Below are 57,671 nucleotides of genomic sequence, written 5' to 3'. Positions count from 1 at the left end.
GCTGGACACGCTGGAGCGCTACCGGGGTGCGCACTCCTGGTCGCCCAACTTCGGCTTCCGGCTGGTCGCCGAGGCGGTCCGGGCCGCCGGTCCCGGCCGGCACTGGGACCTCTCCGCGCTCAAGTCGCTGATCAACGCCGGGGAGCAGTGCACCGAAGCAGTGCTGGACGAATTCCTGGCCGCCACCGGGCCGTTCGGCGTTCGCGCGGACCACGTCCTGCTCGGCTGGGGCATGGCCGAGACCTGCACAGTGATCACCTACAAGCGCTACCACGAGGACGGCGCCCGCCGCCTGGTGCGCACCGACTCGCTGAGCGGCCGGCTGGAGCCCGCCGACCCGGCCTCGCGCGAGCGCGGCACCGGCTTCCTCAGCATGGGGCGTCCCGCGCCCGGCACCCGGATGCGGGTGGCGGGCGAGGACGGCCGGGCCCTGCCCGAGCACTGGGTCGGCCGGCTCCAGGTCAACTCCGGCCGGGTGACTCCGGGTTACCTGAACAACCCGGCCGCCGACCGGGAGGCTTTCGTCGGCGACGGCTGGTTCGACACCGGAGACCTGGCCTTCCTGGCCGACGGGGAGGTGGTGCTCACCGGCCGTCGCAAGGAGATCATCATCGTCAACGGGGTGCACTACTTCTGCCACGAGCTGGAGGACGTGGTGGCCACGGTGGCGGGGGTGCGCTCCGGGCACGTCGCCGCCTTCGGGGTCCCGGACGACCGCACCGGCACCGAGCAACTGGTGGTCGTCTACGTGCCGAACGACCAGGACGCCCCCGCACCGCCCGTGGCCGCCGAGGTCCGGCGACTGCTGGCTGCCCGCAGGCAGCCCGCCCCCGCCCTGGTGCTGCCGGTGCCGCCGTCGGAGTTCCCGCGCACCACCAGCGGCAAGATCCAGCGCACCGCGCTGCGCCGACGGCTGCTCGACGGCGAACTCGACGAGCACCTCGTCGCCCTGGACCTGGCGGAGGCCAACTCCCGGACCCTGCCGGACTGCGTGCGCCGACTCGCCTGGGAACCCCGCCCGGTGCCGGAGGCCCCGGCGGCCGGAACGGTCCCGGTCGACGGGGCTCCGCAGGGGCCGACCCTGCTGCTAGGCCCCGCCGGCCCCGGCACCCTCGCCGAGGCGCTGCGCGCCGCCCTGCCGCAGGCCGTGGTGGTGGACCGGCCGCCGACCACCGACCCGGGGGAGTGGCTGCGGGCGCTCGGCGAGGAGCGCCCCGCGCGGGTGGTGCACCTGTGGGGCGCGCGGCCCGAGGACGCGCCGCGGCCCTCGGACGCGGCGGCGCGGGACGAAGCGCTGCTCGCCCTGCTGCGGGCCCTGGCCGGCCGGCCGCCGATCGGCGAGCTGGTCACCGTCAGCGCCGGGCTGCATGCCGTGCTGCCCGGTGAACTCCCGGACCCGAGCTCGGAGTTGAAGGCCGCGCTGACCGCCGGAGCCCGGGCCGAGCAACTGGTGCCGGCCGCCCGGCACATCGACCTGCCGGCGGGCGCACCGGCCGCCGAGCAGGCCGCCGCGCTGCTCGCCCTGCTGGCCGAGCCCCGGCCGGAGCCGGAGTGCGCCTGGCGCGAGGGCCGCCCGTGGGTGCCCCGGCTGGGACCGGCCGAGACCGTAAGCGGGCCCGACGCCGGGACCGCAACCGAGGGCCGGCCCGAGGGCTGCTCACTGCTCACCCCCGGCGCCCGCTACCTGGTCACCGGCGGCCTCGGCGGGATCGCCGCCGAGCTGCTGCCCGGCCTGCTCCGCGACCACGGCTCCCGGCTGCTCGTGATCGGCCGCACCGACCTGGACGCGCCGACCGCCGAGGCGGCCGAGCGCCGCGCCGCGCTGCACCGGCTGTCCTCCTACGGCGGCCGGGTCGACTACCGCCGCGCCGACGTGACGGACCCCGAGCAGCTGGCGGCGGTGGTCGCCGAGGCCGAACGGGACTGGCAGGCGCCGTTGGACGGCGTGCTCCACCTGGCCGGCAGCTACCGGCTCGCGCTGCTCGCCGACACCGGCCCCGACGGCTGGCGCGAGGCGGTGCGCGCCAAGACGACCGGCACGGACCACCTCGTCGAGCTGGTCCGGAAGCGGCCCGGCGCCCAGTTCGTCGGCTTCTCCTCGATGGTCGGCTTCCAGGAGGCCGTCGGCTCCACGGCGTACGCCGCCGCCAACCGCTACCTGGAGAGCGCCGTCGACCGGCTGCGCCGGGAGACCGGGGCCCCGGCCTGGACGATCTCCTGGGGCCTGTGGAGCGGGGTCGGCATGAACCGTGCCACCGACCACGAGCAGGCCGCCGCCGACCGGGGCATCGCCGTGCTGAGCGCCGCGCACGGCCGCCGACTCGCCTCGCTGCTGCTGGCCGCCGCCCCGGGACGCTGGTACGCCGGGCCCGACCCGAGCGCCCCCGCCGCGCGCCGCCGCCTGCTGGCCACCGCACCGCGACCGGTCCGCGAAGCGCCCGCCGCACGGCCGGCCGACGAGCGGGCCCCGCAGCGGGCCACCGAGCCGCCCGCAGCCGTACCGTCCGCCGCCACCGGGCCCGCCAGCCCCGCCACCCCTGCCACCGCCGAGCTGCGCCGGGCCGTCCTGGACGCCTTCGAGGCGGTCCTCGACACCCCGCTCGACCCGGGCCGCCCGCTCGCCGAACTCGGCATCGGATCGCTCCAGTTGATGCGGGTGCACGGCGCGCTCGGTGCCGTCCTGCCGACGCCCCCGGCGCCCACCGAGCTGTTCCGGCACCCCACCGTGGACGCCCTGATCGCGCACCTGGCCGAAGCGCCCACCGAGCCCACGGCCCCCACTCGGGCCGCCGCCACCGCCGCGCCCGGCGGCCCGGACGGCGGCGACCGCCGGGTGGCCATCGTCGGCCTGGCCCTGCGGTTCCCCGGCGCCGACACCCCCGAGCAGTACTGGCGCAACATCGTCGACGGCGTCCGCAGCACCACCCGCTTCACCGAGGACGAACTGGCGGCGGCCGGCCTGCGCCCGGCGGAGTACCGCCACCCCGACTTCGTCCCGGTGACCGGCGCGCTGCCCGACACCGACCACTTCGACGCCGAGGCCTTCGGCATCAGCGGCACCGAGGCGGCGCTGATGGACCCCCAGCAGCGCCTGCTGCTGGAGATCTGCCGGCAGGCCCTGGAGGACGGCGGCTACGACGCCCCGGACCCGCGCCGCCGGGTCGGGGTCTTCGCCGGCACCGGCATGACCCTGTACGCGCTGCGCAACTACTACCAGCACACCCTGGCCGCCACCGCCGACCCGGCCGAGCCGGTGGCCGCGCTGCAGACCGCGATCGGCAACCAGGCCGACTTCGCCGCCACCAGGGTCGCCTACCGGCTGGGTCTGACCGGGCCGGCGATCGGCGTGCAGACCGCCTGCTCGACCTCGTTGGTCGCGGTGCACCTGGCGGTGCAGTCGCTGCTGGCGGGCGACTGCGACCTGGCGCTGGCCGGGGCCGCCGCCCTGCACACCCCGCAGGCCGCCGGATACCGCTACGAGGAGGGGTCGATCCTCTCCCCGGACGGCGCCTGCCGGGCCTTCGACGCAGCGGCCGGCGGCACGGTCGGCGGCAACGGCGTCGCGGCCGTCCTGCTCAAGCGCCTGGACCGGGCGCTGGCGGACGGCGACACCGTGCACGGCGTGATCCTCGGCTCGGCCGTCAACAACGACGGCGGGCTCAAGGTCGGCTACACCGCGCCCAGCGTGGACGGGCAGGCGGCCGTGGTCGGCCGGGCCCTGGACCTGGCCGGGGTGCCGGCCGAGAGCGTCGGCTACATCGAGGCGCACGGCACCGGCACTCCGCTCGGCGACCCGATCGAGTTCCGGGCGCTGGCCCAGGCGTTCCGCGCCCGCACCGAGGCCGCCGACTTCTGCTCGCTCGGCTCGGTGAAGCCCAACATCGGCCACCTGGACACCTGCGCGGGAATGGCGGGGCTGATCAAGGCGCTGCTGGTGCTGCGGCACGGCACGATCCCGCCGCTGGTCAACTTCAGCCGCCCCAACCCTGCGCTGGAGCTCGCCGGAAGCCCGTTCCGGCTCTCCGCCGAGCGCCGGGACTGGCCGGCCGGCCCCACCCCGCGCCGGGCCGGGGTCAGCGCGCTGGGCGTCGGCGGCACCAACGCCCACCTGGTGCTGGAGGAGGCGCCAGCCGCGCCCGGCATCGCCGACCCGCGCCCCGCCCCGACCGTGCTGCCGCTGTCCGCCCGCACCGAGCAGGGCCTGACCGCCCTGGCCGGCCTGCTCCGCGACCGGCTGGCCGCCGGGCCCGCCCCCGCCCCCGGCGACCTGCCGCTCACCCTCGGCGGCGGCCGCCGCGCGCTGCGCCACCGCCTCGCCGTCACCGGCGCCGACCCCGACGAGCTGCGCCGGGGCCTGGAGGCCCACTTGGCGGGCCGCGCCTCCGGCGCCGTACCGGTTGCGGGCCGTACCTCCGGCGCCGTGCCCGTTGCGGGCCGTACCTCCGGTGCCGTGCCTGTCCACCGCGAGGCCCGGCGCAGCGACGTGCAGCCGGTGCTGCTGTTCACCGGCCAGGGCGCCCAGTACCGGGGCATGGCCGCCGAACTCCACCGCGCCTTCCCGGTCTTCCGGGCCGTGCTGGACGAGTGCGACCGGCTGCACCGCGACGCCTGGGGCGAGCCGCTGCTGCCGCTGCTGCTCGACGCCGTGCCCGAGGGCGCCGACGACGCCTGGACCACCGAGGCGGCGCAGCCCGCGCTGTTCGCCCTGCAAGCGGCCTACCTGCGGCTCTGGCAGGAGCTCGGGCTCCGTCCGGCCGCGGTCGCCGGGCACAGCGCCGGCGAGTACGCGGCCTTCCACGCGGCGGGCGCGCTCGACCTCGCCGACGGGATGTTCCTCACCGCGGTGCGCGGACGGCTGATGCACCGGGCGACCGAGGCCGGCGCCATGACGGCGGTGATGGCCGGCCCGCAGCGGCTCGCCGCACTCGGCGACTGGCTGCCCGGGGTGGAGCTGGCCGTGGTCAACGGCGCCGGCCAGTGCGTGCTGGCCGGAGCGCCGCGCGAGATCGCGGCAGCCGAGGCCGTGCTGGCCGCCGACGGTGTGACCACCGAACGGCTCGCCACCGACCGGGCCTTCCACTCCCGGCTGCTCGACCCGGTGCTCGACCCGTTCCGTGAGCAGCTCGCCCGGCTGCGCCTGCGGCCGCTGACCGTACCGCTGGTGAGCAACCTGGGCGGCGAGGTGCTGGCTCCCGGTACCGTGCCCACGCCCGACTACTTCGTCCGGCAGACCCGGGAGACCGCGCGCTTCGACCTGGTCCTGGCCGCCCTGGACGGGCAGGGCCACGAGCTCTTCCTTGAGCTCGGCCCGCACCTGACGCTCACCGGCATGGGCCGCCGGGAGCTGCCGCACCGCCACTTCGTGGCCGGCGCCCGGCGCGGCGCACCGCCGGAGCGGCAGTTCGGCGTCGCGGCCGCCGCGTTGTGGTCCCACGGCGTCCCACTCGACTGGGCACGCTTCGCCGCCGCCCGCGACTGGCCGGACGGCCCGGCCCGCCGCGTGCCCCTGCCGACCACCGTCTTCCAGCGCCGCCGCCACTGGTTCACCGCCCCCGACCGGCCGACCACCGAGGACTCCGCCATGCACCAGGCACCGCCGTCCCAGCAGCCCGTTCCGCCGTCGGCCGTACCAGAGGCCGCGTCGGCGCCCGGCCCGGCGCCCGTCGCAGTGACGCCCGTCGCAGTGACGTCCGCGGCGAGCCCCGAGCAACTGGCCGAGGAGGCCGTGCTGCGCCAGGTGCTGGAGCAGACGGCCCGCCAGCTCGGCCACGACGAGGGGTCGGTCGGAGCCGACGAGCCCTTCTTCGACCTCGGCGCCGACTCGCTCTCGATGATCAACATGATCCGGGACCTGGAGCGGACCTTCCGGGTACGGGTCTCGATGCGCGAACTGTTCGAGGCGGCGGACACCCCGGCCCGGCTGGCCGGGCTGATCGCCGGCCGGCTGGAGCCCGCCGTCCGGGACGCGCTGCTGCCGGCCGCCGCACCCGAGCCGGCGGCGGCGGCTCCGGCACCGGTCCCTGCCGCCGCCCCTGCTTCCGCCCCGGAAGCGGCGTCGATACCGGCTCCGGCAGCCCCGCCCCAGGCGGTCGCGGCAGCCGCCCTCCCCACGCCGCCCGCTCCGCCCGTCCCGCCCGCGCCGACGGCACCGCCCGTGCTCGCCCCGGTGGCCGACGGCACCGGCCTGATCGAGCGCCAGCTCGCCCTGCTCGGCCAGTTCTCCGACCTGATGCGCGACCAGCTCGGCCTGCTGGCCGGGACCGGGGTGGCGCCGCCCGCGCTCCCCGGGGCTGCCGCCCCCGTAGCCCTGCCACCGGCCGCCGCACCCGCCGTCACCCCGGTCGCCGCTGCCCCCGCCCCCGCGCCGGCCACCCCGCCCGCCCCGCAGGTACACGGCCCCCGGGTGACCGTCTCCCGGGAGTCCGGCATGGCCTCCGGCGGCCTGACCGAGCAGCAGCGCGCCCACGTGGACGAGCTGGTCGCCCGCTTCACGGCCCGGACCGCCGCCTCCAAGGCGGTCACCCGCCGCCACCGGCGCACCCTCGCGGACAGCCGCGCCGTGGTCGGCTTCCGCTCCGCGACCAAGGAGATGCTCTACCCGCTCGCCGCCCGCCGGGCCCGGGGCTCCCGCCTGGAGGACCTCGACGGCAACACGTACGTCGACATCACCATGGGCTTCGGCGTCCTGCTGTTCGGCCACGACCCGGAGTTCGTCTCCGACGCCGTCCGCGAGCACCTGGCCGGCGGACTGCGGCTGGGCCCGCGCGGCCCGGAGACCGGTGAGGCCGCCGAACTGCTGGCCGAACTGACCGGCACCGAGCGGGTCGCGTTCGCCAACTCCGGCACCGAGGCGAACGCCGGGGCGATCCGGCTGGCCCGCGCGTACACCGGCCGGGACAAGATCGTCATGTTCGAGGGCTCCTACCACGGCCACTTCGACCACACCCTGGGCCGGACCGTGGGCCGCGGCGCCGACCGGGAGACCGTCCCGGTGTCGATCGGCATCCCCGGCAGCGCGGTCGCCGACCTCGTGGTGCTGCGGTACGGCGATCCGGAGAGCCTCCAGGTGATCGAGGAACTCGGCGACCGGATCGCCGCCGTGCTGGTCGAACCCGTCCAGAGCCGCCACCCGGGGCGCCAGCCGGTCGAGTTCGTCCGCTCGCTGCGCGAACTGACCGCCCGCCGCGGCATCGTGCTGGTCTTCGACCAGATGCTCACCGGCTTCCGCCCGCACCTGCGCGGCGCCGAGGGCTTCTGGGGCGTGACCCCGGACGTCTCCACCTACGGCAAGGTGCTCGGCGGCGGCTACCCGATCGGCGCGATCGCCGGGCGCGCCGACATCCTGGACGGGATCGACGGCGGCCACTGGGACTACGGGGACGACAGCTACCCGCCCAAGGACACCACCTTCTTCGGCGGCACCTACATCCAGCACCCGCTGGCGATGACCGCCGCGGGCGCCGTGCTGCGCCACCTCAAGGCGTCCGGCCCCGGCTTGCAGGAGCGGCTGAACGCCCGTACCGACGAGTTGGCCGCGACCCTCAACGGGTTCTTCGAGGAGGAGGAGTTCCCGCTGCGGCTGGCCCACTTCGGCTCGCTGTTCCGGTTCGAGCCGCGGGCGGACATGGAACTGCTCTTCCCGCAGCTGCTGACCCGCGGGGTCTACGTGTGGGAGTGGCGCAACTTCTTCCTCTCCACCGCGCACACCGACGGCGACCTGGAGTTCGTGGCCGACGCGGTCCGCGACTCTCTGCGCGACCTGCGGCGCGGCGGCTTCTTCCCGGCCTCGCCCGGGGTACGGCTCCCGGCCCCGCGCCCGGCGGCCGCACTCCCGGCGCCCGCGGCGGACGACCGTACGAGCACCGGCACCACCAGCATCACCGGCGCCGGCCACACCGAGCCCGCCGGGACGCCGTACCACCCGGTCAGCGACCCGCAGCGCCCGGTCGACTTCAGCCTCTACTTCTTCGGCGACTACCCCCTGGACTCCCCGGAGGACGAGAAGTACCGCATCGTCCTGGAGAGCGCCCGCTTCGCCGACCGGCACGACTTCCACGCCGTCTGGCTGCCGGAGCGCCACTTCCACTCCTTCGGCGGGATCTTCCCCAACCCCTCGGTGCTGGCCGCCGCGCTGGCCCGGGAGACCACCCGGATCCGGCTCAACGCGGGCTGCGCGGTCCTGCCGCTGCACCACCCCGTCCGGGTGGCCGAGGAGTGGTCGGTGGTCGACAACCTGTCCGGCGGCCGGGTCGGCCTGGGCTGCGCCAGCGGCTGGCACCCCAACGACTTCCTGTTCTTCCCCGAGAACTACGGCGGCCACAAGGAGCTGATGCACCAGCAGATCGACACCGTCCGGGCACTGTGGCGCGGTGAGCCCTACCGGGGCCGCAACGGCAAGGGGGAGCCGATCGAGGTGACCCTGCACCCGCGCCCGCTGCAGGAGCAGCCGCCCATGTTCACCGCGATCGTCGGCAACCCGGACAGCTTCCGCGAGGCCGCCCGGCACGACCTGGGCATCATCACCAACCTGATGACCCAGGACGTCGCCCAGCTCGCCGAGAACGTCGCGCTCTACCGGCGCACCCGGGCCGAGCACGGCCTCGACCCGGAGGCCGGCCGGGTGGTCGTGCTCGTCCACACCTACCTGGGCGCCGACCTCGCCACCGCCCGCGAGCAGGCGTACCGCCCGTTCTGCCACTACCTGCGCTCCTCGCTCTCGCTGTTCGGGCAGATGGCCAACAGCCTCGGCCTGACCCTGGACTTCGAGAACACCCGCGAGGAGGACCTGGAGTTCGTGCTGGAGCGCGCCTACGAGCGGTACTGCGCCTCCCGCGCGCTGATCGGCACCCCGGAGAGCGTGCGGTCGGTGCTGGCCGAGCTGCGGGCGGCCGGCGCGGACGAGATCGCCTGCTTCGTGGACTTCGGGCTCGCCCCCGACCAGGTGGCCTCCGGCATGCCGCACATCGACGCCCTGCGCCGCTCCGTCCAGCGCGGCGCCCCGCTGTCCTACGCGCAGCAGCGGATGTGGTTCCTGCACCGGATGCTGCCCGACACCGGGCAGTACAACGAGGTCAAGGCCATCGAGCTGGACGGCCCGCTCGACCCGGCCGCACTCGACACCGCGCTGCGCGCGCTGGTCGAACGGCACGTCGGGCTGCGCACTGCCTTCCGCGAGCAGGACGGCGAACCGTTCCAGCAGGTGCTCCCGGTGCCCGAGGGCCCGCTGCTGGAGCGGGTCGCGGCCGACGGGCCCGAGCACGAGGCGGTGGCCGCGCTGGTCGCCGCCGAGGGCACCCGCCGCTTCGACCTGACCGAGGGCCCGCTGTTCCGGGCCCGGCTGCTGGAGACGGGGCCCGACCGGCAGGTCCTGGTGCTGTCGATGCACCACATCGTGATCGACACCCTGTCCACCGTGGTGATCACCCGGGAACTGGGCGAGCTGTACCGGGCCGCCCGGGAGCAGCGCCCCGCCCGGCTGCCGGTGCTCACCACCACGCCGGCCGCCGAAGCCGTCCGGGAGCGGGCCGCGGTGGCCGCCGGGGCGTACGACGAGAGCCTCGCGTACTGGCGCAAGGTGCTCGGCGGCGACCTGCCGGTGCTGGCCCTGCCGACCGACCGGCCGCGCCCGGCGGTGCCGGACGGCCGGGGCCGCTCCCACGTCCGTCAACTGCCCGCCGAACTCTCCGACGGCCTGCGGGACTTGGCCCGCAGCCGCCGCTCGACCCTGTTCATGGTGCTGCTCACCGCCTTCGCCGGGGTGCTGCAGCGCTACGGCGGCCAGGACGAAGTCGTGCTGGGCACCCCGGTGGCCAACCGGACCGAGGGCACCGAGGACCTGGTCGGCTTCTTCGTCAACACGCTGGCGCTGCGGCTGGACCTGTCCGGGGAGCCGGACTTCGCCGAGGCGCTGGACCGGGTCCGCTCCAGCGCGCTGGACGCCTACGAGCACCAGCAGCTGCCCTTCGAGGTCCTGGTCCAGGAGCTCAACCCGCAGCGGGACACCAGCCGCAACCCGCTCTTCCAGGTCCTCGTCGAGTTCGAGAACCACGCCGTCTTCGAACTGGACCTGCCCGGGGTGACGGCCCGCCCGCTGGACCACGTGGTGGACCGCTCCGCCTTCGACCTGTCGCTCTTCCTCACCAACCTGCCGGACGGCATCCGCTGCCACGTCGAGTACGCCGAGGCCCTGTTCGACCGGGCCACGGTGGACCGGCTGTTCGACGCCTTCGAGCGGCTGCTCACCGCCGCCGTCGCCGACCCGGCCCGCCCGCTCGCCGAGCTGACGGCCGCCCCTGCCGACCCCGCCCTGGAGTGCGGGCCCGAGGCGCAGCCGGCGCCCGCGCACCCGCTGGTGGCGGTGGCCGCCGTCGCGGCCGCCCGTCCGGACGCCCTCGCGGTGGTCGCCGCCGACGGCACCGGGACCGACTACCGGACGCTGCACGCCCGGGCCGGCGAACTGGCCGGCCGGCTGCTGGCCGCCGGGGTGCGGGAGGGCAGCCGGGTGGGCGTGCTGCTGCCGCGCTCGCTGGATCAGGTGGCCGCGCTGCTGGCCGTGCTGCGCCTCGGCGCCGTCCACGTGCCGATCGACCCGCTGCAGGGCCCGGAGCGCTGCCGGCTGATCGCCGCGGACAGTGCGCCGGCCGTGCTGCTCACCGCCTCGGACACGGACCTGATGGGCCTGTCCCTGCCGACGGTCCTGACGGACACCGATGCCGAGGCCGACGCTGTCGCCGCCTCCGCCGAACTGCCGCCGCTGCCCACCCCCTCCGCGCAGGCCTCCGCGTACCTGCTGTACACCTCCGGCTCCACCGGCCGCCCCAAGGGCGTGCTGATGCACACCCTCGGCCTGTCCGCGCTGCTGGCCTGGAACGTCGCCGAGCACCCGGCCGCCCGCACCCTGCAGTACGCCTCCTGCGGGTTCGACGTCAGCGTCCAGGAGGTGCTGACCACGCTGGCCGGCGGCGGCACCCTGCTGCTGATCGAGGAGGAGACCCGCTACGACGTGACGGCGCTGGCCGCCGTGGTCCGCGCCACCCGGGCCGAGCGGCTGCACCTGCCGTACACCCCGCTGGCCGCGCTGGTCGACGCCCTCGGCGACGAACCGGTGCCCCACCTGCGCGAACTGATCACGGGCGGCGAGCAGTTGCTGCTCACCCCCGGGCTGCGGGCCTTCCTCGCCCGCAACCCCGGCTGCCGGCTGATCAACCACTACGGCCCCACCGAGACCCACGCCGTCACGGCCGGCGAGGTCGCCCCGGACGGACCGGACCACGCGCCGATCGGCCGCCCGGTGCCGGGCACCCGCATCCTGCTGCTGGACGCCGCCGGGCGCCCCGTCCCGCCCGGCGCGGTCGGCGAGATCCACGCGCTCGGCGTCCAGGTCGGGCTCGGCTACCCCGGCCGGGAGCAGGAGAGCGCCGCCGCCTTCACCGACACCCCGGACGGCCGCCGCTACCGCACCGGCGACCTCGGCCGCTGGCGGCCGGACGGCACCCTGGAGTACCTCGGCCGCGCCGACCGCCAGGTCAAGGTGCGCGGCTACCGGATCGAGCCGGGCGAGGTCGAGACCGTGCTGCGCTCCGTCCCGGGCGTGCGCGGCGCGGCCGTGACGGCCCGCCGCACCGGGACGGGCACCACGCTGGCCGGGTACGTGCAGTGCGCCGCCGCCGAACTGCCCCGGGTCCGCGACCACCTGGCCGACCTGCTGCCCGAGCACATGGTGCCGGGGCTGTGGGCCGCGGTGGCCGCGCTGCCCTTCACCGCGCACGGCAAGCTCGACGCCGCCGCCCTGCCGGAGCCGCTGCCGCTGGGCGCGGGCCGGGCCGCCGTCGCCCCGGCCACCGAACTGGAACGCACCGTGCAACGGCTGTGGGAGGAGGAACTCGGCCGCCCCGCAGGCGTGGAGACCTCCTTCTTCGACCTCGGCGGGCACTCGCTGGCCGCCACCCGGCTGCTGAACCGGGTCCGCGAGGCCACCGGGATCCGGACCGGCGTCCTGGACTTCTTCCGCCGCCCGACCATCCGCGCGATGGCCGCCCAGCAGCCGCAGACCGAGGACCGCCAGGCCCCGGCCTACGAGGAGGGCACGCTGTGACCCCTGTCGACGATGGCTGGCACCGGCTCGTCCGGCTGCTCGACGAGCGCGAGATCGTCCTGCGCACCACCGGCGACCGGCTCGGCTACCTGGCCCCGCCCGGCGCGCTCGACGAAGAGGCCACCGGGCTCGTCCGGGCCCACCGGGAACGGCTGCTGGCCACCCTGACCGGCTCCGGCACGGCCCTCGCCGCCGCACCCGCCGGGGTGGCGCAGCGCCGGATGCACCGGGCGCACGGCCGGGCGGCGGACCCGGCGGTGTGGAACATCACCCAGCGGATCGCCCTGCGCGGGCCGCTGGAGCCCGAGCGGCTGGCCGCCGCGCTGACGGCGCTGACCGGGCGCCACGAGAGCCTGCGCACCAGCTACCGGGACACCGACCTGGGCCTGCTCCAACAGGTGCTGCCGAACGCCCCGGTGCAGCTCCCGGTCGCCGACCTGCGCGCGCTCACGCCCGGGGCGCGGGACGCGACGCTCGCCGAGGCCACCCGGGCCGAGAGCGACCGCCCCTTCGACCTGGCCACGGCCCCGCTGCTGCGCGCCCGGCTGCTGCGGCCCGCCGACGACGCGTGGGTGCTGCTGCTGACGCTCCATCACATCGCGGTCGACGGATGGTCGTTGGCCACCCTGCTGGCCGACCTGGGCACGCTGTACGGCCCGGACGGGCGGCTGCCGGAGGACCCGGGCCGGATGACCGACCACGCCTGCTGGGAGCGGACCGTGGTCACCCGGGCCGCCGTCGCCGTGGCCGCCGACCACTGGGCCAAGACCCTGGACGGCGTCGCGTCGGCGGCGGAGCTGCCCACCGCCCGGCCCCGCCCCGAGCAGCGCTCCGGGCGGGGTGCCACGGCCGCCTTCCGCCTCCCCGCGGCACCGGCCGAGGCGGTGGGCCGCTACGCCGCCGCCCGCTCCACCACCGCCTCGGCCGTCCTGCTCGCCGCCTACGCGCGGCTGCTGGGCGAGCTGAGCGGGGCGTCCGAGACCCTGGTGGTGCTCTCCCACGCCAACCGCACCCGGCCGGCCGACGAACGGGTCGTCGGCCTGCTCACCTTCGGCCTCCCGATCCGGCTGCCCACCCGCTCCCCGGGCGGGTTCGGGGAATCGGTCGACACGGCCGCGACGGCGATCGCCACCGCCCTCGACCACGCCACCGTCCCCTTCGGCCTGCTGGTCGAACCGCTGCGCGAACGCGGCGTCCGGCTGCCCGACGCGTACCCGCAGGTCCTGCTCACCGTGCAGAGCACCCCGCCCGCCGTCCTCGACCTCCCCGGCCTGACCGCCGAGGTCGAGGACGTGCCGGGCCCCTCGGCCCGCTCCGACCTCCTGCTGGTCCTCACCCCGGACACGGACGGCTACGCGGGCCTGGCCGAGTACGACGCCGACCTGTTCGACCCGGACACCGTGCGCTCCTGGCTCGACGCCCTGGTGAACGACCTGGCCCGGCACCTGACGGACCGGCCAGGCTGACCGACCGGACGGACCGCCCCCGGGCGGGGCGGTCGGGGACCAGAATTTTCCGTGGAAAATTCTCCCAGCACGAGAGCACACCGGGGAGGACCGCCGGCGCCCCGCTCACGGCCGGCTGTCCTCCCTGGTCCAGGCGCCGACGCCGAGCCGCCCCGTGGTACCCAGGTCGATCTCCGGGACGACCATCACCGGGGCCGCGTCAGGGGTGGCCCGGACCCGCACGTAAGGGGCGTTCACCGGGTTGCCCGCCTCCACGGTGTTGCGCCACACCAGCGTGGACCGGGCGCCCTCTCCCGGGTGCAGCACGACCTCCTGCGGCGGGTCGTCCGCACCGGTGCCGCTGGCGATCCCGGCACCGCCGGACAGGAAACGCACCCCGTCGACCGGCCGGTGCTCCACGTCGAGCAGTTGCAGCTTCGGGTAGCCGTTGACGGACACCGCGGACGTCCCGCAGTTGCGCAGGTGCAGGCCGACCACGCGCAGGCCCATCGCGGCGTCGCCGTCGTCCGCGTACAGCCGCAGGCCCGAGGCCGGGCAGGGGCCGCCCGGCTGCGAGGCCTCGGCGCTGGGCACACTGCGGACCTGGACGATCTTCACCAGCGGTCCGGCGCCCGGCCGCGCCTGCCCGTGCCCGTCCAGCTCGATCCGCCCCTTCGCGGTGGCCCCCGGAGCGAGCGAGGTGACGACCTGCGTCACGTTGTCCAGCGCACCTCCGGCCGCCGAGAGGCGGCTGAACACCGCTGTGACATCAGAGGTCTCGTCCCCCGGATTGGTCACCTCGTACTCCGCGCAGGCCGCACTGGCGGCCGTGATCCGCACCCCGCCCTGCGCGAGCCCGGGCGACGCCTGCCCATTGCGGGACGCCGACGGCACCGGCGCCCCGCACGGCCCGGCACCGCCGGAGGCCGCCGAAACCCCGGTCGCCCGCTCTCCGCAGCCCACGAGCAGGGCCGCGCAGACCGCGACCACCACGACAGCGGCAGCGGGCCGGCGGGCCGTCAGGTGATTCCCGGCGTTCTCGAACTGATGCATCAGCCGATGCGATCACGAACCACCCGCAACGCCTATGAGCTGCGCCACTGCCCGCGCAACAGGACCGCAACGATCCGCCCGGCGCCCGCCGAACCGAGGCCGGTCAGGCCTCCGGGCGTCCCGTCGCGCCCGCCGGCACCGTTGCCATCGGTGACCGGGCCCCGCTGCCCGATGGTCCGAACCGGTCGCCTTCCGGTGCGGGGCGTGGTCTGCCGCACGCGGTGGGGGATGTTCCGCGCCGGAGGCCACCCACAGAAAGGATTCTTCATGGTGGAGCACGTGTTCGCGCGCATGGTACGGACGGTGACCGTCTCGGCCCTCGCCCTGGCGACGAGCGTCGGTGCGAGTGGTACGGCCGGCGCCGCCTCGCCGGAGGAGCACCCCGTCGAGGTGAGCATCGGAGCCTCCGGCCTGCAGGCACCGGACACCGCGAAGGGCGGCCTGGTCAGCTTCCGGGTCAAGACGGACGACCCGAACGGTCGGCAGCTGCAGCTGCTGCGTCCGCACGAGGGAGTGACCATCGACCGGGTCCTCCGGGACCTCGCCGACGCGGTCAGCCCGTCGCCGGCCACCGCGGGCGCCGGGATCCGGGCGGTGAACGGTGAGGCGGACCTGCTGGGCGGGGCGCTGGTCACCTCGCAGGTGCACGAGCAGTTCACCGAGGAGGTCAGCCCCGGGCCGGTCTACCTGCTGGACCTCACCGCGTTCCGGGTGGACCCGGCCCACCCGGTCTCCAGGAAACTGAACCTGGTCGGTACGAACGGCCAGAACGACAACCAGGTCCGTTTCGACGACGGCATCGTGATCGAGAAGGACACGGCCGAGGGCCCGCGTTTCCAGACCGAGGACGTCGACCACGCGCACCTGGCCTACCTGGTGCACGACGAGTCCGAGCAGATCCACGAGATGCAGCTGCGGCCGATCGGTGCGGACACCACCGACGAGCAGATCGGGGAGTACCTGAGGGACGTCGCGCTGGGCGGCCTGCCGGCCCGGTCCCCGTTCACCGGGCCGGCCACCGGCCTCGGCGCCATGTCCGGCGACCGCACCGCCTCCGTGCAGGCCCACGGCCTGCAGCCCGGACGGTACGTCCTGCTCTGCATGATTCCCGACGAGCGGACGGGCGTCCCGAACGCCGGCCTGGGCATGCGCAAGATCGTCACCCTGAAGTGACCGGCCGGGCCCTGGCACGCCGGCGGCAGCGGGCTGTCAGGGCCGACCGCCCCGGTCGACGCACCGTCGCGGTGGTGGGCCGGGTCAGGCGCCGAGTACGTCGTCGGCGCTGCGGGGTTCCGTGCGCGGCTGCCGGTTGAGCTCGTGGCGCGCGATGGAGGACCGCCGGTAGACCTCCTTGCGGGCCCGCATGATGTTGCCCAGGGGCGCGTGCTCGGCGGTGACCCGCCAGGGCGTGAAGGACAGCGAGTCCATCTTCTCCAGGTTCTCGGGGCCGGAGATGTCCTGCTGCGGCAGCCGCAGCTTCGCCACGGTGACGGACGGCGAGAGCTGCTCGGGCCACTCCACGGTGGTGTCCTCCACCGGCATGCGCTCCAGGTCGGTGCAGAGCTGGACCTGGATGTCGAAGGCGTAGGGCCGCTCCTGCAACTCGGCTTGCAGGGCCGGCCGGAAGAACTCCGCCCCCGAGGCCGGGTCGATGGTGCGCCGCACCACCGCCGCGGCGAAGGACGGGTCGGGGGTGATGCGCACCTTGGCGATGTAGTCCCCGTGCCGGACCGCGCCCATCGTCCAGTAGCTGGACAGCAGCAGGTTCGCCGGAGGCGTCTTCGACAGGCGCAGGAAGGCCAGGAACTCGTCCCAGGCCCAGTCCTCCTGGTCCAGCGTTCCTTTCCCGGTCACGAACTCGGTGAAGAACCGATGCGCGCCGGGTCGGCCCTGGGAGAAGTACGCCGGCGCGTTCAGGAACAGTTCCTGGATGAACAGGTAGTGCTCGACCGTGTTGCAGAAGAAGACCGGTCCGTTGATGTTGGCGTAGTCGAACGTGCCCGTGTCCGGTTCGTCCTCCAGCAGGGTCGGGCCGGGGACGTCGAACATCTTCAGCGCCAGTCCGGTGGCGGCACCCAGTCGCGCGTCGGCGCCGGCGTGGGGCGAGCCGTTGGAGAAGCGGATCAGCGCATCGTGGGTTCCCGCAGTCGCGTAGATTCCCTGGGCGTACTCGGGGGGCAGCCCGGCCAGGATCTCCACTTCCCCTCGGACCAGCCCGTAGCCCTTGGCGTGGGCGTCGCGCAGGGCCCGTCCGGTGCCACCGGCCTCGACCGACTCGGCGATGTAGCTCTCGGTCTTCTCGATCACCGTCTGCACGTTGCGGTCGAAGTGCGGGTCGTCGTCTTCGACGTCGGGCGTGTAGCGGACGAACTGTGCTGTCATGACTCCGACCTCTCCTCGGAGAGCGTGATCGGACCTCAGGGGGTGGGAACCGCCCTCAGTCCTCCAGCTCGGCGAGCCAGCGCAGGGCACGCAGACCCGGCAGGAAGCAGTACTCGCCGCCGCGGGTGACCACGAAGCTGGGCAGGTTCTTCAGGCGGCGCCGGACCGGCTTCTCCGGGATGGTGACGCTGCCGGTTCCGCCGTGGTGTCCGGCCACCGGGTCCTTCTCGCCGGGGTAGCCGATGAAGTTGCCGTCGTTGACCCATTCGGCCTTGATGAACTCGAACTGCCGTTCCAGATGGGCCCCCATGAACACGCCGACCAGGCCCCGCTCGGCGCCGTCGTCCTCCAGCACGCCCTCCGGCAGCGGCGGGCCGTAGGTGGTGCCGCGACGGATGAGCCGGTGCATCCGTGCGTCGCCGATGATGGTGGAATCGCGGGGGTTGGTGCGTCGGATGTGCGCACCGGCCGGGCACCGGAAGCCGCGATCGTCGTTCTCCCGGTACAGGAAGTCGTTGACGCGGCGCGGATCGGCCGCCAGCTCCGGATCATCGTGCTCCGGCGCCAGCGTCAACGGCGCCCCGCTCGGCCAGCGCCCGACCATCTTCGCCGCCAGCAGTGCCTCCTCCTCGGCGCTGGAGCTGTTCGCACGCAGGTACCGGCGCCAGGCCGCCACGTTGGTGTGGATCTTGCGAACGGCCACGTAGGTCCCGTTGCGTCCCAGCACGTCGGGGCTGGGCACGGGCGGCAGGCTTCCGGTCTCGTCGGGGTAGCCGAGGATGAACTCGCCGGCCTTGATCGGGGCTTCCTGCGGGTTGGAGCCGGGCAGCCCGACGCCCTCGATGTTCGGATGGCTGATGCCGTCACGGAACCCGAAGGTGGTACGCCCGGTCGGGAGCTGGTGGACCTCCTGCTGCCAGATCACCTGGACACCGGGCGTGTCCTCGTAGGCGACACGGGCCCGCCCCAGCTCCCTCTCCAGCTGCGCCGCATCGGAGGACAGGGCGCTCAACGCGATGTGGACCTCACCGGTTCCGAACGGGGCCTCCCAGCGGGCCGGTGCACTCTCGCCCACGTCGCCGATCAGCTCCGCCCGAGCGGCCATGCCCTCACGGAACGCCCGCGGAAAGCTGTCCAGCGACTCCTGGGGCACCCCCAGGGCCCTCAGCCCCTGGTGGGTGAACGCCACGGTCACCCAGGCATCCCGGCTCGGGTCCACGCTGGGCAGACCGCCCGAGGCCAACGGGAGCAGTCGGCGCAGCAGGGCGCGCCCGACGTGGCGGTCATCCACGCGCAGGAAGACGAACCGTCCCTCGTAGGGCACGGGCCGTGGACGCAGGGCCCCGCTCTGGACGTCGTCGATCTCGACGCGCACGCCCGCCGCGCTGCCGCTGTCCGCTGTGTTCATGGTTGCTTGTGCCTCTCCACATCTGTCTCTTGTCTCTGCGTCTGTCGCTGCCTGGACAGCCCTGCGACGGCCGGCTCGCACCGGCCGAGTCGGTCCGCCGGTGGTGGGCGGGCTCCGACGGTTGGCCGTGTCCGGGTGCTAGGGCGTGTCTTCAAACTCCCGTCGTCCGCCCGGAGGGCGGGCGTGGCGGCGTTGGGGTGCGTGCATCGCAAGGCGGAGGAGGGAGTCCATGCGGAGCATCGGCGACTGACGACAACGCGGCGAGGTGCGTGCCCCAACGCCGGCGCGCAGGCGGGAGTTTGAAGACACGCCCTAGGCCGAGGCTTCCTCCAGCAGCTTCTGGAAGGCCGGCGTGGCCACCAGCTCCGCGTTGGCCGGGTTGTCCAGCGCGGCCCGGAACTGGGGGGTGTCCAGCACCTCCTGGAACGCGTCGTCCACGCGGTGGTCCTTGTAGATCTGTTGGACGGTGAGGTCGGGGTAGGCGCTGACGAAGACCCTCGCGGGCTCCTGGTGGGCGACGAACCAGTCCTTCACTCCCGGATCGGCGACGCCGGGGAACCCTTCGCTGTGCGAGAAGATCTTGTCGAAGCGGGACCCGACCACCGTCTGGGCGAAGTCGTCGATGTAGGTGTCCCAGGAGCCGTCGAAAACGCTGGCGAACATGAACCGGGTGTCGTCGTCGAAGATCACGTGCCGTGCGTCGTGCAGGGTGCCGATCTGGCGCACCGCCGCATGGGCGCTCTCGTCGTGCGCCGCGTCGGCGAGCGTCGCGAGATCCTTACGCAGCGCATCCGCATGGCCCGGCTTGATCCTGGTGAAGACGGTGAACTCACTGCAGACCCCATCCGACCTGCCCGGGCGCTCGGGGTGAGCCGACTGGGTCGCGCCTGTCGTCGCGGTCATGGTGACGTCCTCCTGCCGTGGTCGGTGCGAGGGACGCCGACCGCCCGAACATGAGGCGCCATCGCCCTCACCTCTTCATCCTGACCCGAGCGCGATGGGGGCACCACCGGGCAACGGACAGGCCGAGGCCCTCGGAGTTCCGAGAAGCTCACGAGGACAGCGTCGTCGGAGCGGAGGATCATGGAAGACGGGCCTGCCGGGTTCGTCGTCGTCACGCGCTCTGACTCCCCTCTGGAGGCAATCATGGGCAAAGTTCTCGGTGACGTCCTGGGTCTCGCCGCCGGCGTCGCGATCAGCCCACTCCCGATCATCGCCATCATCCTCATCCTCGCCACGCCTCGGGGACGCCTCAACGGAGTCCTCTTCACCGTCGGCTGGATCCTGGGACTCTCGGCGCTGGGCGCGGTGATGCTGGCGATCGCTTCCCCCGCAGGCGCCTCTGCCCACCATCACCCGGCCACCTGGGTGGGAGTCCTCAAGCTCGCCCTGGGCCTGTTCCTCGTCCTCTTCGGCGCCCGGCAATGGCACCGGCGCCCGAAGGATCCGTCGCAGGCCCAGCTGCCGAAGTGGATGAGCGCGATCGACCGCCTCACGCCGGTCAAGGTCCTCGCACTCGGACTGGCCCTGTCCGCGCTCAACGCCAAGAACGCCCCATTGACCCTCGCCGCGGGCGCCGCGATCGGCTCGGCCGGACTGCCGGTGGGGCAGCAGATCGCCTCACTGGCGATCTTCGTCGTGATCGCCACCCTCGGCCTGTTGGCCCCACTGGGAGTCTTCCTGCTCGGGGGAGAGCGAGCCCAGATCACGCTCGGTAACTGGAAGAACTGGGCAGCCCAGCACAACGTCGCCGTGATGGCGGTCCTGTTCTTCGTCCTCGGGTTGAAGCTGTTCGGAGACGGGGTCTCCGTCCTCACGTCCTGACAGGCTGCTCCGTGAATCCCTTTCCTGGCGCGGATGTTCGTGGCCTTGGAGGCGTCAGGTCGCGCCGACCGGCAGGGTGCGGCACTGCCTAGGTTTCGCGCCGGGTCTCGCGCTGGGTCCCGCGTTGGAGATCGGCCACACGGTGGAGGGCGGCCTTGAAGGCGGCGTACTCCCGCGCGCCCAGGGCCTTCGCGTGGCGCTCCTCGATCGAGCGCATGATGGCGGCGGCCGCCGCCATCTGGAGCAGGCCTCGTTCGGTGGGGTGGATCAGTTTGGCGCGGCGGTCCGCGGGGTCGGGTCTGCGTTCGACGTAACCCAGGCGTTCGAGGTCGTCGACGAGGGTCCCGATGACCTGCTTGTGCTGTCCGGAGGCGCGGGCGAGTTCGCTGGCGCGGATGCCGTCGGTACGCAGGTAGGCGAGCACGGCGCCGGCGCGGGGCTGGATGTCGTCGAAACCCTGTTCGGCGAGCACGGTGAACAGCTCGCGCTGGACGGAGAAGAGCACCCGGGCGGCGAGCACGCCGAGGTCCGGTTCCGCCGCCTGGTGTCCGCTCAACGCCTCTCCCGCTTCCGCCGTCTTTGGGCCCGCCCCGCGTTCCGCCCTGTGACCAGCAACTTTAGTCGCCCGCCCGGTGGGCTCGGGCGGCACCCCAGGCGTTCCGGCGCCCCGCCCTGACCAGTGCTTGCGCCCCGGGGGGCAGGGGTATAGCGTCAAAGTAGTCACTAATCTTGACTATCAAGATTAGTGACTACTGGCCGCCAACGGAGCCGTGGTTCAACCCGAAGGAGCGCACGATGAGTGAGCACAGCAAGTTCCTGGAGCCGGTCACCCGGGAGAACGCCGCCGTGGTCCTGGTCGACCACCAGGTGGGCCTGCTGTCCGGCGTCCGGGACATCCCGCTCGGCGAGCTGAAGCACAACGTGGTGGCGCTGGCACGCGCGGCGACCGTGCTCGGCATCCCGCTGGTCGTCACCACCACCGCGGCCGACAGCATGTGGGGGCCGACCACCCCGGAACTGGTCCAGGCCCTGCCGGCCGGACAGCGGATCATCGACCGCAGCACGGTCAACGCCTGGCACGACGGCCGGGTCCGCGAAGCCATCGAAGCCACCGGGCGGCAGAAGCTGATCTTCGCCGGAGTGTCCCTGGAAGTGTGCGCGGCGCTGCCCGCGATCGCCGCGACGGCCGCCGGGCACCACGCGTACGTCGCCGTGGACGCCTCCGGCACCTTCAGCCAGGCCAAGCGCGAGGCGGGACTGCTGCGCATGCAGCAGGCGGGCGTCACCGTCTCCGACTACGCCACCCTCATGGTCGAGGCCCTGGCCGACAACGCCGCCCCCGAGGCCGGCGACCTCTACGCCGCCCTCGACATGCCCTTCGCCGTCCTGGTCGGCCAGATCTCAGCGGCCGCCCGCCCCGCGTAACGGCCCGCGTACCCACCTCACCCGGCCATCGCCGACCCACACCGCGGGGGGGATGTGCCTCGCCCCGTCGCCTGTCAGTACCAGCTGGCATGCTGCCGGGCAGAAGAGGACGGCAACGGGTGGCAAGGGCTGTGTGCGATGGGTTTTGAGGGCGGGGTCTGGCGTCTGGTGCGCGGGGAAGAGCTGGTGGGCGAGATCGTGGTCGAGGAGACGGACTTCCCGTGGCTCCACGGGCGCTTCGTGCCGGGAACGGCGTTCCCCGCCGTCCAGCCGCTCTTCGCCCGTTCGCTCGCGTTGTCCGAGGCGGAGGACTGGGAGGCCTTCGACGACGCGTACGACGAGATCACGAGCACCGTGTCGATGCTCTCGCCCTCGGGCCCGGTCGCCGAGTTCCTGCTGCACATCCAGGGCGACAGGGCCTGGTTCCGGTGGAATGACGAGCCGTTCGAGGACGCGGACGGGCAGGGCGGAGGTGAGGCGGGCAGCGCCGGACCGTCCGCGGGAAGTGACGTCGACGGCAACCTCGGCCTCGACCTGCCGGTGATGACGTGGGAGCGGTTCTGGCAGCTGATCGAGGTCCTCGGGGGCGGGGCCGGTATCGAGACGTGCGAGCACCTCGAAACCGCCTGCGCCTGTCTGGTCGAAGTTCTCGCATGCGAGCCGCTGGGCCAGATCATCGGCTTCGGCGAGCGTCTCGCCGAGGCGCTGCACCGCCTGGACCAGGAGCAGTTCGGGACGCTGCCGATCACCGGGGCGGTGTTGCCCGACGGCTCGCCGTTCCCTCAGTCGAGCGACCACTTCCTGTACGCGCGAGCTGCGGTCGTGGCTGCGGGCCGCGACGTGTACGAGAGCATGTTCCACGATCCCGAACGGTTCGCTCCGTTCACCGCGCGACAGTGCGAACCGCTGCTCTACGTGCACGAGGAGGCGTTCGAGCAGGTGACCGGGACGGAGTGGGACCGGCTCACCCGCTACGACTACGAGTCCTGTTCGAACGCGGACGGTTGGCCCGAGCTGCGCGGCTGAGCGCCGCCTGTCGCAGAGCACCGTTCGCCGCAGGCCCCGGCCCCGCTCGGCGGGCGAGCGGGGCCGGGTTCCCTGGCGGCTGCGGGTCCGTCCGGCAGCCAGGCGGGCGGCTCAGGCTTCGATGTTCTCCAGGTCCGCGAGCAGGCCCGGGCGCGTCGGCTTCCAGCGGAGGGCGGTGCGGGTGTGAGCGCTGGAGGCAGGCTGGTCGGCCGCGAAGACCGGGCCGAGGGGGCCGAAACTCTCCTGCGGCACCGGCTCGACCGGAAGGCCGAGCCGCCGTCCGATGACCGCGGCGATGTCGCGTACCGCGTCGCCTTCGTCGGCGACGGCGTGCCACACGCTTCCGGCCGGGGCCTTCTCCAGGGCGAGCCGGAACAGGGCGGCGGCGTCGAGCGCGTGGACGGCGGGCCAGCGCTGCGCGCCGTCTCCGGGGTAGCCGACGGCGCCGGTGCCGCGGGCGATGTTGGTGAGCAGCCCGGCGAACCCGCCCTGGCCCTGGTTGTGGACCGTGCGCGGCAGCCGTACCGCCGAGCTGCGCACGCCGCGTGAGGCGAGTGCGAGTGTGCGGTTCACCGACAGGCTGCGTCCGCTGACGGGGCCGTCCAGCGGCAGCGGGTCCTCCTCGGTCGAGGCGCGTCCCGCCACGAGGGGCGTGCCGGACGCGGTGACGAGAGGCCTGTTCGTGCCGACGAGGGTGTCGCCGAGGGCCGCGAGTGCGGCGCTCTCCTCGGCGATCCCTCGCGCGAGTGCGTCGGGCGAGCTGAAGTCGTTGCTGAAGGCGAGGTGGATGACGCCGTCCGCCTGTTCCGCGCCGGTCCGCAGCACGTCGAGGTCGGCGAGCCCGCCGCGGAGCACGTCGGCGCCGGCGGTTTTCGCGCCGGCCGCGGAGGCGTCGGATCGGGCGAGGGCGGTGACCAGGTGGCCTGCGGCGAGCAGTTCGGCGACGACGGCAGAGCCGATCAGGCCTGTGCCGCCGGTGATGAAGACGCGCATGGTGAGCTCCGAGGAGTGATGCGACTGTTGTCCCATCACTGTACGACGCGATGCGACACTTGTCCCGTCATCTAGACTGGCAACATGCCGCGATGGAAACCCGATGCCCGACAGCGCCTGGTCGTGGCTGCGCTAGGCCTGTTCGCCGAGCAGGGCTACGACGAAACGACCGTCGCTCAGATCACCGAGCGGGCAGGGCTCACGCGGAGCACCTTCTTCCGCCACTTCACCGACAAGCGCGAGATCCTCACCATGGGACAGACGGCGCTCAGCCGTCTGCTGGCCGAGGGCATCGACGGCGCCCCCGCGGACGCGACGCCGATGACGGCCGTCGCGGCCGGACTCGAGCGCGCATCGGGCGAGATGACGTCGTTCAACCGCGAGCTCAGCCCGCTGCTGCACGCGGCGATCGAGGCGAACGCGGAGTTGCAGGCGCGCAACGTGCTGAAGTGCATCGGCATGGCCACGGCGATGGTCGACGCGCTGAAGCGACGGAACGTCGCGGAACCCGTGGCGCAGGTGGCCGCCGAACTCGGCGTCCTCGCGTTCAGGCTCGGCTACGCCCGGTGGACCGACCCCAGCCACGACGAGGACCCCGGCGGGCTGGCGCCCCACACGCGCGCCGCGTTCGACGAACTCCGCGCGGCAGTCGCTGTGCTCCACTGAGCTCCGCCGATCTCCGCTGAGCCCCGTATCGGCCGCTACGAGGAATCCTGCCGCCGGTTGCTGCCGCGTAGAGTGGATACGGAGAGTGCTGGATCACGGCTTCCCTTCTCGGAGGGTTATCGGTGAGACACGCGGATGCCTCCGGCGAGGCGGTGTCGGTCCGGCTGTTCCTGGACTTGGTCGACGGCGGCGCGAGTCGCGCCCGGCCGATCTGATCTGCGCGTCGACGCCTCGTCTCGGGAGAGGCGATCCTGCTCGCGGCGGTTGCGGCGCGCGGGAGGAGACCTTCGCCATGAAACTGACCGCCGAGCGGCTGCGGACCTCCGTCCGCAGTGCCGCTCCGACCTCCACGCATCCGCCGCCGGTGTCCGCCGCCGACGTCGGCCTGCTGGTGCTCCGGCTGGCCGGCCTGCTGCTGGCCGGCCACGGTGCCCAGAAACTCTTCGGCCTGTTCGGTGGCGCCGGTCTGCATGCCACCAGTAAGGGCTTCGAGGCCCTGGGCTACCGGCCCGGCGTCCTCTTCGCCACGCTGGGAGGAGCCTCAGAGCTGTGCGGCGGCCTGGGCCTCGCCCTCGGGCTGTTCACCCCGCTGGCCGCCGCCGCCGTGATCGGGGTGATGATCAACGCGATGTCCGTCACCTCGGGCAGAGGCCTGTGGGCCGACAAGGGCGGCATGGAGTACCCGCTGTGCCTGGCGCTGATCGCGATCGCGGTCTCCGCCGTCGGCCCCGGACGCCTGGCACTGGACCGCCCGTTCCGGTGGGGCCAGGGCGGGTGGTGGAGTGCGGCCGTCGCTCTGGGGATGGGCGGCATCGGCGCGGGCATCGTGCTGTCCCTGCAAGGGGTGACTCTCTAGCGCCGCGTCAGCACCGCGTTGGACCACCACTACGTGCGCGAAGCCGGGACCAGCAACCCGTCGCATCCCTCAGCAGGTGTGGCCGCTGGGCAGCGCGGAACCGCCCGACTCGCTGAGCCCGGCACGCGGGCACGCCGTCATCCGGCGTGGTCGTAGTCCGGCAGGATCACGTCGCTGTGGGCGGCACGTCCCCCGGCGCCCGCCGAGGTGGTGGGGTTGCGCAGGGCCGCGTTGCGGGTGTCGAGCATGTCCTGGGTGCCGGGGATGAGGGTGGTGCCGCCGGAGGCGGCCAGCGCCTGGTTCCGCTCCACGAAGGGGCGCGCCTTGCGCTCGTAGGCCGCGAAGGCGGCCGCGTGGTCGGCGTGGGAGGCCAGTTCTCCGGCCAGGAGGTAGGCGCCGACGAGCGAGACGCTGGAGCCCTGGCCGGACAGGAACGAGGTCGCGTGGGCCGCGTCACCGGCGAGGGCGACGCGGCCACGGGACCAGGTGGGCATGTGGATCTGGCTGACGACGTCGAAGAACAGGTCGTCGGCCTCGCGCAGCGCGTCCACCAGGCGCGGGAGGTGCCAGCTGCGCTCGGGGAAGGTGGCGGCGACGAGTTCGCGCTGCGCCTGTGGGTCCCGGATGGCGTCGACGGGGGCGTCCTCCCGCTTGAGGAGGAGGAACCCGTGTATGTGGTCGGCGGGTTCGTGGGCGTAGAGGACGGCCGCGCGGCCTGGCGTGTTCCAGATGATCCCTTCGTGGGCGAGGCCCAGGTCGTTCGCGAGGGTGAAACCGGCGAAGACGTGGCCGAGGTAGCGGTGGAACGCGTCCTCGGGGCCGAAGACCAGCCCGCGGGTGTTGGAGTGCAGCCCGTCGGTGCCGATCACCAGGTCGAAGGTGCGGTGGGCGCCGCTTTCGAAGGTGACGTCGACGCCGTCCGCCCGGTCGTCCAGGGTGGCGATGGAGTCGCCGAAGAGGAACTCGACCCGGTCGCGGAGCGGGGCGTAGAGGGCGCTCGCCAGGTCGCCGCGCCGTACTTCCAGGTCCAGGCCTGCGGCGCCTCCGGTGACGGCCTCGGGGGCGACGGAGCCGATGAGCGCCCCGTCCGCGTCCACGAACGAGAGCTTGCGCGTGTCCACGTGGGCTGCGCGCAGTTGCGGGAGCAGCCCCATGCGGTCGACGACCTCGCGGGCGGCGCCGCGGATGTCGATGGCGTACCCGCCGCCCCGTACGGCTGACGCCCGTTCGACGACGGTGACGTCGAAGCCGTAGCGGTCGAGCCAGTAGGCGAGGGCGGGGCCGGCGATGCTCGCGCCCGAGATGAGGACCTTGCGGTTCGCGGAGTGGTTGTTCACGGTGTGCTCTCCTCCTGGCGGCGCAGCCCGGCGGTCGCCTCCTGGCGGTCACACCGAAGATGCGTACCTTAGGTATCTTTATGGACGGCACAGTGCACCCGCGGAGAGCGGGCGCAGCCCCAGGATATAGATACCTAAGTTAGGTATTCAAGTGGAGGTGGTGGTCCGATGACCGCGGACTCGCCGGACGACCCCGGCGCGGACGAGCAGGCGGCAGCCGTCTGGGCGGCCCTGCCCCGGCTGGCCCAGCTGAGCAACGCCATGACCCGCGGACGCCTGGCCGAACGGGCGGCCGAGGCGGCGGGACTCGCCCTGGAGCGCCCCGCGCTGAGCGCGCTCATGACCCTGCACATGGCGGACCGGCCGCTGCGCATCGGGGAGATCGCCGAACGGATGCAGGTGGTCGGCCCGCACGTCACGCGACAGGTCCAGGCGCTGGAGCGGCGCGGCCTCGTCCACCGCGTCGGCGACCCGCACGACCGGCGTGCCAGCCTCATCGAGGCGACCACTGAAGGAACGAGGGCCGCGAACGCCTACGCGACGTCCATGATCGGCTGGTTCACGGACGCGATAGCGCACTGGCCGGACCAGGACCGCGGGGACCTGGGCCGCCTGCTTGCGAAGCTGGCCGACGACGTCATCGCCCGCCTGGCCCTCCTCGACGACGGCGGCGGCGGCAGGTGACGGCACCTGAACGGTCAGGGCGGCACCTCGAAAACCCGTCCCACCTCACCTCGTTCGGGTGAAACCTCCGCGGCCGCCGGCATCGGAGGGCCCGGACGGCGACATCATGCCTCCATGATCACTTCGCATCCCCGACCCGCCCGACGGGTGCGTGCGGGCACTGCCGCCCTCGCCGCCCTCGGTGCGCTCGCCCTCACCGCCACGACTGCCGCCGCCGCCCCCGCCGCCCCCGCACCACGCCAGGCCGCCCCGTCCACGCGTACGGTCGCCGAGCCGCACTGCGGTGAATGGGTCGACTACAACGGCAACCAGGACCGCCGGATGAAGAGCTGGCTGTGCCTCTACGACAGCGGAGACGGGGGGATCTACCCGACGCTGTGGACCGAGTGCGGCTGGTGGAAGATCATCGGCTGGGCGGACCCGCCGAACGGCTGCCGCATCTGGGAGCCCAGCTCCTACGAGATCACCTTCCCGGACGGCATCAAGACCAAGGACGCGCTCTTCCCCGGTGCCTCCGGCAAGAACAGTGCCGCGAGCAACGGCAGCACCTACCCCTGCCAGAACGGCACCTGGAAGCTGTGGTCCTACTACGGCGTCCAGATGAAGGACATCCTCGGCAACTGGGGCAGCAACGTGGCCGCCACCCACGAGGCCACCTTCAACGTCACCTGCCCCTGACCCGAAATCCGCTGAGGGTCCGGCCTGGTCCGGACCCCCACTGCCGGGCAGTTCACGATCGTGCCCCGAACCGGCCGCCGCAGCCGCACCGTTGACCGTCGATCGCCGTTGGTCCGGTCCGCGGCGGCACGCCCCGCCGTCGCGCCCCGCCGTTGCGTCGCCTCCTATCGGGCGGCGGCCTCGTGGTGAATCATGGAGGCGGCCGAACGGAGCGAGGGCCTCGGGGCGGATGACACAAGGTCGGCCGTCGGTGGTCCTCATCGAGTGGGACGGGAACAGCATGCCTCTTAGCGGCGAATACCAGCCGAGCCCGGAGAAGTGGGTCAGCGACCAGGTCGCGTTGTACGAGAGCTCCGGGGGCACCGAGGGCACGACGCTGCGGGGCGTGCCGGTGGTCGTCCTCACCAGCCTGGGGGCCAAGAGCGGCAAGATCCGCAAGAACCCGCTGATGAGGGTGGAACACGAGGGGACGTACGCCCTGGTGGCCTCGCAGGGCGGCGCGCCCAAGAACCCCACCTGGTACCACAACCTGGTCGCCCACCCGCGGGTCGAGCTCCAGGACGGCGCCGTGCGCCAGGACATGACGGCGCGCGAGGTCGAGGGCGCGGAGCGGGAGCTGTGGTGGGCCCGCGCGGTCGAGGTCTGGCCGGACTACGCCGAGTACCAGACGAAGACGGACCGGGTGATCCCCGTCTTCGTGCTGGAGCCGGAGACCGCCGGCCGTTGACCCCGAACGGCTCGGGCGGGGCCCGGAGCACCAGAAACCGCCCTCCCGCCCGAGCCCTTCGGCCTGCCGCGCCGAACCGTCGGGCGGTCCTGGAAGAGCTGGGCGGTCAGCAGCTTGGCCACCGGCCTCTCCTTGGACAGTTCCCCGTTCGGACGCCGTCCCGGCTATCGTGTCGGGTATGACGTACCGCGTGCAGTACACCGTCGAGGCGAGGACGACGATCGACGCCCTGCCCGCCGAACGTCGCGATCTGCTGGAGCGTGCACTGGGTGTTCTCGCCCGCGACCCGTACCACAAGACGGCGACGGCACCGATCGGCCCCGACGAGCACCTGCGCAAGGCTTACGCCGCGCCCGGCGTCGTGGTGGAATTCATGGTCGCCGACCATGTCCTGGTCGTCGTCGTGCTCCAGATCTTCGACGAACTCCAGTACTTGATCGACGAGACCGACGCCCGCTGAACGGTCCCGAAGCGTCGGCCCCCGGCCACGGTCGGGCCGACCTCGGTCAGCACGGTCTTCGACCGGACCGCGTTGCGTGACTTCCCGCTGCCAGCCCCCGCATGGTCGTGCTTCTCGTAGCCGGGGTGGTCCGTCATCTCGCCCTCAAGGGCGGGCTCCAGGAGCTACTGCGTCATCTGCTGCCGGAGCCTTCCAGCGCCGGTGACGCGGGCCCGGTCGACCAGCTGCCCGATCCAACTCGACCTTCACCTCGGCCGGCCCCGCCTCGCACAGCCGGGCTGGCACGGTGCTCGCCGTCGCGGTGACCGGGCCCGGCGTCGTGGACAGCCCCACTGGCATATCGCGTCGCGGGCCTGGCACGCCTTCACCGGGCCTTGGCCGCGAGCATCCGCCGGGCGATGATGATCAGTCAGATAGCCTGCTGATTCTGCCGATCGCTCGTTCAAGGCCACAGTCCGAACCGTCACCGGCCGCATTCCGGAACATCGATCGCCCTGCAGCCGCATGCGTCGGCCCGCGGCGATGGGCGTCCGCATCCGACCACGGTGGACGGCTTGGGCCAAGGCCGGTTCAGGCCAGCACAGAGCCCTAGTTGGGCCACTGGCCGGCGGGCAGGATCGTACCCAACGGCAGCGACAAGCAGCCGAAAGGGAACCGGGACAGCGTCACCGCGGGACGCACCGGATCCGGACCACTCCCTGTTGCGCGTGTGTCCCGAAGGAGCCCTGCCATGATCCGCACCCGCATCGCGAAGGCCGCCGCGGTCGCCGCCCTCGTCACCCCGCTCGTCACCGCCACCCCGCTTCCGGCGCCGCCCCTGGTGTGCACCGACACCATGGGCCGGCGGTAGCAGCCCACTTCGGGCCCACCCGCACGTCACCGGCCCGGGCGCCGCGCCCGTCGCCGTGATGGCGCCGCGCGGCCGGGGCGGTCGCCGAACCGGGGCGGTCGTCGATCCGGGGCGTTCTCACTCTGCTCTCACGTGTTGCGCGCCGGGCTTGTCCATGCCCTGTCCGGCGCACGGTCGAAGGCGAATTCCCTCACTGCCCTTGAGACCTGTCGTGGCCCAGATCTCTGGCCACGACACATCCGACCTGCGAACGAAGGAAACGTTTCACCATGAAGAGGACTGTGCGCAACGCCCTGCAACTTCTCGCGGTGAGTGGGGTCCTGGCCGGCGGGACGATGGTTGCGACGAGCCCCGCGCACGCGGCGCTGCCCGATGTGTCCTGTGGCACGGTCACCTCCGCCGACACCACCGCCGCCGTCCAACTGAACCAACAGCTCACCGGCAGCCTGCGGAACGCGATGAACGCGTACCGGATGTCCTGCGCCCGGGCCATCGTCAACACCGTGCGGGCCAACGGCTTACCGCAGCAGGCGGAGGTCATCGCGATCACCACGGCGGTCGTGGAATCCACCCTGCGGAACAACCCGAACATGGAGGACCACGACAGCGTCGGCCTGTTCCAGCAGCGGGCCTCGTGGGGCACCACCGCGCAGCGGCTCGACCCGGCGACGACGACCCGCAAGTTCATCAGCGCGATGCTCTCGACGTATCCGAACAACACGTGGCAGAGCAAGTCGATCGGCGAGGTCTGCCAAGGTGTCCAGCAGTCGGCCTATCCCAGCCTCTACCAGGGTCAGGCGGCCGACGCGCAGAAGATCGTCAACGCCATCGGTCAGAGCCCCGCTATTCCGGTGGGGATGACGGGTTTTGCGTCGGCTGACTTCAATGGTGACGGGAAGACCGATCTGGCGGCGGTGGATGCGGCGACGGGGAAGATGTACCTGTACCCGGGTACCGGTGTCGGTACGTTCGGTGAGCGGAGTCTGATCGGCACCGGTTGGGACACGGTGAGCAATGTGACGCCGGGTGACTTCAACGGCGATGGGAAGATCGATCTCGCCGCGGTGAACACCGCCAACGGGAATCTGTACGTCTATCCGGGCAATGGCGCCGGCGCGTTCGGCACGCCGTGGTTGGCGGGCACCGGCTGGAACAACCTGGACCACCTCATCGGCGGTGACTTCAACGGTGACGGGAAGTCGGACATCGCCGCGGTCGGTACTGCTGACGGGAATCTGTACGTCTATCCGGGTAACGGTGCCGGTTCCTTCGCAGCGCCGATCAACGCCGGTACCGGTTGGAACACCCTGGGTAAATTCGCGAGCGGTGACTTCAACGGTGACGGGAAGTCGGACATCGCCGCGGTCGGTACTGCTGACGGGAATCTGTACGTCTATCCGGGCAACGGCGCCGGTTCCTTCGCAGCGCCGGTCAACGCCGGTACCGGCTGGAACATCATGCGCGACCTCATCGGCGGCGACTTCAACGCCGACGGGAAGTCGGACATCGCCGCCGTCCAGGCTCCGCAAGGATCCACCGGTGACATGTACTTCTATCCCGGCACCGGCCAGAACACCTTCGGCAACCGCACCAGCATCGGCACCGGCTGGTAGCCCGCCCCCCAACTCAGTAGTCGACACACACCATTGACCAGATCGAGGTAGACAGCCATGCCCAAGAACAGCCGCTTCCGCCGCGCGTCCGTTCTCGTTCCGTTAATCGCCGCCATGGCCGCCGTGGGCCTGACCGCGCCGCCCGCCCAGGCCGGCTCCTCCCTCGGAGGCCCCGTCAACCGATCCGAGATCCTGCAGCGCGCCCAGTACTGGGACGCCCAGAACGTCCAGTACAACCAGGGCGCGACGTACGGGGACGGCGACGGCCACACCTACCGCACCGACTGCTCAGGGTTCATCTCGATGGCTTGGCACCTGTCGGCCACCGGGCTCGGCTCGCCGACCACCAATACCCTCGACAGCCGATCGCTGAGCACGCGCATCAACAAGAGCGAACTCCGCCCCGGCGACGCGCTGGACAACATCAGCGACCACGTCGTGCTCTTCGTGAGGTGGAACAACCAGGCGACCGGGGACTTCACCTACATCCACCAGTCGAACCCGAGGACCGACGTGACCTATGGGAACGGGAACGTCTACACCGGAAACATCTCCAGCTACCCGGCAAGCAGCTACGTGGCCCTCCGCCTCAACAAGGTCGTTGAGGACAACACCACGCCTCCGCCGGCGACTCCGGTGGGGATGACGGGTTTTGCGTCGGCTGACTTCAATGGTGACGGGAAGACCGATCTGGCGGCGGTGGATGCGGCGACGGGGAAGATGTACCTGTACCCGGGTACCGGTGTCGGTACGTTCGGTGAGCGGAGTCTGATCGGTACCGGTTGGGACACGGTCAGCAATGTGACGCCGGGTGACTTCAACGGCGATGGGAAGGTCGATCTCGCCGCGGTGAACACCGCCAACGGGAATCTGTACGTCTATCCGGGCAATGGCGCCGGCGCGTTCGGCACGCCGTGGTTGGCGGGCACCGGCTGGAACAACCTGGACCATCTCATCGGCGGTGACTTCAACGGTGACGGGAAGTCGGATATCGCCGCGGTCGGTACTGCTGACGGGAATCTGTACGTCTATCCGGGCAATGGCGCCGGCTCTTTCGCAGCCCCGATCAACGCCGGCACCGGCTGGAACACCGTGGGTAAATTCGCCAGCGGTGACTTCAACGGTGACGGGAAGTCGGACATCGCCGCGGTCGGTACTGCTGACGGGAATCTGTACGTCTATCCGGGCAATGGTGCCGGTTCCTTCGCAGCGCCGGTCAATGCCGGCACCGGCTGGAACATCATGCGCGACCTCATCGGCGGCGACTTCAACGCCGACGGGAAGTCGGACGTCGCCGCCGTCCAGGCCCCTCAAGGATCCACCGGCGACATGTACTTCTACCCCGGCACCGGCCAGAGCACCTTCGGCAACCGCGCCAACATCGGCACCGACTGGTAGACCCTGGGTGACGCTCCCGCTCTGAGCTTGGCGTTTATCGTCGCAGGTCACTCGACCTGCGACGATAAACGCTGGCTCAGAGATCGGGGAGCGGACAGCCCCGGCCGCTGCCGATCAGCTTGTTGACGACGCTCAGCGCGTCCTCGTGGCGGAACAGCACGGCGTACGGCAGTGCCGCCGCGGAGTGCCGTCGTACCAGTGTGGTCTGGTCCTCGGGAAGTTCCGGGTCCGCGACCAGCTCGGCCTGTGCGAGCAGCTCGGGTTGGTCGGTGCGGACCAGCTCCGCAGCGCAGAACCGTTCGAGTTGGTCCGGCCACGCCACGGCGACGCTCGGGCGCGGCCCGGGGGCGGCCGCCGGGGTCGCCAGCCAGGCCCGCACCGGGTCGTCGGAGGGGACGCGGCCGGGTTCGAAGAACGACCAGAACGTTCCCGGCCACATGGCGGAGGCGCGGTAGGCGGTGATCGACACATGGCTGCCCGTGGTCAGGTCGACTGCCAGGTGCACCGGCACGCCTTCCTCGTACCAGTGCGCTCCGTACTCGCAGACGGCGAAGCGACGTCCGTCGTGGTCGAGGAGTACGAACGAGGTGTTACGGCGGCGCTCGGTGGCCAGGTCATGCCGTGTCACCAGGACGTCCAGCAACTCCTGGTGCCGTTCCGGTAGTTCATCGCGGGAGAGGTTGAGCACGGGAGCCTCCAGGTCGACTGTTCGGCGGATCGGGTTCCCACTCTGCCCGTCCGGGATCGATGAGGTGTGCGAATTCGAGGTTTCCGGGACGTCCCGTCGCAGCCGACCCGGTCCGAACGCCCGGCGGTGGCCAAACGGCGAACCGGCCGGTGGGGCGCTGCTGTTCGGGCGGTTTCGGCGCCCGAGGGCGTGGGTTGTCCTGAGATACCCGGTGGCCGACACGACGACTGACGGCGGGTCATCGCAGCTCTCGGGTGGCGAGGCGGCGTTCCTCTGTTGCCGGCCCGCCGGAGCCCTGACCCGCCGTCGAGAGGTCACCGTTGGCGGAGGTCGGCCTGATGGTCGATCCACGGGCCGATCGATGCGGCGCCGTCCGTCAGGATGCCGAGGTGGTTGTCATGTGCCACGGTCTGGAAGGTGTCGTTGGCCGGGTGGCCGGCTTGTGCCGCGTAGGCGATCACCCGGGCCGGGTTGAACACCTCGTCCTGGGCCCCGATCCACACGCCGAGCGGCTTGGTCAGGCCGCGCAGCACGGCGGCGCTGTTGTCGGCGTTCTGCGCCAGTGCCATGTTCACCGTGTAGCGCGGGACCAGCTTCGCTGACTGGACCTCCTGGGACGTGTACGCGAACCCGAGTGCCGGGGTGTGTCCGTCGAGCACGTGGTTGCTGACCGCGTTGACCACGAAGGCGCGCTGGCAGACGGTGGCGAAGTTCGAGGCGCCGCTCACCTGTTCGGTGTCGGAGTGCAGGCCGAAGTCCGGGGCGAGGAGGACATAGCCGGCTACCTGGTCGTCGATCCGGTCGAGGCTGTTGAGTACCAGGCCGGCGCCGGCCGAGTGGCCGCCGACGAAGAGCGGCAGTCTCGGCTGCTGCCGGTGCACGAAGTCGACCATGGTCCGGGTGTCCTGCCAGACCTGTTCCGGCGTCGGCGCGTCACCGCGCGGGCCGCCGGAGGCGCCGTGGCCCCGAATGTCCACCAGGTACGTCGCGATGTGGTGGTCGTCGGCGAGTTCGCGGCCGAGCGGGAGGTATCCGGCCGCGCTGTTGGCGCCCGAGCCGTGGTAGAACACCAGGCTCGCGACCGGGTTGGCGGGGAGGTACGCGTGGTAGGCGAGCGGCACCCCGTCGGTCGCGGCGACCCGCCCGGTCGGGTCGGCGTTCGTGGCTGCGGTGGTCTGGTCCTGCTGCAATCCGCCCACCGCGGGCGTGGGGAAGGCGCAGGGCATCAGCGCGACGGCGGCGCCCGCACCGGTCAGCACGCCCAGTGCGGCGACGGTGACGCCCAGCACTCCCAACGCCCCCACCCATCGGCGCAGCAGCGGTGCCCGACCGGCCGCTGTGCGCTGTGTCGCGGGCCCGTCCGCGGTGCCCTGCTCCAGCCAGCGGCGGACCGCAGGTTTGCGCAGCCGCCCGTAGACCAGCAGTGGCAGGACGAGTCCGGCTGCCGGCAGTGCGCTGTCGAACCGGAGGGCCTGGTAGGCCCGGATCGCCGCGAGCAGCCCGAGCAGCACCAGTAACTGGCCGAACAGCCGTGTTCCGGGCCGGCGCAGCCGCCAGACCGTCCACCAGCAGCCGAGGCCGAAGACGGCCAGCAGCATGCCGAAGCCCCGGGTGGTGGCCGGGTAGGCCGGGTTCTGTTCCAGTAGGCCGTTGAGCACGGTGGCGACGCCCGTGAGGAGCAGCAGCATCCGGATCACGGTCACGTCGCGTGGTCGCCGCCCGGGCAGGTCGCGGTCAGCGGACATCGTCGGACTCGCTGGAGGCGCCGAGTTGTTCGGCGATCAGGGCCTGGGCCTGGTCGCACCAGGCGAGTTCCGCGTCGGCCAGGGCGATCGTGTGGGCACGGACCAGCCAGGTGGCCGGGACGGTGTCGGCGCTGCGCTCGGTCTGCTCGGGCCATTGGGCGCCGGGCACGGTCGCCGTGGCCTGATCGCGGCGGGCGTGTGCCTCGTCGCGGCGCTGCTCGATCAGCCGCAACATCGCCCGTGGACCGGCGTGGTCGCTGAACAACAGCTTGACCATGCCCTCGTCGCGCCGCTGCGCAGGCTGGGCCGGGAGGCTGAGCCAGCCGTCCAGGGCTGTCGCGCCCTGCTCGGTCAGCTGCCAGACGGTCTGCCTGCCCCGCTCGGCGGCCGGCTCGTCCGCGGCGATCAGGCCGCTCGCCTCCAGGTGCTTCAGCTGCGGGTAGAGCTGGCCGTAGCTCACGCCCCAGAAGTGCCCGACGGAGCGCTGCACGGCCTGTCGTAGCTGGTAGCCGTTGCGGGAGCTGAGCGACAGGAAGCCGAGCACCGTCCATCCCGTGGGCGTGAGCTTCGGCAGTCCGATGTCGGCGGCGCCTGGATCCTCGCTATATCTTCCAGATAGGGTCATGGGGCGAACGTACCATTCCCGCGGCCCCTCGGGGCGGCAGCCGATCCCGGCCGCTCGGAGTCAGCAGATGAGGCAGGAACAGGGGCGGCGGACACGGGAGCAGGGGCTCGATCCTGATGGTCCGGTGGACACAACGGAATTGGCTTGTGTGGGCCTGCCATTGGCTGGGAGGCTCAGAATCATGATCGACAAGGACGTCGGAGCAGCGGAGACCACGGACGGCGCCTGGTGGCTGCGGGGCGTACCCGCAGCCGAAATGCCCTGCGGCCAGCGGCCGGAGTGGGCCGAGTTCGCCGAATCGGCCCTCGCGCGCGCCGCGTCGGCGCCGCGCGTGCCGACCGGGGAGCTGCCGGGCATCACCGGCTTCGCGGCCGTGCTGGCGCCCTTCGCCGAGCTGGCCGGAGCGCGACTCCCAACCGTCGTGCCGGACGCCGTGGCCGACCTCCGGGCCATCCGGGCGGACTTCGTCCGACAGCTCGCCGGTGCGCTGGCCCGACTGGCCGCCCGCACCCTCGTACTGGAGCTCAACGTCGCGAGGGTGACGGGCCGCCTCGATGGCGCGGCACCATCGGATCGGTTCCGGAACTTCCTTCTTCTGGTCGGACGTCAGGATGGGCTGTCCGCACTGCTGGGCGAGTACCCGGTGCTCGCCCGCCTCCTGGCGCAGGCCTGCCGCCACGGCGGTTCGGCGTTGGCGGAACTGCTCGACCGGTTCGCCGCCGACCGGGCCGCCATCGTCGCCACCCTGCTGGCCGGCGCCGACCCCGGGCGGTTGGTCGCGGTCGAACGGACCACGGGCGACGGGCACCGCCGTGGGCGCAGCGTCGCGGTGCTGCGGTTCGCCGACGGCACCCGGGTCGTGTACAAGCCGAGATCGCTGCGCGTGCACGGACGCTTCAACGAGCTGGTCGGCTGGTTCAACGCGAGGCCCGGTACGCCGGGGCTGCGGGTCCTCGCTCTGCTGGAGCGTGACGGGTACGGCTGGGTGGAGTTCGTCGCGCCCGGCTCCTGCACGGCGGAGCGGCAGCTGGAGCGGTTCTACCTCCGGCAGGGGGCGTGGCTGGCGCTGCTGTACGCACTGGACGGCACCGACCTGCACTTCGAGAACCTGATCGCCTGCGGGGACGAACCCGTCCTGGTCGACGTCGAGACCCTCTTCCATCCGTGCGTCCCGGCCGACCCGCAGGAGGATCCGGCGGCTCGCGCGCTGGAGTCCTCGGTGTACCGCAGCGGCCTGCTGCCGCGTCTGCTGCTCGGCGACGAGACGGCGGTCGACGTCTCGGGCCTGGGCGGCGACGCGGGGCGCCGCTCACCGGTGGAGGGGGTGGACTGGGCGGCCGGCGGTACGGACGAGATGAGACTGGTCCGCCGGGCCGGAGAGATCACCGGCGCCGGGAACCGCCCCCTGCTCGACGGAGCCGAAGTGGACCCGGCCGGGTACACCGAGGCCCTCGTCGCCGGCTTCCGCGCCGGATACCGCGCGATCGAGGCCGGCCGGGACGAACTCGTGGGACCACAGGGCCTGTTGCGAGGGTTCGCGGGGGACGAGGTGCGTGTGGTGGCCCGGGCCAGCCTCGTCTACGCGACGCTGCTCGATGAGTCGACCCATCCCGATGTCCTGCGGGACGCGGTGGACCGGGACGAGATCCTGAGCCTCTTGGGGACGGACGCGCTCGAAGCCTCCGGTTGGCCCGGGCTGCTCGATGAGGAGATCGCCGAACTGTGGGACGGCGACATCCCGTTGTTCACCACGCGGCCGGGTTCGTCGGACCTTTGGAGCGGCACGGGCCGCCGGCTGCCCGGCGTACTCGACCGGCCGGGCCTGGACCGGGTGTCGGACAAGATCCGGGCGATGGGCCGCACGGACCGCGACGAGCAGGAGTGGATAGTCCGGGCGGCGATGGCCGGCAGGTCCACCGCCTCCGCCCACGGCGTCGGCGCCCCGCCCCGGCTTCCTCCCCGGCCCGCCCGCGGATCTGCCCTGGATCCGGCACGGCTGCTTGCCGCCGCCCGGGGCATCGGCGACCAGCTGGTGGACAGGGCGAAGCAGAGCGGGACGCGCGTCAACTGGCTCGGGCTCGAACTCCTCGCGGACCGGTACTGGCGCCTCGGACCGTCCGGTGCCGACCTGGGCGCCGGTTACCCGGGGGTGGCGCTCTTCCTGGCGCAACTCGCCGGCCTCACCGGCGAGGCGCGCTACGCGGAGGTGGCCCGCCGTGCTCTGCGGCCGCTGCCCCGCCTGCTGGAGCGGCTTGCGGAGCACCCGGAGGAGCTCGGTGTCGTCGGGTCCGGGGCCTTCGCCGGTCTGGGCGGTATCGCCTACGGCCTCACCCAGGTGTCCACCATTGTGGACGACGCCGAGATCCGTGGCTGGATCGGACCGGCGGTGGACCTCACCACCGCTGCGGCCCGGGCCGAGGACGCGTCCGGTGTCTTCGACGGCACCGCCGGCGGCCTGGTGGCCCTGCTCTCGGTGCACGAGGCCACCGGCTCCGCCGAAGCCTGGCAGGGTGCGCAGCTGTGCGCGGCCCGCCTCGCCGATCGTCCCCTCCCCGCCGCCCCCGGCTTCGGTACCGGATCGGCGGGCATCGGCTGGGCTCTGCTCAGGTTCGCGGCGGTAGGCGGCGGTGCCAGGTACGAGCAGGCGGGGCTGGCCGCCCTGCGGGCGGCAGTCGGACAGGACCTGGACCACTCCTGGTGCACGGGCCTGCCGGGCATCGCGTTGGCGGCCTCCGACAGCGCAGCCGGGCCGACGGAGATCGTCGACAGCGCGGTCAGGGTGCTCGCGCTTGGTGACCCACTGCCCAACCACAGTCTCTGCCACGGCGAACTCGGCGCCCTCGAACTGCTCACCGGTACGGCTGAGCACTCCGTCGGGCACACCGTGCACAACCGGCGCGCGGGCGCGCTGCTGGAGACGCTCGACCGGAGCGGACCGCGCTGCGGCACTCCTGGAGGGCTCAGCACACCCGGCCTGCTGACCGGGCTCGCCGGTATCGGACACGGTCTGCTGCGGCTCGCCGCCCCCGAACGAACAGCTTCGGCGCTGCTGCTGCAGCCGCCGATCACGCCCCGGTCGTCATCGTGGACGCCGTGGCCTCAGGAAAGGAACGGCCGAACACCATGAACACCCCCGATCTGGTCCGCCAGTGGAAGCAGCCCGGCATGCGGCAGGGCGAAGCCGTGGATCACCCCGCCGGTGAGATCAGGCTCCGGGCGGCCGGCGGGCTCGCCCGTCGCACCGCTCTGCTCGCCGCGCACGACGGCGTGCGGTTCTCCCACCAGTTCCCGACGATGACCTTCACCGGCGGCCCCGAGGTGAGCCGGTAGTCGGCATCCGCCGACCGGCAGCCGGTGCCTCCGACAGGGCCGTACCGGCTGCCGGGTGTGAGAAACCCCCCTTGATCCACTCCTGCCGGACCGTCACAACCCTCCAGTAACCTGCGCGGTATGCGTACAACCTCGTCGGTCACCATCGGCCGGAAAGCCGAACTGTCCCAGCTCAGCGGCGCCTTGACGGCGCTCCGAGAGGGGGAGGGTCGTGCCGTGTTCCTGCTGGGAGATGCCGGGATCGGCAAGTCCCGGCTGCTCGGCGACTGCTGCGGCCAGGCCGCCGACCTGGGCCTGCCGGTCCTGCGCGGCCGGGGCAGCCCGACGAGCGCGGGAACGCCCTTCCGCCCGCTCGTCGAGGCGCTGTCGTCCCGTTTCCGGACCAGCGGGCCGCCCGAGGACGCGGAGCTCGAACCCTACCGTCCGGCCCTGGCCCGGGTCGTTCCGGAATGGCGGCACACCGCCGTCCCCGGCTACCCCGAGAGCGTGGTCGAACTCGCCGAGGCGCTGCTGCGCCTGCTCGCCGTCCTCGGGCGGGGGACGGGCATGGTGCTGGCGCTGGAGGACCTGCACGACGCGGACACCGAGACGATCGCCGTCGTCGAGTACCTCGTCGACAACATCGCCGGACTGCCGGTGCTGCTGCTGGCCACGCTGCGCCCCGAACCCGGGGCCGCCTTCGACCTGGCCCGCGCGGCCGAACGGCGCCGGACGGCTTCCCTTCTCCCACTGCGCCCACTGGCCGCGCCGGACGTCCGCGCGATCGCCGGCGGTTGCCTCGCCGTTCCCGTCGACGAGGTACCGGTGGCCGTGGCCGACCGGTTGGCCGAGGGCGGCGACGGGAACCCGTACCTGATCGAGGAACTGCTGAAGGACATGGTCGGCTCCGGGGCGCTCCGCCTGGAGGACGGCGGCTGGCGCGTGGTCCGCGACCTCTCCGCGACCGTTCCGCAGAGCGTCGTCCAGAGCTACGGGCACCGGATCGATCTGCTGGACCCCGCGCTGCGGGAACTCCTGCTGGTCGGGGCCACCCTGGGCGCCCGCTTCTCGATCGGCACGCTCCGGCTCATCACCGGGCACGACGAACAGACCCTCTTCGCCCATCTCAGGTCCGGCGTCGAGGCAGGCCTGCTCGTCCCCGACTGGGCCGGTACGGACCAGTACGCGTTCCGGCACGCGCTCACCGCCGAGGCGCTGCTGGCGAACCTCCCCCGGGCGGAGCGCGCGGCCATCGCCCGCCAGGCCGCCACGTCGCTGCTGGAGGCCGATCCCGAGCTGACCGACGGCCGGTGTCAGGTGGTCGCGGGGCTCCGTCTCGCCGCCGGGGACGAGGCCGCAGCGGCGCTGGCGTACGCGGAGGCGGGCCGACGGGCGCTGGCCGACGGTACGTCGGGGTCCGCGGTCCGGTTGCTGGAGCGCGCTCACGACCTCGCCGACCAGGCGGACCGGACCGACATCACGGAGGCGCTGCTGTCCGCCCTCGCCGAAGCCGGTCAACTCGACCGCGCCTTCGCCTCGGCGGACACCCTGCCGTCCGTCGGGGCGGGGTCTCTCGGCACCGACCGCAGGATAGCGCTGCACACCCGGCTCGCCTGGGCCGCCGTGATCGCGGAACGGAGCGCCGACACCGTCGCGCACGTGGCGGCGGCCAGGGCGCTCCTCGACAGCTGCGCCGGTCCCGAACAGACCGCCGCGCTGGCCCTGGTCGAGGGGCACCTCGCCCTGCTCCCGGGCCAGGGCGAGCGGATGGTCGACGCCGAGCGGTCGGCCCTGGAGGCGGCGGCGGTGGCGCAGCGCGAGGGGCTTCCGGTGGTCGCCTGCCAGGCCTGGCAGTTGCTCGCGCTGCTGGCCCGGGAGCGGGGCTTCGACGACGCGGACGAGTGCCTGAAGCGGATGCTGGCCGTCGCCGAGACCCACAGCCTGCCGGCCTGGCGCATCGAGGCCGCGCTGCGGCTCGGCGCCAACAGCTTCATGCGGACCGGTGACACCCGCACGCTCGAACAGGCGCGGGACGCCGCGCGAGGGCTGGGCGCCATCATGCTGACCCAGCGCGTGGAGGCACTGCTCGCGATGAACGCGGTGCTCACCGGGAACGGCGCGAAGGCGCGCGAGACCATCGACCGCTGCCTGGACGCCAGCGCGCGGATGAGCGACCTCGGGACCCACCGCTACCTGCTGCTCACCTCGGCGACGCTCGCCGCGCACGGGGGACGCCGCCGCGAGATGGAGCACGAGCTGCTGGCCTTCCGGCAGTCCGGCGGTGGTGAGTCCTTCCTGACCCCGGTGATGCTCGGCCTCTGTCGCACGATCTGCGCGCTGTTGGAGGAGGACCGGATCCAGGCGGTCACCGAACTCGCCGCCGCGGCGGCATGGGAGGAGCGGCACCCGAACGTCTTCTACCTCTCCGGGCGGTACGGGCTGGGCCCCCTGCTGGACGTTCTCGCGGGCACCGCAGGCCGGGCCGAGTACGAAGCCGTGGCCGCCGCCCCGGCGGCGGGGCTGGTCTGGAACCGGCAGTTCCTGCTGCTGGCCCACGCGGTCCTACTGGGCCGGGAGGGGCGGGCCGAGGAGGCAGCCCTGGCCGTCCGTAGGGCCGAGCAGAGTGCCGGGCTGTTCCCGATGGCCCATCACCTCGGACTGCGGCTGGTCGCCGAGGCGGCGATCGCCGACGGCTGGGGCGAGCCGGTGGCATGGCTGCGCAGCTCCGAGGAGTACTTCCACGACCACGACGTCCCCTCGGTGGCGGGCGCCTGTCGGGCCCTGTTGCGTCGCAGCGGCGCGACGGTCGCCCAGCGCCGCAGCGGGTGGGACCGGATCCCGGCCCAGCTGCGCGCGCAGGGCCTCACCGCTCGCGAGTACGAGATCCTCGCACTGCTCGTGGAGCGGCCCGGCAACCAGGACATCGCCCGGCGGCTGTCCATCTCGCCGCGCACGGTGGAGAAGCACATGGCCACGCTGATCAGCAAGACCGGCAGTCCCGACCGTGCGGCGCTCTGCCGGTTGGCCATCGAGGTCTCCCCCCGTGCCTGACCCCGTGCCTGACCCCGTGCCTGACCCCGTGACCGGCCTGCGGGTACCGGGCGATGAACGGCCCGGTCCGGGAACCTACGTGCCCGCAGGCCGGATTCGCCCGGTCGCCGGCCGGAACCTACGTGGGCCGCCCCGATGCCGGGCCGGCGGATCGCCGGAAGGATCGGTGATGCAAACGGAGCAGAGCGGTCCGCCGCCGCTCCGCACCGCCGCTCCCCACCGCCGTAGGAGGCCCGCTGATGACAGGTACGAGCGCGACGCCGAGCGCGGTCCGCGACGAGGACTCCGACCTGCTCCCGGGCCTCGTGGCGTCGGTCCTGCACCGGCGGGATGCGCGCGGCTGGACGGTCGGTTCGCGGGAGTTCTGGTGCCATGTCACTCCGGAAGGCCGCACCATCCCGGCGCAGGGGTGGAAGCTTCACCTCTCGGCGACTCCGCTGTCCGCGCCCATCGTCCTCCTCAAGGCAGCAGAGGTCCTGGTCGCCGGGCGGGCCTCGTTCAAGTTCGCCGGCACCCTCGACCGGGTGACCGAACTGGTCTCCGCGAGCTACGACCGGGGTGGCGGTGGCAAGTTCATCACCGTCTATCCGGATGACGACGAGCACTTCCGCGCACTCGCCGAGGAGCTCCACCACGCCACCCGCGGGCTGCCCGGCCCCGGCATCCTCTCCGACCGGCCGTACCGCCCCGGCAGCCTGGTGCACTACCGCTACGGCGTCTTCACCGGCACGACGCAGCTCGGCAACGACGGCACCGTCGAGTCCCTGCTGCGAACCCCCGACGGCGCTCTGGTCAGGGACCTCCGCCTGGCGCGGTTCAAGCCACCGGCCTGGGCGCGGTCGCCGTTGCCGCAGCAGCCGCCGGAGCCCGGTTCGCAGCCGCAGGCCGGTTCGCAGCCGCAGGCGGCGAGCCGGCCGGCCGCCGTCCTTCTCGACGGCCGCTACGTGGTGCGCTCGGCCATCCGGCACACCTACAAGGGCGGGGTGTACTACGGCACGGAGCGGGAGACCGATCGGCAGGTCGTCATCAAGGAGGCCCGACGCCACGTCGGGTCGACCGTCGCCGGCACGGACGCCGGCGACCTGTTGCAGCACGAGGCGCGGATGCACGCGGTGCTGGCACCCCTGGGCGTGTGCCCGCAGGCGTTCGGCGTGTTCACCCAGGGGGGCAATCTCTACCTCGTCCAGGAACGCGTGGACGGAGAGAACCTGCGGGACTGGGTAGTGGCGAATCCCGCGCCGGTCAGCGCCGTCCTGCTGGACCTGGTCGAGCAGCTGGTGACGATCGTCGAGCGTGTGCACGCCGCCGGCCATGTGCTGCGGGACCTGAACCCGAACAACCTCATGCTCACCCGGGACGGGGCGCTGCGGCTGATCGACCTGGAGATGGTCGTTCGACCGGGCGACCAGGTCCAGCGCGCCTACACCCCGGGGTATGCCGCGCCCGAGGTGGTGGCTGCGGAACGCAGCGGCCCGGCGCCGGACTTCACCTCGGACCTGTTCAGTCTCGGCGCGGTCCTGTTCCACCTGGCGAGTGGCGCCGAGACGGTGCTCGCCGCGGACCGCCCGACGACCCGCACGAACGGCGAGCGGCTGGCCCTTCTGGTGTCCCGGACCCTTGCCGACAACCCGGCCGCGCGGCCGTTCGTCCCCGCGATCCTCGGGCTGACGGCGGAGTCCGTCGATCAGCGGTGGAGCCTGGAGCGGCTGCGCGAGCTCCTGGCCGAACTGCGGTCCGGCCGGCCGGAGCTTCCCGGGGAAGCGGCACGCCCGGTCCTTGCGGCGGATGTCGAGGAGCGGGTGCTGGCCGACGGGCTGACCCACCTGCTGGACACCATGACCCCGGCCGGGCAGCCGCGGCTGTGGCCCGCCGACGGGTTCGCCGCCCTCAACGACCCGCTCAACGTGCAGCACGGCGCCGCCGGGGTCCTGGCGGTGCTCACCGCGGCCGACGTCGCGCGGACGGACCCCCGGCTCAGGTCCGGGGTCGCCGAGGCGGCCGACTGGATGGCGGGCCGTCTGCGGCTGGACGAACCGCAGCTCCCCGGCCTGTACTTCGGCCGCTCCGGCACCGCCTGGGCACTGCTGGACGCAGCCCGGCTGCTGGACGACGACAAACTGGCCGACACCGCGGCACGCCTGGCCCGGGCGGTGCCGGTGCGCTGGCCGAACCCCGACGTCTGCCACGGCGCGGCCGGCGCGGGTCTGACACAGCTGCACTTCTGGCAGGCCACCGGCGAGCCGGACTTCCGGGCCCGGGCGGTCGAGGCCGCCGAGGGGCTGCTGGCCGCCGCCGAACCGGGCCGGTCCGGAACGCTCTGGCCTGTTCCGAAGGACTTCGACTCCGCGATGGCGGGAGCCAAGCACCTGGGATTCGCCCATGGCGTCGCCGGAATCGGCACCTTTCTCCTGCTGGCCGGCCAGGCCATCGGACGGGACGACTTCCTGGCACTCGCGCAAAGTGCCGGTGACACCCTGGTGGCGGCAGCGCGGACCGGCGACGGTGCGGCCTGGTGGCCCGAGGGCGACCACGACGAGAACGCCCCCTTCCGGCTGCCCTACTGGTGCAGCGGATCCTCGGGAGTGGGGACCTTCCTGGTGAGGCTCTGGACCGCCACTGCCGACCAGCGCTACCGGAACCTGGCCGAACAGGCCGCAGAAGAGGTGTACCGCAGGAGGTGGCAGCTCTCTCCGGCGGCCTGCCACGGACTGGCGGGCAACGCGGAGTTCCTGCTGGACCTGGCCGCCGCCCTGGACGACCCGGGCTACCGGCAGCGGGCGGCGGAACTCGTCGCCTGTGCCCACGCGCGCCACACGTTGCGTGACGGTCTCGTGCTCCTGCCCGACGAGTCGAACACCGAGGTGACGGCCGGTTACAGCGGTGGGACCGCCGGCATGCTGGCCGCACTGGTCCGGCTACGGCACGGCGGCACCCGGCTCTGGCTGCCCGACTCCCTCGCACTCTCCGTGCCGACGGACGAGCCGGTCGGGATCGAGGCCGGCGCATGGTGACCTGGACCCCGGCTCCGAGCCGCGCGCCCGAGTTGCCCGTGGCGCCCGCACTGCCGGCCACCCGGACGAGTTTCGCCTTCTCCGCGACGGCCGAGCATGCCGCCTGCCTGACGACAGGCTCGCAGGGCGGCCTGGTGCCCGAGCACTGGTCGTTCGACGGGCCGTCGCCCCGGCGCCGGACGCTCGCGCTGGAGGAGTCCCTGCGGACCCAGCCGCTGCCGACCGAGGACGGGAGACTCCTGCTGCTGCGCGGTGCGGCCGGCCGGCACGAACTCGTCCTGGCCGACCCGCAGACGGGGCGGGCCGGTGAGCACCTCACCGTCGAGTGCCGCGCGCTGCGTCTGGTCGCCTCCGCCGAACCGGGCACCCTGGCGTTGGCGGTCCGCTCCGACAGCCCGGGCCGGTCGGTGCTGTACCGGGTGCTCGACAGCCCGTTGCGGTTGGAGCCGGTCGCGGTCCTGCCCGGCACGGTCGGCCGCATCTGCGGGGTGGACCACGGCGGACGGCTGCTCGGCGTGGCCCTGCGACACGAGAGCCGCTCCCGGACCGTACTCGTCGATCTCACCGACGGCAGCCACCACGACCTGCCCTGCGCGCCCGGCCGGGAAGGCGACGCCCTCCTGCTGGCAAGCCCGTCCTCCGGTCTGCTGCTGATGGCGACCGACACGCCACAGGGACGCCGGCTGGCGTGGAGATCCCTGGCCGAGCCGGCCGGACTGCGCGTTCCCGAGCGGCTCAACACCATCGACGGCGCCGTCCTGCCACTGGCCTTCGACCCGGTCGGTGCGCGGGTGGCCCTGCGAGTGCTCCGCGGAGCCCGGGCCCGGCTGCTGGTCCACGACCTGCGCCAGGACCGGATCACGGAGGTGCCGCTGGCAGCGGGGGCGGTCCAGCAGGTAGCCGGCTGGGGGCGCAGCGGCCTGCTGGTGCCCGTTTCCACGGCGGACCGCCCGGCCGAGATCGCGGTGCTCCCGCCCGAGGCCACGACGGAGTGGGCCCCAGCCGGAAGCCAGGCGGCGGGACGCTCGCGAGTCGAGCGGTTCTCCGGCCCCGCAGGGCAGTTCGAGGCCGTCTGCCAAGGCGACTGGCGCAGCGCCGACGCCGTACTGGTCGCCCTGCACGGCGGGCCCGAGGCAGCCTGGGACCTCGGATACGAGCCCGTGCTGCACCGGCTCGCCACCGCCGGCATCGCCATCGTCGCCCCGAACCAGCGCGGCAGCACCGGCTACGGGGCCGCGCACGCCCAGGCCCTGCACGGCGCCTGGGGCGGACCCGACCTCGCCGACATCCGCGGCCTGGTCAGAGCCCTCGCCACAGGGCGACCCGGATCGGCGCCACCACCCATGCTGTACGGGGTCAGCTACGGCGCCCATCTCGCCTTGCTGGCGGCTGCCGCGGACCCGCAGCTGTGGTCCCGCTGCGCGGTCGTCGCCCCCTTTCTGTCCGCCGCCCGGCTGCACGCTCAGGCGGCGCCCGCGGTCCGTGCGCTCATCGACCGGCTCGGCGGCCGGACCGAGATCGAGGACGGACTGGGCCCCCGCGACCTGTGGACCCTCGCCGACCGGATCCGCACCCCACTGATGATCGTCCACGGCACGGACGACCGGACGATCCCGGTCGACCAGTCCCGGCAGCTGCGGCAACGGCTGCTCGACACCGGCCGCAGCGAGGGCACGCACTTCCGCTACGCCGAAGTACCCGGCGGCGGACACTCCCCGCTGGAGGACCGTGCGGGCGCGCACCTGCGGGAGCAGCTGGTGGAGTTCCTCTCCCAGCGCCCCGGGAACGCGTGAGGACCGCTCGGGACCGCGGGATCAGAGACTCACGGCCATTCGGGCCGTGCGACGCCGGTACGGCCGGTGTCACCTGCGACGACCTTCAAGAAGGGGGGTGAACACGATGACCGTTGATGTCGATGCGCTGCAGGCGCTGGACGGGGAGGAGGAGGCCGTTGGCCTGCGTCCGTGCCAGAACACGTGTAGCTGGACCTGCACTTACACCGGCCAGTGATTTCGGGTCGGTCGGATGCTGAGCTTTCTGCCCGAAGGGGGGTGAACACGATGACCGTTGACGTCGATGCGCTGCAGGCGCTGGACGGGGAGGAGGAGGCCGCTGGTCTGCGTCCGTGCCAGAACACGTGTAGCTGGACCTGCACTTACACCGGCCAGTGATTTCGGGTCGGTCGGATGCTGAGCTTTCTGCCCGAAAGGGGGTGAACACGATGACCGTTGATGTCGATGCGCTGCAGGCGCTGGACGGGGAGGAGGAGGCCGCTGGCCTGCGTCCTTGCCAGAACACCTGTAGCTGGACCTGTACCTACACCGGCCAGTGACCGATGTGTGGCCGGGGCCCTGATCGGCCCCGGCCACCAGTCCCGATTGCCCTCCTGGAGGAGAGGATGACGACGTCGACAAGATCGGTCCCCCGCCTGCTGGCGGCGGCGGCCCTGGAGGCCCGAGGCTGGTTCGCCCTCGCCGTACTGGCGTCGATCACGGATGCGGCGGTGACGCTGGCGACCCCCGCCCTGCTGGCCCGGGCACTCGACGACGCCCTGGCCCACCGTCCGCTGACCGGGCCGGTCTCGGCCCTGGCGGTGGCGTTCGCGGTGGCGACGGGGGTCGCGGTGGTGCATGTGGTGGCCGGGGGAACGAGTGGGGCGGCGGCCACCGGCTGGTTGCGCCGCGGCCTCGTCCACCGGGTGCTGGGCGCGGGACTCGCCGGGCAGCGCCGGTACGGTGCGGGGGATGTCACGGGCCGGCTGGTCGGGAGCTGCGCCGAGTCGGGGCACGCCGGTCTCACCGTGCTCGACACGGTCATGTCGGTGGCCACGTCGATCGTGGGCGTGGTGTCCCTGTGGCTGATCGACTGGCGACCCGCGGTGACCTTCCTGCTCGGCCTGCCGCCGGTGTACGTCGTCCTGCGGCTGTTCTTCCGCCGGAGTTCGTCGGCGCTCATGCGCTATCAGGAGTTGCAGGGACAGATCGCGGACCGGTTGATCGAGGCCTTGGGCGGCGTCCGGACGATCCGGGCGAGCGGCACCGTGGCAGCGGAGACGACACGTGTGCTGGAGCCGCTGCCCGAGCTGTCGAGGACCGGCCTGCTGACGTGGCATCTGCAACGCGCCACCGCTTGGCAGATGGGGCTGTTGCTGCCGGTGATCGAGATCCTGGTCCTCGCCGTGAGCGGATACGGGGTGGTCGCCGGGCGGATCTCCCCGGGGGAGCTCGTCGCCGTCACGGGGTACGTCGCGATCGCGCTCGGACTACTCCAACAGATCGACGCCGTGGGTGAGTTGGCCCACTCGGTCGCGGCGGGCCGCCGGGTCGCCGAGGCCGTGGGCCAGCCAGTGACCCCGGCGGGGGAGCGGGGACCGGACGGATCCACCGCCGGATGTGCGGTCTCCTTCCGCGGGGTCCGCCTGCTCGCCGGGGACCGGGTGGTGCTCGACGGAATCGACCTGGAGATCCCGGCCGGCACGGCGCTGGCCGTGGTCGGGGCGTCGGGCGGGGGAAAGAGCAGCCTCGCCGCGCTGGTCGGGCGGCTCCACGATCCGGACCAGGGCACGGTGCTGCTCGATGGCGTACCCGTGACGGAGTTCACGGCGGATGAACTCTCCCGCCGCGTGGCGTACGCCTTCGAACGGCCTGCGCTGTTCGACGACACCATCCGCGCCACGATCGCGCTCGCTCGTCCGGAGGCGACGCAGTCCGTGATCGAGGCCGCTGCGCGGGCCGCCGGCGCCGATGACTTCATCCGACGGCTTCCCGACGGATACGACACCCGCCTGGCGGGTGCTCCGCTGTCCGGCGGCGAGGTACAACGGCTCGGACTGGCGAGGGCGTTCGCCCAGGACAGCCGGGTGGTCGTGCTCGACGACGCGACGTCCAGCCTGGACACGGTGACCGAGGCGAGGGTGACGCAGGCGTTGCACAGCGCCTTCACCGGGCGGACCAGGATCATGGTCGCGCACCGCGCTTCCACGGCGGCCCGTGCGGATCTGGTCGCCTGGCTGGCGGATGGCCGGATCAGAGCCGTGGCAACGCATGCGGAGCTGTGGAACGACCAGGAGTACCAGGCGCAGTTCGCCGCCGCTTCGGAGAGTGTGGAGGAGGAGACGTGTCCGATCCCGTGACCACGCGCCCCGGCTGGCGGATGCTGGGGCGCCATCTGCGCAGCCGCGGCGACGTCGCCGCCGCGGTGCTGGCGCTGTCCGTGCTGGAGGCGTTGCCGGCCCTGCTGTCCGGGCTCCTGATAGCGCGGGCCCTGGACCGGGGATTCCTGGCCGGGCGCCCGCTGGTGGGCCTGGCCTGGCTGGCAGTGCTGGGCGTCGCCATGGTGCTCCGGGCTGCTGTGACCCGCCAACTCCTGCCCAGGCTGGGGGTGCTGGTCGAGCCCTTGCGGGACGCACTGGTGAGTTCGGTGGTCTCCGCCACGCTCCGGCGCGGGGTCGCCGGCACGGCCCGCTCCGACGGGGCGAGCGTGGCCCGGCTCACCGGACAGGTGGAGACCGTACGGGCGCTGGTCTCCGCACTGCTGCGCTCGGTCCGGCAGGTCGGCGTGTCACTGGTGATGGCCCTGGTGGGGTTGGCGGCCCTCGCTCTGCCGGTGGCGGCCATCGCCGGGGTGTCGGTGGTCCTCACGCTGGCGGCGTACATGCCGCTGCTGCGTGCCCTGAGCCGGCATCGACGGGCCTTGCTGATCGCGGACGAGCGACTGGCCGCCGAGGCCGGTCAGACCCTGGCGGGCCTGCGTGACCTGGTGGCCGCCGGCGCGCGCGGTCGGGCTCGGGAGCGCCTGGACGTCCTGATCGGCGAGTGGGAAGCGGCATCGCGGGCCGTCGCGCGGACCGGCGCGGTCAGTGCGCTGCTCGTCTCGGCGGGCGGAAAGCTGCCGGTGCTGACTGTGTTCGTGATGAGCCCGTGGCTGCTGGCCGGACACGGGCTGACGGTCGGCGCGCTGGTCGGCGCAGTCGGCTACCTGCTGACCACCATCGAGCCCACGCTGCGCTCGATGGTCGATGTCATCGGCTCCTGGGGAATTCAACTCCACACGGTGCTACAGCGGTTGGGCGAAGCCGATGTCCCGTCCGAACCGGCCGCGCGCCACCCTGCCCACCCGTCCGCCGACGCCGGCCCGGCCGAGGCCTCCTCGGCCGGCGCCGACCTGGTCATCGACTGCCTGACCTTCGGTTACGGCCCGCACGCCGAGCCGGTCATCCGCGACCTCACGCTCGCCGTGCCCGCCGGCACCGTGCTGGTCGTGGTGGGCCCCAGCGGCATCGGCAAGTCGACCCTGGCCGACCTGCTCGCCGGGTTGGCGACGCCCGGCGCCGGGCAGATCCGGATCGGCGGCTTCCCCGTGGACCGGCTCGGCGAGGACTGGCTGCGCCGCCACGTCGTGCTGATCCCCCAGGAGGCGTACATCTTCACCGGGACGCTCCGGGAGAATCTCCGCTACCTGCGCCCCGAGGCCGCGGACAGCGAGCTCGCCCGGGCCGCGACCGCCGTCGGTGCCGACCGCCTGATCGGCCGGCTCGGCGGCCTGGACACCCGGCTCGGCGTGGGCGGGGCCGTTCTGTCGGCCGGCGAGCGGCAGCTGCTGGCGCTGGTCCGGGCCTACGTCTCGGACGCTCGCGTGGTGCTGCTCGACGAGGCGACCTGCCACCTCGACCCGGGTGCGGAGGCGCGGGCGGAGCTGGCCTTCGCGCGGCGCGGCGGCACCGTGGTCGTCATCGCGCACCGGATGAGCTCGGCCCTGCGCGCCGACCGTATCCTGCTGATGGACGGCGACCGGACGCTGAGCGGCACCCATCCGCAACTGCTCGCCGCCTCACCGCGCTACGCGGACCTCGTCGGCTACTGGAGCGGCTCGCACGCGGACACGCGGGACCAGCACATCACGGCCTCGCCGGCGTGAGCGCTCGCCCCGCGCGCATCCGTGCATCGGTGCATCCGTGCGTCCGAACCACGGACCGGCAAGCGCGTTCTCGGTCACAGCACCAGGAGTACCCGTGACAAACGTGTGCCGCAGGGAGGCTGCCTACAGGCATATGGTGCAGTCGAAGGCTGAGTCGAAGGCCGAAAGGCAACACCCGGCGCGGACCTCCGGACCAGCGAACGTCGCTCAGAGGGCGTTTAGTGTGGGCTAATTGCCCCTTATGCCCTAATAGGTTCCTCACCAGGTTGGTGTGCTTTCGTCCGCTATGCGCTTGGTGAGGTTGTCGATCGAGGCGACGTGGATCATGGCCTCGGAGCTGGCCGGGAGGGTCTCGTAGCCGCGGGCGAGGCGGCGCCGCAGCATGATCCACCCGAGACTCCGTTCGACCATCCACCGCCTTTTCACAACATGGAATCCAGGGATGTCGGACTTCCGGTGGACGACTTCGACGTCGATTCCGAGGCCGGCTCCATGCTCGACCATGGCGTTCTTGAAGCCGGTGTCGACCCAACTCTGGGAGATGCTCGGATAGGTCTTCTTGGCCTGATCAAGGAGCTGTATTCCCACGGCGTTCTCGGACAGGCTCGCGGCGGTGACGACCACGGCGAGGATCAGGCCGATCGTGTCAGTGAGGATCCCCCGCTTCCGACCGACGATCTTCTTCGCGGCGTCGGTTCCCTGGCTGGTCACGGGCACATTGGTGGAGGTCTTCACACTCTGGGTGTCGATCACCGAGGCAGTCGGCTCGGGCTTGCGGCCTTCCTTCACCCGGGCCAGTCCGGTGAGATCGTAGTTCAGCTGGGCGAAGATTCCCTCGTCGCGCCACGCGGCATAGTAGGCGTAGACGGTGCCGTGGTTGGGGAAGTCGTGCGGAAGGTATTTCCAGGGGATTCCGGTTCGGTTGACGTAGAGGATCGCGTTGAAGATGTCGCGCAGGTCGACTTTCGCCGGCTGTCCGGTGGGCCTGCGGTCGAGCCGGGCCTTTCTCCAGGCCGTCAGAGTCGGCTCTATCAGGGCCCATCGGGCGTCGGACAGGTTGGGGTACGGCTTGCGCTGGGCCATGACACGGCGTCAGCAGTAACACGCCGGAGGATGCCGTTCCGCTGCTGATTGGGCGATTCCATGACGTCTGCAAACCAGACGGACTTCGAGCAGCAGAAGAGGACGAGACGGGCAGCGCCCCTCGCTGGCGGCTCGGGGACAGTACCGACTTACCCGGCAAATGGTTGCCAAACAGGATGCGAACAAAAGCCGCATATAGTAACAGGGCTACCTAAACGCCCCCTCAGACTCAATCACGAACCGGACATCAGCCCAGGTATCGCCCTCTCGCACACGGCCGACGGCCGAGGCCCGCTACCCCAGCTCCGCCGAAGCCCCGGAATCCGCCGACCCCTGGGGCTGTCCCGGTGAAGCGGGTTCTCGGGGCTCCCCGGGCTGCTGCGGCTCGACGGGGATTCCGATCGGATCGGTCACCGGCAGGCCGAAGGCGTCGAGTTCCGCGTAGCGGGCGGTGGCGCCGAGCTGGGCGGCCGGCGGGTACTGGCTGGTGTGGTAGTAGCGCGACTGGAACGGGAGCACGGCCTGTACGCTCACCATGCTGCCGTCGGACCGGACCGGGAGCAGTTGCTGGCGTTCCATCCACAGCGCGGCACTGGAGCGCGGAGGGGTCGTCAGCTGCTGGGTGATCGTGACCTGTTGCATGGTGGTGACCGCGTAGCGGCTCTCGTAGCCGAGTTCGAGTGAGGCGCTGAGGCTGATCTCCCAGGAGGCAGACACGCCGATCCCGAAGGGCTTCGCGCTGGCCTCGACACCGTAGGAGAAGCCCACGCTGATCCCGGTGGCGCGGCTGAACGCCTCGCTGCTCTCGGTGGAGACGCCGGTCTGCACCTGTTCGCTGGCGGGCTGTTCGATCGATCCCTGGGAGTTGTTCCGGTAGAGGATCAGTTCGTAGTTCCGCCGCCGCAGTATCTGGTAGAACGGCGAGTTGTTGACCTTCCACGGCTCGTCGCGCTGTGGGTCGGTGACCATGTAGTACGGCACGGTGAAGGTCCGGTCGGTCACCGTCACGCCCTGCCGCGGCGGCTGCGTGTGGGAGGTCAACTGCGGGACCGAAGGACTGGGGCCGTGTTCGACCTGGGCGGGCAGGTCCAGGACCCAGCACGCCTCGGTGGGCGCCGGCCTGCCGTCGTAGCGGTCGATCCCGGTGAACATACCGCCCGGCAGGAGGAGACGTTCCTCCTGGTCATTGTGCGCGTAGGGCGGGGGCACGATCGGCCAAGCCGAGAACGCTCCTGCGGACCCGGGGTGCCCCCCGGGGTAGCCCTCGACGCGATCGCCGACCTCGGCGCGGCGGGCATAGTTCCAGCCGTTGTGCGTCTGCTTCACGCACACCACCGCGTCGAGCGGGGGCTTGGCCCCGTTGCTGGTGGTGTTGTAGTAGTCGCCCATGGCCACGTACCCGGGCGGTGGGATGGGCCGCCACATCACGCCGGTGGCGCCCGAGGTGGCACCACGCCAGATCATCCGGTAGTCGACCGGCGGCCGCAGCAGATCCCCGCCGCCGACGGCTCGTACGAGCAGCCCACCCCGCCTGCCGTCGGGGTCCGCCTCCTGCCTGGTTCGGCGGGCGGCGCAGCCCAGCACCGACCACCCCGGCGGGGGGACGGCTTTGAAGAAACTGACTTCGCCGTAGGCCAGGGAGTTGCCGTTCGAGGCGATGTTCATCGGCTGCCAGTTCGTGGTGAACCCAAGCTCCAGGTCGCCGTAGCGCCGTAGGATCAATTCAGCTCCTTTTCAGGATCTTTGATGATCAGTCAGATATGAGGCGAGCTCTTGTCTGCAGGATAGGAGGATTGGGAAGTCGCGTATACCGGCTGTGCGAACTATGGCTCGAAGGCGCGACTGTGGCGTGTTGGCGGCTCGCTGATTGGTCTTGTCGGTGGGCTGGGGGTTTGTGCGGCTGGTTGAGAAGTGCCGGGTGGCGTGAGCGGTGGTGGGATTTCCCCCGCGTCCCCTCCCCGGGCTGTCCCCTCCCCTCCCCGCGCCGTCGCCGGCGGCCGCCGAGCCGGCTGCCCCGGCGGGCTGACGCCATGCCGTGGTGGCCGACCCGTACCTGCTCTGAACTGCGCGTTCACCCCCGCCCGTAGGCACGGGTGAGGGGGCGCCGAGGCGCCCCGCAGTTTCGAGCCCGGGGAGTTCCCGTTGGTCCACCACACCGAAGATCCGGCCCGCCGCAGGGGCAGGTGGCGAAGGCCGCTCGTGGCCTTCGCCACCGCGACCGCCGTCGTGGGAGTGCTCGCGGCTCCCGGCATCGCGCCCGTGGCGAACTCCTTCGGGAGCCCTTCACCCTTCTTGTCCTGGCATCAACTGATGGCCATCCAGGGCCAGATGAACGAGACGGCTTCGGCCGTGGAACAGGTGTCGGGTCAGATCGGCAGCCAGGCCCTCGCCGGCGTGGTCGCCGCCCCCGAGACGAAGCACCTCACGGTCTACTGGCACGGCGAGCTGGCGCCCGAGGTCCGGGCGGTCGTCGCGCACAGCCCGGTGCGTGTCGACGTGAAGTCGGCGCCGCACAGCGCGCAGGACCTGAAGGACGCCTCGCGCGAGGTGACGCGCATCGCCGATTCCGTCGGAGTGCGGATCGCCGACGTGGCGATGCCGCAGGACGGGAGCGGCCTCACCGCGACCGTGGTGGGCGGCGAGGCCGACGCGCAGCGGCTGCGGCGGGCGGTGGCGTCCGTGAGCGTTCCGGTGACGGTCGAAGCGAACGGCACGGAGTCGATCAGCCTCGGCGAACCCTCGCGCCGGAGCGATCCGAGTGCCGGCGGCGCGCAGATCATCGCACCGTTCTGCAGCACGGCGTTCGCGATCAAGTACCGCGACGAGAACGCCATGCTCACCGCGGACCACTGCTTCATGCCGAACAACGAGACCAACGTCCGGTACGGCGTGGATGATTCGGGCGCACAGGGGCCGGCGATCGGCACCCGGATCTCGCCCCACATCGTCCGCCAGGACGAGAGGGGGCCCGTCTACCTCGACGCGGCCGTCATCAAGCCGTCTTCGAACATCACGATGGACCAGCAGATCTGGACGGGCGGCGCGGCCGACCAGTCCAGCATCTCGCAGACCAAGAAGTGGGTGAGCGCCGCGCAGGTGGCGCACGAGGGGAACTGGATCTGCAACGAGGGCTCCCGCTCGGGCGAGATCTGCAACATCCAGGTCACCACCAAGGTGACCGACTACTACGCCAAGGGCCCCGACAACCTGGGCGGCGAGATCGAGCACCACTACATGTACGGGTGGAAGGCCCTCAAGCAGTTCACCGCCGCCGACAACTCGTCCATCGCGGCCCGCAGGGGTGACAGCGGAGGCCCCGTCGTGCTGGGAGGCGGCCCGGGCCTGCCGGGGGCGCCGCCCAACATCACGGCCCTGGGCATCGTCTCGGCCACCACGGGTGGAACCTGGAGCTGCAAGACGCCGGGGAAGACGATGGCGACCACCTGCTCGGGCGGCATCATGTTCGTCGGCCTGGAGGACGCCCTCCCCATGCTGGGCGCCAAGATCGGCGTTCGCGACTGGAGCACCGGGCACGTGAGCTGGGAGGACTACGGCAGCGGCGGCGGGGGCGTGGCGATGGGCTCCGACCCCAAGCCGCACGACCACACCGAACTGGTCGACGGCAACGGTGCGGCGATGGCCTACGACCTGCCGAGCGGCCGGCTCGTCGGCAGCCAGCCCGGTGACCCGCGAGCCGACTGGGAAATCCTCCAGACGACGGACGGCGGCTGGATGTTCCGGAACCTCGCCGCCCCCAACGAGTACCTGGGCCAGTCCGCCGACGTCGGACTCCAGATGTCGGACTGGGAGGGCGGCCACTGGTACTTCCACCTCCAGATCAAGGGCGGGAACTGTCTCGCACTGTGGCCCGGCGCGAGCGTGCCGAACAGCATCGCGACACCCGGCAACGCCCCGTGCGACCACAACGACGAGAACCAGCTCTTCAAACTGGTGCCGGTCGGCGACGAGGACGCCGACCTGCCGAGCACGCCCGGCCCCCCGCCCGCGGACAGCCTGCACCTGCCGTCCCAGCAGCCGCCGGTGAAGCCTTCCGGGCCTTCCGTGGACGCGGCCTACTCCTTCCTCGCCCAGCGCCTCGACGCCCACGGCACCGGCAGCACGCTGCGCGTGCCCCGCAGCTACCAGGGCGGGCACTTCGAGGACCCGAAGCTGTTCGGCCCGGACGGCTTCCAGGCCTCCTTCACGTACGACAACGCGCTCGTCATCACCGCGTTCCTGCAACGCGGCGGAACCGACGACGTCGCCCACGCCACGGCGCTCGGGGACAGCCTGCTGTACGCCCAGGCCCACGACATCACCCCGGACGGCCGCATCCGCGCCTCCTACGAGCCGGACCCCTTCGTCAAGACCCCGTCCGGCGAGCCGTACGTCGGCGGGTTCTCCGTCTACACCGGGAACATGGCCTGGGCCGGCATGGCGCTCACCCGGCTCTACCGGGTGACCGGCCAACAGCGCTTCCTGGACGGGGCGTTGAAGGCCGCCAACTGGATCCAGAACAACACCGCGGACACCCGCGGTGCCGGCGGCTACACCGGCGGCCTGCGCAACGACGACGGCACCGGCCAGACGATGGTCCCGCTCACCTGGAAGGCCACGGAGCACAACATCGACACCGGCGCCTTCTTCGCCATGCTCGCCGGCGTCACCGGCGACGCGGGCTGGGCGCAGCGCTCCACCAACGCGTTCCGGTTCGTGAAGTCCGTGCAGGCCGTCAACGGCCACCTGTGGACGGGCACCGGCCTGGACGGGGTGACCACCAACGACGACGTCGAGCCGGAGGACGTGCAGACCTGGAGCTACCTGGCCACCCTCGACCCGTCCTATGCGCCCGCCGTCGACTGGGCGGCCGGGCGGATGGCGGCCACCGACGGCCCGTACAGCGGGGTGGGCTTCAGCGGCAAGGACACCAGCGGCGTCTGGTTCGAGGGCACCGCCCACCTGCTGGCCGCCTACCAGGTCCGCCGCGCGGACGGCGACGCCGCGAAGGCGGCGACCCTGATGGCGACCCTGCAGAAGGCCCAGAGCGGCGCGGCCAACACGGACGGCAAGGGCATCGTCGCCGCCTCGCACGACGGCCTGGACACCGGGGAGGGCGACTTCTACTACTCCTCCCTCCACACCGGGGCGACCGCCTGGTACGTGATCGCCGCACAGGGCGGCAACCCCTTCCGCCTGTGACCGGCAGTCGCGGCCGCCGCCCCCCACCCGGCCCCCCCCGCGCCGGCCCCCCCCCCCCCCACACCCCCACCCACACCCATGTCATGCGCGCAAAGACGGCGGACGGGTTGTAGAGCACCAGCGCC

37 protein-coding genes (1 of these 37 only partly in view) are annotated in these 57,671 nt (G+C 72.5%); 25 read left to right on the top strand and 12 right to left on the bottom strand.

Annotated elements, in window-relative coordinates:
• Both ACFWPT_RS01690 and ACFWPT_RS01685 read left to right on the top strand, forming a co-directional pair.
• Positions 1-12,094: the 3' portion of a MupA/Atu3671 family FMN-dependent luciferase-like monooxygenase gene (locus tag ACFWPT_RS01690; RefSeq protein WP_380478697.1), read on the top strand. Its footprint begins 1,265 nt before the window's first position; the window shows 12,094 of its 13,359 coding nt (coding positions 1,266-13,359); its start codon lies off the left edge, out of view; its stop codon occupies positions 12,092-12,094.
• The gene (locus ACFWPT_RS01685; protein ID WP_380478695.1) at positions 12,091-13,560 is read left to right on the top strand and encodes a condensation domain-containing protein; all 1,470 of its coding nucleotides are present in this window, start codon (positions 12,091-12,093) and stop codon (positions 13,558-13,560) included. Before ACFWPT_RS01690 ends, ACFWPT_RS01685 begins: the two co-directional genes overlap by 4 nt.
• 105 nt (positions 13,561-13,665) lie before the next feature.
• Here ACFWPT_RS01685 and ACFWPT_RS01680 read toward each other — a convergent pair whose 3' ends face one another.
• Positions 13,666-14,592 (bottom strand): DUF4232 domain-containing protein, encoded by a 927-nt coding sequence (locus ACFWPT_RS01680; protein ID WP_380478693.1) that lies wholly within the window; start codon positions 14,590-14,592, stop codon positions 13,666-13,668.
• Positions 14,593-14,859: 267 nt separating this feature from the next.
• Between ACFWPT_RS01680 and ACFWPT_RS01675 the strand changes: the two genes are divergently transcribed.
• Positions 14,860-15,765, top strand: a complete 906-nt coding sequence (locus ACFWPT_RS01675; RefSeq protein WP_380478691.1) for a hypothetical protein — start codon at positions 14,860-14,862, stop codon at positions 15,763-15,765.
• Positions 15,766-15,849: 84 nt separating this feature from the next.
• Here ACFWPT_RS01675 and ACFWPT_RS01670 read toward each other — a convergent pair whose 3' ends face one another.
• The 3 genes from ACFWPT_RS01670 to ACFWPT_RS01660 all read right to left on the bottom strand — a co-directional run bounded on the left by ACFWPT_RS01670 (position 15,850) and on the right by ACFWPT_RS01660 (position 19,285).
• On the bottom strand, positions 15,850-16,974 hold the full coding sequence (locus ACFWPT_RS01670; RefSeq protein ID WP_380478689.1) for a catalase family protein: 1,125 nt from the start codon (positions 16,972-16,974) through the stop codon (positions 15,850-15,852).
• A 55-nt stretch (positions 16,975-17,029) separates the two neighbouring features.
• Positions 17,030-18,382, bottom strand: coding sequence for a Dyp-type peroxidase (locus ACFWPT_RS01665; protein WP_380478687.1), 1,353 nt, complete (start codon positions 18,380-18,382; stop codon positions 17,030-17,032).
• Between the two features lie 312 nt (positions 18,383-18,694).
• Positions 18,695-19,285, bottom strand: a complete 591-nt coding sequence (locus tag ACFWPT_RS01660; protein ID WP_380478685.1) for a hypothetical protein — start codon at positions 19,283-19,285, stop codon at positions 18,695-18,697.
• Positions 19,286-19,465: 180 nt separating this feature from the next.
• Between ACFWPT_RS01660 and ACFWPT_RS01655 the strand changes: the two genes are divergently transcribed.
• Complete coding sequence (locus ACFWPT_RS01655) at positions 19,466-20,206, top strand: GAP family protein (protein ID WP_380478683.1); 741 nt, start codon at positions 19,466-19,468, stop codon at positions 20,204-20,206.
• 88 nt (positions 20,207-20,294) lie between these two features.
• Here the strand turns inward: ACFWPT_RS01655 and ACFWPT_RS01650 are convergent, their stop codons facing one another.
• Positions 20,295-20,762, bottom strand: coding sequence for a MarR family winged helix-turn-helix transcriptional regulator (locus ACFWPT_RS01650; protein WP_380478681.1), 468 nt, complete (start codon positions 20,760-20,762; stop codon positions 20,295-20,297).
• Between the two features lie 239 nt (positions 20,763-21,001).
• Between ACFWPT_RS01650 and ACFWPT_RS01645 the strand changes: the two genes are divergently transcribed.
• Positions 21,002-21,631: an isochorismatase family protein gene (locus ACFWPT_RS01645; RefSeq protein ID WP_363620733.1), complete on the top strand. Its 630-nt coding sequence runs from the start codon at positions 21,002-21,004 to the stop codon at positions 21,629-21,631.
• Between the two features lie 138 nt (positions 21,632-21,769).
• A complete protein-coding gene (locus tag ACFWPT_RS01640; RefSeq protein ID WP_380478679.1) occupies positions 21,770-22,657 on the top strand; it encodes a DUF4240 domain-containing protein in 888 nt (295 codons plus the stop codon).
• 111 nt (positions 22,658-22,768) lie between these two features.
• Here the strand turns inward: ACFWPT_RS01640 and ACFWPT_RS01635 are convergent, their stop codons facing one another.
• Positions 22,769-23,650 (bottom strand): SDR family oxidoreductase, encoded by an 882-nt coding sequence (locus tag ACFWPT_RS01635; RefSeq protein WP_380478677.1) that lies wholly within the window; start codon positions 23,648-23,650, stop codon positions 22,769-22,771.
• Between the two features lie 84 nt (positions 23,651-23,734).
• Here ACFWPT_RS01635 and ACFWPT_RS01630 point away from each other — a divergent pair, with 84 nt between their 5' ends.
• Both ACFWPT_RS01630 and ACFWPT_RS01625 read left to right on the top strand, forming a co-directional pair.
• Complete coding sequence (locus tag ACFWPT_RS01630; protein WP_380377158.1) at positions 23,735-24,316, top strand: TetR/AcrR family transcriptional regulator; 582 nt, start codon at positions 23,735-23,737, stop codon at positions 24,314-24,316.
• A gap of 292 nt (positions 24,317-24,608) precedes the next feature.
• The gene (locus tag ACFWPT_RS01625) at positions 24,609-25,172 is read left to right on the top strand and encodes a DoxX family protein (RefSeq protein WP_380478675.1); all 564 of its coding nucleotides are present in this window, start codon (positions 24,609-24,611) and stop codon (positions 25,170-25,172) included.
• A 137-nt stretch (positions 25,173-25,309) separates the two neighbouring features.
• On the opposite strand, the gene ACFWPT_RS01620 is transcribed toward ACFWPT_RS01625, so the two are convergent.
• Positions 25,310-26,509, bottom strand: a complete 1,200-nt coding sequence (locus tag ACFWPT_RS01620) for an FAD-dependent monooxygenase (protein ID WP_380478673.1) — start codon at positions 26,507-26,509, stop codon at positions 25,310-25,312.
• Positions 26,510-26,677: 168 nt separating this feature from the next.
• Here ACFWPT_RS01620 and ACFWPT_RS01615 point away from each other — a divergent pair, with 168 nt between their 5' ends.
• The 6 genes from ACFWPT_RS01615 (at position 26,678) to ACFWPT_RS01590 (ending at position 32,919) form a co-directional block, all read left to right on the top strand.
• The gene (locus ACFWPT_RS01615; protein ID WP_380478671.1) at positions 26,678-27,193 is read left to right on the top strand and encodes a MarR family winged helix-turn-helix transcriptional regulator; all 516 of its coding nucleotides are present in this window, start codon (positions 26,678-26,680) and stop codon (positions 27,191-27,193) included.
• Positions 27,194-27,307: 114 nt separating this feature from the next.
• Positions 27,308-27,871 (top strand): hypothetical protein, encoded by a 564-nt coding sequence (locus tag ACFWPT_RS01610; protein WP_380478669.1) that lies wholly within the window; start codon positions 27,308-27,310, stop codon positions 27,869-27,871.
• Positions 27,872-28,151: 280 nt separating this feature from the next.
• Entirely contained in the window at positions 28,152-28,598 is a 447-nt protein-coding gene (locus tag ACFWPT_RS01605) for a nitroreductase family deazaflavin-dependent oxidoreductase (RefSeq protein WP_380377147.1), read from the top strand.
• A 178-nt stretch (positions 28,599-28,776) separates the two neighbouring features.
• Positions 28,777-29,058, top strand: a complete 282-nt coding sequence (locus tag ACFWPT_RS01600) for a hypothetical protein (protein ID WP_331743240.1) — start codon at positions 28,777-28,779, stop codon at positions 29,056-29,058.
• 1,119 nt (positions 29,059-30,177) lie between these two features.
• Positions 30,178-31,521, top strand: coding sequence for an FG-GAP repeat domain-containing protein (locus ACFWPT_RS01595; protein ID WP_380424486.1), 1,344 nt, complete (start codon positions 30,178-30,180; stop codon positions 31,519-31,521).
• Positions 31,522-31,578: 57 nt separating this feature from the next.
• The gene (locus ACFWPT_RS01590) at positions 31,579-32,919 is read left to right on the top strand and encodes an FG-GAP-like repeat-containing protein (protein WP_380478667.1); all 1,341 of its coding nucleotides are present in this window, start codon (positions 31,579-31,581) and stop codon (positions 32,917-32,919) included.
• Between the two features lie 76 nt (positions 32,920-32,995).
• Here the strand turns inward: ACFWPT_RS01590 and ACFWPT_RS01585 are convergent, their stop codons facing one another.
• From ACFWPT_RS01585 to ACFWPT_RS01575, 3 genes are all read right to left on the bottom strand, one after another.
• Positions 32,996-33,607: a hypothetical protein gene (locus tag ACFWPT_RS01585; RefSeq protein WP_380478665.1), complete on the bottom strand. Its 612-nt coding sequence runs from the start codon at positions 33,605-33,607 to the stop codon at positions 32,996-32,998.
• 314 nt (positions 33,608-33,921) lie between these two features.
• On the bottom strand, positions 33,922-35,352 hold the full coding sequence (locus ACFWPT_RS01580; RefSeq protein ID WP_380478663.1) for an alpha/beta hydrolase: 1,431 nt from the start codon (positions 35,350-35,352) through the stop codon (positions 33,922-33,924).
• Positions 35,342-35,977 (bottom strand): PadR family transcriptional regulator, encoded by a 636-nt coding sequence (locus ACFWPT_RS01575; RefSeq protein WP_380377133.1) that lies wholly within the window; start codon positions 35,975-35,977, stop codon positions 35,342-35,344. Before ACFWPT_RS01575 ends, ACFWPT_RS01580 begins: the two co-directional genes overlap by 11 nt.
• Before the next feature lie 181 nt (positions 35,978-36,158).
• On the opposite strand from ACFWPT_RS01575, the gene ACFWPT_RS01570 reads away from it, so the two are divergent.
• From ACFWPT_RS01570 to ACFWPT_RS01525, 10 genes are all read left to right on the top strand, one after another.
• The gene (locus ACFWPT_RS01570; RefSeq protein WP_380478661.1) at positions 36,159-39,104 is read left to right on the top strand and encodes a type 2 lanthipeptide synthetase LanM family protein; all 2,946 of its coding nucleotides are present in this window, start codon (positions 36,159-36,161) and stop codon (positions 39,102-39,104) included.
• Positions 39,101-39,307, top strand: a complete 207-nt coding sequence (locus ACFWPT_RS01565; RefSeq protein ID WP_363586627.1) for a hypothetical protein — start codon at positions 39,101-39,103, stop codon at positions 39,305-39,307. The genes ACFWPT_RS01570 and ACFWPT_RS01565 overlap by 4 nt, the downstream gene beginning before the upstream one ends.
• A gap of 120 nt (positions 39,308-39,427) precedes the next feature.
• The gene (locus ACFWPT_RS01560; RefSeq protein WP_380478659.1) at positions 39,428-42,337 is read left to right on the top strand and encodes a helix-turn-helix transcriptional regulator; all 2,910 of its coding nucleotides are present in this window, start codon (positions 39,428-39,430) and stop codon (positions 42,335-42,337) included.
• Between the two features lie 239 nt (positions 42,338-42,576).
• Positions 42,577-45,348 (top strand): class IV lanthionine synthetase LanL, encoded by a 2,772-nt coding sequence (lanL, locus tag ACFWPT_RS01555; RefSeq protein ID WP_380478657.1) that lies wholly within the window; start codon positions 42,577-42,579, stop codon positions 45,346-45,348.
• Entirely contained in the window at positions 45,342-47,141 is a 1,800-nt protein-coding gene (locus tag ACFWPT_RS01550) for an alpha/beta hydrolase family protein (RefSeq protein WP_380478655.1), read from the top strand. The genes lanL and ACFWPT_RS01550 overlap by 7 nt, the downstream gene beginning before the upstream one ends.
• A 106-nt stretch (positions 47,142-47,247) precedes the next feature.
• A complete protein-coding gene (locus ACFWPT_RS01545) occupies positions 47,248-47,358 on the top strand; it encodes an ALQxL family class IV lanthipeptide (protein WP_380377178.1) in 111 nt (36 codons plus the stop codon).
• A gap of 50 nt (positions 47,359-47,408) precedes the next feature.
• Positions 47,409-47,519 (top strand): ALQxL family class IV lanthipeptide, encoded by a 111-nt coding sequence (locus ACFWPT_RS01540; RefSeq protein ID WP_363586623.1) that lies wholly within the window; start codon positions 47,409-47,411, stop codon positions 47,517-47,519.
• A gap of 50 nt (positions 47,520-47,569) precedes the next feature.
• Positions 47,570-47,680 carry an ALQxL family class IV lanthipeptide gene (locus tag ACFWPT_RS01535; RefSeq protein WP_363586623.1) on the top strand — a complete coding sequence of 37 codons (111 nt, stop codon included), beginning with the start codon at positions 47,570-47,572 and terminating at the stop codon, positions 47,678-47,680.
• A 66-nt stretch (positions 47,681-47,746) separates the two neighbouring features.
• Positions 47,747-49,480, top strand: coding sequence for an ABC transporter ATP-binding protein (locus ACFWPT_RS01530; protein WP_380478653.1), 1,734 nt, complete (start codon positions 47,747-47,749; stop codon positions 49,478-49,480).
• The gene (locus tag ACFWPT_RS01525; RefSeq protein ID WP_380478651.1) at positions 49,465-51,264 is read left to right on the top strand and encodes an ABC transporter ATP-binding protein; all 1,800 of its coding nucleotides are present in this window, start codon (positions 49,465-49,467) and stop codon (positions 51,262-51,264) included. The genes ACFWPT_RS01530 and ACFWPT_RS01525 overlap by 16 nt, the downstream gene beginning before the upstream one ends.
• Positions 51,265-51,522: 258 nt before the next feature.
• On the opposite strand, the gene ACFWPT_RS01520 is transcribed toward ACFWPT_RS01525, so the two are convergent.
• Both ACFWPT_RS01520 and ACFWPT_RS01515 read right to left on the bottom strand, forming a co-directional pair.
• A complete protein-coding gene (locus ACFWPT_RS01520) occupies positions 51,523-52,347 on the bottom strand; it encodes an IS5 family transposase (RefSeq protein ID WP_380478649.1) in 825 nt (274 codons plus the stop codon).
• A 294-nt stretch (positions 52,348-52,641) separates the two neighbouring features.
• On the bottom strand, positions 52,642-54,069 hold the full coding sequence (locus tag ACFWPT_RS01515) for a Vps62-related protein (RefSeq protein WP_380478647.1): 1,428 nt from the start codon (positions 54,067-54,069) through the stop codon (positions 52,642-52,644).
• Positions 54,070-54,657: 588 nt separating this feature from the next.
• Here ACFWPT_RS01515 and ACFWPT_RS01510 point away from each other — a divergent pair.
• A complete protein-coding gene (locus ACFWPT_RS01510; RefSeq protein ID WP_380478645.1) occupies positions 54,658-57,546 on the top strand; it encodes a trypsin-like serine protease in 2,889 nt (962 codons plus the stop codon).
• The last annotated feature ends 125 nt before the right edge of the window (positions 57,547-57,671 follow it).

The sequence above is a fragment of the Kitasatospora sp. NPDC058478 genome, assembly GCF_042720345.1.
Lineage (GTDB): Bacteria > Actinomycetota > Actinomycetes > Streptomycetales > Streptomycetaceae > Kitasatospora.
Note: the sequence above shows the minus strand (reverse complement) of the source record. Positions and strands in the feature narration are given on the sequence as shown.

What these genes read in the sequence shown, in the direction of transcription:
- ACFWPT_RS01575 (WP_380377133.1), bottom strand. Translation starts at nt 35,977, where the DNA reads ATGACCCTATCTGGAAGATATAGCGAGGATCCAGGCGCCGCCGACATC.
- ACFWPT_RS01580 (WP_380478663.1), bottom strand. Translation starts at nt 35,352, where the DNA reads ATGTCCGCTGACCGCGACCTGCCCGGGCGGCGACCACGCGACGTGACC.
- ACFWPT_RS01635 (WP_380478677.1), bottom strand. Translation starts at nt 23,650, where the DNA reads ATGCGCGTCTTCATCACCGGCGGCACAGGCCTGATCGGCTCTGCCGTC.
- ACFWPT_RS01510 (WP_380478645.1), top strand. Translation starts at nt 54,658, where the DNA reads ATGGCCATCCAGGGCCAGATGAACGAGACGGCTTCGGCCGTGGAACAG.
- ACFWPT_RS01645 (WP_363620733.1), top strand. Translation starts at nt 21,002, where the DNA reads ATGAGTGAGCACAGCAAGTTCCTGGAGCCGGTCACCCGGGAGAACGCC.
- ACFWPT_RS01535 (WP_363586623.1), top strand. Translation starts at nt 47,570, where the DNA reads ATGACCGTTGATGTCGATGCGCTGCAGGCGCTGGACGGGGAGGAGGAG.
- ACFWPT_RS01655 (WP_380478683.1), top strand. Translation starts at nt 19,466, where the DNA reads ATGGAAGACGGGCCTGCCGGGTTCGTCGTCGTCACGCGCTCTGACTCC.
- ACFWPT_RS01615 (WP_380478671.1), top strand. Translation starts at nt 26,678, where the DNA reads ATGACCGCGGACTCGCCGGACGACCCCGGCGCGGACGAGCAGGCGGCA.
- ACFWPT_RS01605 (WP_380377147.1), top strand. Translation starts at nt 28,152, where the DNA reads ATGCCTCTTAGCGGCGAATACCAGCCGAGCCCGGAGAAGTGGGTCAGC.
- ACFWPT_RS01520 (WP_380478649.1), bottom strand. Translation starts at nt 52,347, where the DNA reads ATGGCCCAGCGCAAGCCGTACCCCAACCTGTCCGACGCCCGATGGGCC.
- ACFWPT_RS01590 (WP_380478667.1), top strand. Translation starts at nt 31,579, where the DNA reads ATGCCCAAGAACAGCCGCTTCCGCCGCGCGTCCGTTCTCGTTCCGTTA.
- ACFWPT_RS01660 (WP_380478685.1), bottom strand. Translation starts at nt 19,285, where the DNA reads ATGACCGCGACGACAGGCGCGACCCAGTCGGCTCACCCCGAGCGCCCG.
- ACFWPT_RS01530 (WP_380478653.1), top strand. Translation starts at nt 47,747, where the DNA reads ATGACGACGTCGACAAGATCGGTCCCCCGCCTGCTGGCGGCGGCGGCC.
- ACFWPT_RS01680 (WP_380478693.1), bottom strand. Translation starts at nt 14,592, where the DNA reads ATGCATCAGTTCGAGAACGCCGGGAATCACCTGACGGCCCGCCGGCCC.
- ACFWPT_RS01570 (WP_380478661.1), top strand. Translation starts at nt 36,159, where the DNA reads ATGATCGACAAGGACGTCGGAGCAGCGGAGACCACGGACGGCGCCTGG.
- ACFWPT_RS01670 (WP_380478689.1), bottom strand. Translation starts at nt 16,974, where the DNA reads ATGACAGCACAGTTCGTCCGCTACACGCCCGACGTCGAAGACGACGAC.
- ACFWPT_RS01595 (WP_380424486.1), top strand. Translation starts at nt 30,178, where the DNA reads ATGAAGAGGACTGTGCGCAACGCCCTGCAACTTCTCGCGGTGAGTGGG.
- ACFWPT_RS01610 (WP_380478669.1), top strand. Translation starts at nt 27,308, where the DNA reads ATGATCACTTCGCATCCCCGACCCGCCCGACGGGTGCGTGCGGGCACT.
- ACFWPT_RS01600 (WP_331743240.1), top strand. Translation starts at nt 28,777, where the DNA reads ATGACGTACCGCGTGCAGTACACCGTCGAGGCGAGGACGACGATCGAC.
- ACFWPT_RS01675 (WP_380478691.1), top strand. Translation starts at nt 14,860, where the DNA reads ATGGTGGAGCACGTGTTCGCGCGCATGGTACGGACGGTGACCGTCTCG.
- ACFWPT_RS01630 (WP_380377158.1), top strand. Translation starts at nt 23,735, where the DNA reads ATGCCGCGATGGAAACCCGATGCCCGACAGCGCCTGGTCGTGGCTGCG.
- ACFWPT_RS01560 (WP_380478659.1), top strand. Translation starts at nt 39,428, where the DNA reads ATGCGTACAACCTCGTCGGTCACCATCGGCCGGAAAGCCGAACTGTCC.
- ACFWPT_RS01550 (WP_380478655.1), top strand. Translation starts at nt 45,342, where the DNA reads ATGGTGACCTGGACCCCGGCTCCGAGCCGCGCGCCCGAGTTGCCCGTG.
- ACFWPT_RS01625 (WP_380478675.1), top strand. Translation starts at nt 24,609, where the DNA reads ATGAAACTGACCGCCGAGCGGCTGCGGACCTCCGTCCGCAGTGCCGCT.
- ACFWPT_RS01545 (WP_380377178.1), top strand. Translation starts at nt 47,248, where the DNA reads ATGACCGTTGATGTCGATGCGCTGCAGGCGCTGGACGGGGAGGAGGAG.
- ACFWPT_RS01540 (WP_363586623.1), top strand. Translation starts at nt 47,409, where the DNA reads ATGACCGTTGACGTCGATGCGCTGCAGGCGCTGGACGGGGAGGAGGAG.
- ACFWPT_RS01665 (WP_380478687.1), bottom strand. Translation starts at nt 18,382, where the DNA reads ATGAACACAGCGGACAGCGGCAGCGCGGCGGGCGTGCGCGTCGAGATC.
- ACFWPT_RS01565 (WP_363586627.1), top strand. Translation starts at nt 39,101, where the DNA reads ATGAACACCCCCGATCTGGTCCGCCAGTGGAAGCAGCCCGGCATGCGG.
- lanL (WP_380478657.1), top strand. Translation starts at nt 42,577, where the DNA reads ATGACAGGTACGAGCGCGACGCCGAGCGCGGTCCGCGACGAGGACTCC.
- ACFWPT_RS01640 (WP_380478679.1), top strand. Translation starts at nt 21,770, where the DNA reads ATGGGTTTTGAGGGCGGGGTCTGGCGTCTGGTGCGCGGGGAAGAGCTG.